The sequence below is a fragment of the Paenibacillus sp. FSL K6-2524 genome, from assembly GCF_038005525.1.
GTDB lineage: Bacteria > Bacillota > Bacilli > Paenibacillales > Paenibacillaceae > Fontibacillus > Fontibacillus anaericanus.
In genome coordinates this window covers 5,345,343-5,403,013 of sequence record NZ_JBBOSP010000001.1, presented here as the reverse complement: position 1 = coordinate 5,403,013, position 57,671 = coordinate 5,345,343, and the positions used below count along the sequence as shown (strand labels likewise).

General features: G+C 38.7%; 44 protein-coding genes (2 of these 44 cut by a window edge). 37 read left to right on the top strand and 7 right to left on the bottom strand.

Going from position 1 to position 57,671, the window contains the following annotated elements:
- From NST85_RS25065 to NST85_RS25020, 10 genes are all read left to right on the top strand, one after another.
- On the top strand, positions 1-17 hold the 3' portion of the coding sequence (locus NST85_RS25065) for a Gp15 family bacteriophage protein (RefSeq protein ID WP_341190707.1). Its footprint begins 364 nt before the window's first position; only the last 17 of its 381 coding nucleotides appear in the window; its start codon lies beyond the left edge, outside the window; it ends in the stop codon at positions 15-17.
- A 39-nt stretch (positions 18-56) separates the two neighbouring features.
- Positions 57-2,906 carry a phage tail protein gene (locus NST85_RS25060; protein WP_341190706.1) on the top strand — a complete coding sequence of 950 codons (2,850 nt, stop codon included), beginning with the start codon at positions 57-59 and terminating at the stop codon, positions 2,904-2,906.
- A 9-nt stretch (positions 2,907-2,915) separates the two neighbouring features.
- Complete coding sequence (locus tag NST85_RS25055) at positions 2,916-3,287, top strand: DUF6711 family protein (RefSeq protein WP_341190705.1); 372 nt, start codon at positions 2,916-2,918, stop codon at positions 3,285-3,287.
- A gap of 4 nt (positions 3,288-3,291) precedes the next feature.
- Positions 3,292-5,319 carry a polymer-forming cytoskeletal protein gene (locus NST85_RS25050; protein WP_341190704.1) on the top strand — a complete coding sequence of 676 codons (2,028 nt, stop codon included), beginning with the start codon at positions 3,292-3,294 and terminating at the stop codon, positions 5,317-5,319.
- Entirely contained in the window at positions 5,264-5,947 is a 684-nt protein-coding gene (locus NST85_RS25045; protein WP_341190703.1) for a copper amine oxidase, read from the top strand. The genes NST85_RS25050 and NST85_RS25045 overlap by 56 nt, the downstream gene beginning before the upstream one ends.
- Before the next feature lie 66 nt (positions 5,948-6,013).
- Positions 6,014-6,403, top strand: coding sequence for a hypothetical protein (locus tag NST85_RS25040; protein WP_341190702.1), 390 nt, complete (start codon positions 6,014-6,016; stop codon positions 6,401-6,403).
- Positions 6,404-6,639: 236 nt separating this feature from the next.
- Complete coding sequence (locus NST85_RS25035; protein WP_341190701.1) at positions 6,640-6,855, top strand: hypothetical protein; 216 nt, start codon at positions 6,640-6,642, stop codon at positions 6,853-6,855.
- Complete coding sequence (locus NST85_RS25030; protein WP_341190700.1) at positions 6,821-8,086, top strand: pyocin knob domain-containing protein; 1,266 nt, start codon at positions 6,821-6,823, stop codon at positions 8,084-8,086. The genes NST85_RS25035 and NST85_RS25030 overlap by 35 nt, the downstream gene beginning before the upstream one ends.
- Before the next feature lie 12 nt (positions 8,087-8,098).
- Positions 8,099-8,449, top strand: a complete 351-nt coding sequence (locus NST85_RS25025; protein WP_341190699.1) for a hypothetical protein — start codon at positions 8,099-8,101, stop codon at positions 8,447-8,449.
- Position 8,450: 1 nt separating this feature from the next.
- Positions 8,451-8,591, top strand: coding sequence for an XkdX family protein (locus tag NST85_RS25020; RefSeq protein ID WP_341190698.1), 141 nt, complete (start codon positions 8,451-8,453; stop codon positions 8,589-8,591).
- Between the two features lie 45 nt (positions 8,592-8,636).
- Here the strand turns inward: NST85_RS25020 and NST85_RS25015 are convergent, their stop codons facing one another.
- Entirely contained in the window at positions 8,637-8,798 is a 162-nt protein-coding gene (locus NST85_RS25015) for a ribbon-helix-helix domain-containing protein (RefSeq protein ID WP_341190697.1), read from the bottom strand.
- Between the two features lie 108 nt (positions 8,799-8,906).
- Here NST85_RS25015 and xerA point away from each other — a divergent pair, with 108 nt between their 5' ends.
- From xerA to NST85_RS24990, 5 genes are all read left to right on the top strand, one after another.
- Complete coding sequence (xerA, locus tag NST85_RS25010; protein WP_341190696.1) at positions 8,907-9,896, top strand: site-specific tyrosine recombinase/integron integrase; 990 nt, start codon at positions 8,907-8,909, stop codon at positions 9,894-9,896.
- A gap of 92 nt (positions 9,897-9,988) precedes the next feature.
- Positions 9,989-10,450, top strand: a complete 462-nt coding sequence (locus NST85_RS25005; protein WP_341190695.1) for a phage holin family protein — start codon at positions 9,989-9,991, stop codon at positions 10,448-10,450.
- Entirely contained in the window at positions 10,447-11,175 is a 729-nt protein-coding gene (locus NST85_RS25000) for an N-acetylmuramoyl-L-alanine amidase (protein ID WP_341190694.1), read from the top strand. The genes NST85_RS25005 and NST85_RS25000 overlap by 4 nt, the downstream gene beginning before the upstream one ends.
- 437 nt (positions 11,176-11,612) lie before the next feature.
- Entirely contained in the window at positions 11,613-12,257 is a 645-nt protein-coding gene (locus NST85_RS24995; protein WP_341191167.1) for a Panacea domain-containing protein, read from the top strand.
- Between the two features lie 2 nt (positions 12,258-12,259).
- Entirely contained in the window at positions 12,260-12,661 is a 402-nt protein-coding gene (locus NST85_RS24990) for a hypothetical protein (RefSeq protein WP_341190693.1), read from the top strand.
- Between the two features lie 130 nt (positions 12,662-12,791).
- Here NST85_RS24990 and NST85_RS24985 read toward each other — a convergent pair whose 3' ends face one another.
- Positions 12,792-13,157, bottom strand: a complete 366-nt coding sequence (locus NST85_RS24985) for a hypothetical protein (RefSeq protein WP_341190692.1) — start codon at positions 13,155-13,157, stop codon at positions 12,792-12,794.
- 750 nt (positions 13,158-13,907) lie between these two features.
- Here NST85_RS24985 and ppc point away from each other — a divergent pair.
- From ppc to glmS, 7 genes are all read left to right on the top strand, one after another.
- Positions 13,908-16,703, top strand: coding sequence for a phosphoenolpyruvate carboxylase (gene ppc, locus NST85_RS24980; RefSeq protein WP_341190691.1), 2,796 nt, complete (start codon positions 13,908-13,910; stop codon positions 16,701-16,703).
- Between the two features lie 219 nt (positions 16,704-16,922).
- Positions 16,923-17,495 carry an RNA polymerase sigma factor SigW gene (gene sigW, locus NST85_RS24975; RefSeq protein ID WP_211350187.1) on the top strand — a complete coding sequence of 191 codons (573 nt, stop codon included), beginning with the start codon at positions 16,923-16,925 and terminating at the stop codon, positions 17,493-17,495.
- Between the two features lie 135 nt (positions 17,496-17,630).
- Complete coding sequence (locus NST85_RS24970; RefSeq protein WP_127193614.1) at positions 17,631-18,248, top strand: zf-HC2 domain-containing protein; 618 nt, start codon at positions 17,631-17,633, stop codon at positions 18,246-18,248.
- A 285-nt stretch (positions 18,249-18,533) separates the two neighbouring features.
- Positions 18,534-19,361, top strand: coding sequence for a diadenylate cyclase CdaA (gene cdaA / locus NST85_RS24965; protein ID WP_127193613.1), 828 nt, complete (start codon positions 18,534-18,536; stop codon positions 19,359-19,361).
- Positions 19,354-20,700, top strand: coding sequence for a CdaR family protein (locus tag NST85_RS24960; protein WP_341190690.1), 1,347 nt, complete (start codon positions 19,354-19,356; stop codon positions 20,698-20,700). The genes cdaA and NST85_RS24960 overlap by 8 nt, the downstream gene beginning before the upstream one ends.
- Positions 20,701-20,797: 97 nt before the next feature.
- On the top strand, positions 20,798-22,138 hold the full coding sequence (gene glmM / locus NST85_RS24955) for a phosphoglucosamine mutase (RefSeq protein WP_341190689.1): 1,341 nt from the start codon (positions 20,798-20,800) through the stop codon (positions 22,136-22,138).
- A gap of 619 nt (positions 22,139-22,757) precedes the next feature.
- Entirely contained in the window at positions 22,758-24,590 is a 1,833-nt protein-coding gene (glmS, locus tag NST85_RS24950) for a glutamine--fructose-6-phosphate transaminase (isomerizing) (protein ID WP_341190688.1), read from the top strand.
- 335 nt (positions 24,591-24,925) lie between these two features.
- On the opposite strand, the gene NST85_RS24945 is transcribed toward glmS, so the two are convergent.
- The gene (locus NST85_RS24945) at positions 24,926-25,546 is read right to left on the bottom strand and encodes a hypothetical protein (RefSeq protein ID WP_341190687.1); all 621 of its coding nucleotides are present in this window, start codon (positions 25,544-25,546) and stop codon (positions 24,926-24,928) included.
- 371 nt (positions 25,547-25,917) lie between these two features.
- Here NST85_RS24945 and NST85_RS24940 point away from each other — a divergent pair, with 371 nt between their 5' ends.
- The 7 genes from NST85_RS24940 (at position 25,918) to NST85_RS24910 (ending at position 35,214) form a co-directional block, all read left to right on the top strand.
- A complete protein-coding gene (locus NST85_RS24940) occupies positions 25,918-26,757 on the top strand; it encodes a TnsA endonuclease N-terminal domain-containing protein (RefSeq protein ID WP_341190686.1) in 840 nt (279 codons plus the stop codon).
- 19 nt (positions 26,758-26,776) lie between these two features.
- Positions 26,777-28,957: a Mu transposase C-terminal domain-containing protein gene (locus NST85_RS24935; protein WP_341190685.1), complete on the top strand. Its 2,181-nt coding sequence runs from the start codon at positions 26,777-26,779 to the stop codon at positions 28,955-28,957.
- The gene (locus tag NST85_RS24930) at positions 28,941-30,671 is read left to right on the top strand and encodes an ATP-binding protein (protein WP_341190684.1); all 1,731 of its coding nucleotides are present in this window, start codon (positions 28,941-28,943) and stop codon (positions 30,669-30,671) included. Before NST85_RS24935 ends, NST85_RS24930 begins: the two co-directional genes overlap by 17 nt.
- Positions 30,672-30,682: 11 nt before the next feature.
- Positions 30,683-32,488 (top strand): TnsD family Tn7-like transposition protein, encoded by a 1,806-nt coding sequence (locus tag NST85_RS24925; RefSeq protein WP_341190683.1) that lies wholly within the window; start codon positions 30,683-30,685, stop codon positions 32,486-32,488.
- A 47-nt stretch (positions 32,489-32,535) separates the two neighbouring features.
- A complete protein-coding gene (locus NST85_RS24920; protein ID WP_445671166.1) occupies positions 32,536-33,819 on the top strand; it encodes a TnsD family Tn7-like transposition protein in 1,284 nt (427 codons plus the stop codon).
- Between the two features lie 354 nt (positions 33,820-34,173).
- Complete coding sequence (locus NST85_RS24915) at positions 34,174-34,308, top strand: hypothetical protein (RefSeq protein WP_341190682.1); 135 nt, start codon at positions 34,174-34,176, stop codon at positions 34,306-34,308.
- 120 nt (positions 34,309-34,428) lie between these two features.
- On the top strand, positions 34,429-35,214 hold the full coding sequence (locus NST85_RS24910) for a hypothetical protein (protein ID WP_341190681.1): 786 nt from the start codon (positions 34,429-34,431) through the stop codon (positions 35,212-35,214).
- A gap of 604 nt (positions 35,215-35,818) precedes the next feature.
- Here the strand turns inward: NST85_RS24910 and NST85_RS24905 are convergent.
- Positions 35,819-42,169 (bottom strand): hypothetical protein, encoded by a 6,351-nt coding sequence (locus NST85_RS24905; RefSeq protein WP_341190680.1) that lies wholly within the window; start codon positions 42,167-42,169, stop codon positions 35,819-35,821.
- 420 nt (positions 42,170-42,589) lie between these two features.
- On the opposite strand from NST85_RS24905, the gene NST85_RS24900 reads away from it, so the two are divergent.
- The 6 genes from NST85_RS24900 (at position 42,590) to NST85_RS24875 (ending at position 50,371) form a co-directional block, all read left to right on the top strand.
- Positions 42,590-43,114, top strand: a complete 525-nt coding sequence (locus tag NST85_RS24900; protein ID WP_341190679.1) for an exodeoxyribonuclease X C-terminal domain-containing protein — start codon at positions 42,590-42,592, stop codon at positions 43,112-43,114.
- A 149-nt stretch (positions 43,115-43,263) separates the two neighbouring features.
- Positions 43,264-44,388 carry an MBL fold metallo-hydrolase gene (locus NST85_RS24895; protein WP_341190678.1) on the top strand — a complete coding sequence of 375 codons (1,125 nt, stop codon included), beginning with the start codon at positions 43,264-43,266 and terminating at the stop codon, positions 44,386-44,388.
- 15 nt (positions 44,389-44,403) lie between these two features.
- Complete coding sequence (locus tag NST85_RS24890; protein ID WP_341190677.1) at positions 44,404-45,777, top strand: ABC-three component system protein; 1,374 nt, start codon at positions 44,404-44,406, stop codon at positions 45,775-45,777.
- On the top strand, positions 45,770-46,318 hold the full coding sequence (locus NST85_RS24885) for an ABC-three component system middle component 1 (protein WP_341190676.1): 549 nt from the start codon (positions 45,770-45,772) through the stop codon (positions 46,316-46,318). The genes NST85_RS24890 and NST85_RS24885 overlap by 8 nt, the downstream gene beginning before the upstream one ends.
- Positions 46,315-49,170, top strand: a complete 2,856-nt coding sequence (locus NST85_RS24880) for an SMC family ATPase (RefSeq protein ID WP_341190675.1) — start codon at positions 46,315-46,317, stop codon at positions 49,168-49,170. Before NST85_RS24885 ends, NST85_RS24880 begins: the two co-directional genes overlap by 4 nt.
- Before the next feature lie 28 nt (positions 49,171-49,198).
- Positions 49,199-50,371, top strand: coding sequence for a phospholipase D family protein (locus tag NST85_RS24875; protein ID WP_341190674.1), 1,173 nt, complete (start codon positions 49,199-49,201; stop codon positions 50,369-50,371).
- Between the two features lie 751 nt (positions 50,372-51,122).
- On the opposite strand, the gene NST85_RS24870 is transcribed toward NST85_RS24875, so the two are convergent.
- The 3 genes from NST85_RS24870 to NST85_RS24860 are packed head-to-tail and all read right to left on the bottom strand — an operon-like array spanning position 51,123 to position 53,548.
- Positions 51,123-51,578 (bottom strand): heme-degrading domain-containing protein, encoded by a 456-nt coding sequence (locus NST85_RS24870; protein ID WP_341190673.1) that lies wholly within the window; start codon positions 51,576-51,578, stop codon positions 51,123-51,125.
- Between the two features lie 14 nt (positions 51,579-51,592).
- Positions 51,593-52,783, bottom strand: a complete 1,191-nt coding sequence (locus NST85_RS24865; RefSeq protein ID WP_341190672.1) for an MFS transporter — start codon at positions 52,781-52,783, stop codon at positions 51,593-51,595.
- Positions 52,784-52,816: 33 nt separating this feature from the next.
- Entirely contained in the window at positions 52,817-53,548 is a 732-nt protein-coding gene (locus NST85_RS24860) for an IclR family transcriptional regulator (protein ID WP_341190671.1), read from the bottom strand.
- A gap of 232 nt (positions 53,549-53,780) precedes the next feature.
- On the opposite strand from NST85_RS24860, the gene NST85_RS24855 reads away from it, so the two are divergent.
- Entirely contained in the window at positions 53,781-54,368 is a 588-nt protein-coding gene (locus tag NST85_RS24855) for a hypothetical protein (protein WP_341190670.1), read from the top strand.
- A 467-nt stretch (positions 54,369-54,835) separates the two neighbouring features.
- On the top strand, positions 54,836-57,671 hold the 5' portion of the coding sequence (locus NST85_RS24850; RefSeq protein WP_341190669.1) for an alpha-amylase family glycosyl hydrolase. The gene runs 686 nt beyond the window's last position; the window shows 2,836 of its 3,522 coding nt (coding positions 1-2,836); the start codon lies at positions 54,836-54,838; its stop codon lies beyond the right edge, outside the window.

The following is a 57,671-nucleotide window of genomic DNA, read 5'->3' as shown; positions in this document are numbered from 1 at the left end:
CCGGGGCACCTCAATAAGGGGTGCCTTTTTGATTTGTCTGGCGAGGGGGTGAACATATGTCAGATGAAACAGTCGGCACAGTCAGTTTAGGACTGGAGCTTGTAGGCGGTAACGATCTTACCAAGCAGATTACAGCTGCTGCTGGAACAATAGGCGGTCAGTTGACTAAGTCATTACAGTCTACCTTTGGAGGATTCAGTCTAAAAGGATTTGCTGGGAATATATCGCAGACTCTAAAATCAACGACTGAAACGGCCATGAAGGGCATCATCACAGGTATGGAGGAATCGGTATCCGCTGCAGAGGGGCGGCTACTTAAAACCGTATCAGTTACTAACGATGCCATGCTGAAATCTATTAATGATAATAAGGCGGCTGCTGAAAGTGCGATCGACAGCGTGGCGGCTAAGCTTGGCACGCTAAAGGCACCGTCATTTTTTAAAGGATTAGTACCCAATATGCAACCGGCTGCAGCCGCCGCAGCTAACCCAAATGTGACAGCACCTAAAACAGCAGTGACAAAGGTTAAGCCAGAGATTGACACGGAAGCTGTAAAGGCTCAGATTAGCGGATTGACGGACGTATTGGACAACGTTAACGCCCGGATCGAAATACAGAAACGGAAACTAAGCGATCTGAAAGAGGCATACGCTAACACTTTCAATGATACGCAGAAGAACGCACTGCAAGAGAAGATTGTTAACACCGAGGCCACACTGTTACGACTAACTAATACGAGTGACAAGACCGCAAAAAAGATGTGGGATCTAGAAGACAGTCTTAAGAATGTAGGGCAAGCCGCACAGGCTGTAGAACAACCAGTCGCCAAATTGGGAAGTAAGTTGGTTCAGACCAATAAGCCTTTAAAATCCACAAGTGGGAACCTGAAACAAGCGGCAAAGGCAGCAACAAATACTGGAGCAGCGATGGACGGCGCTGGAAAAAAAGCTGGCGGGATGGGTAACTCCTTTACTCGTGCTTTTGCTCGTATCCTTAAACAGGTATTTGTCTTTGCTGTGTTGTATAAGGCCATCCGGGGATTTGGGGAGTATCTTAATAGCTCTCTTAAAACTAATGCCCAGTATGCTGCGTCTCTCAATGCGATCAAAACCAATCTAGCGGTGGCGTTTTCACCAATCTATCAAGCCATACTCCCGGCTCTCAATGCGTTAATGGCTGGTCTAGCTAAGATCACAGCCTATATTGCTGCTTTTATTAGCGCCTTATTTGGTAAGACATATCAACAGTCCTATCAAGCTGCTAAGGGAATTGAATCAGCAAAGAAAGCCATGGCGGGGTACGGTGGAGCCGCGAAGAAAGCAGGTAAGGAAGCCAAGGGCGCTCTTGCTGGATTTGATGATCTTAACACTCTTGACTTCGCAGGCCCTGACGATGCGGGAGCAGATGCCGCTGGGGGCGGAGCTGGTGAAGGCTTTGAGATGGCTACGCCTGATATGGACATTACAGGGATACAAGGGAAAATGGATACTTTGGCAGCTGGTATCAAATCCACATTTGATAAGGCGTGGGGTGGTGTTAAACAGGGGTGGGACTGGGTAGTATCAACATTTGGACCATCATTTCAGACTGCTTGGGGTGAGATTTCTCCTGTACTAGATCGATGGAAAGAGCAATTCAAAAAAATGTTTGATGATGTAATGACATTAGGTGAGCCCTTAAAGAACTGGATCAATAACGATTTGGTACCTATGTGGCAAAATGGCATTCAATTGGTAGGGCACATATGGGCTGGGCTTGGCGATAGTTTGCAAAAGGTCGTATCTAGTATATGGGAAGCGGTATTCCCTATCATTGATAAGTTTGTGACGGAGGGATTGCCTCGACTCACAGAGTTTCTTACAGGTGTACAGGAAATATTACGTAAGCTTTTTGATCTAGTTAAAGAAATATTTGATGACATTTGGAGAGATGCTATCGACCCCGCTATGCAACTTGTGTCAAAGATCATTAGAGATGTTCTAGATATCATTTTTGATTGGTGGGACGAGTGGGGGAAGAAAATTGTCGATGGTATAAAAGAGGCATTAGATAATATCAAAAAGCTTTGGAATAACCTATGGGATAACTTCCTCAAGCCTTTTATTACTAATATGCTTGATATGCTCACACAGCTTTGGGACAAACATCTTAAAGGACTTGTCGAAGAGATCGGTAAATTTGTGGGGAAGTTGGTTACAGCTGCATTAGATATTTTCAACAAATTTATTATGCCGATAGTCAATTACCTCGTCGAAAAGCTGGGGCCTACATTCAGTAATATTTTTTCCTTTATCGGTGATGTTGTGGGTACCGTTGTAGGTGTCATTGCCGATGTACTAAAAGGCTTGATCAAGTCGTTAGGTGGCGTAATCGACTTTATAGCTGGGGTATTTACAGGAGACTGGGAGAAAGCATGGAACGGCATAAAAGACTTCATGGAGGGGCTAAAGGATGCCATAGTTGGTATCTTTAAAGGTGCGATAAACCTAATCATTGATGTAATTAACTTCATGGTTCGCCAAATAAACAAAATAAAAGTCGACGTTCCGGACTGGATGGCTAAGTTAGCCGGAATTGAGGGGGGGACTATTGGGTTTAACATCCCTACTATTCCGAAGCTGGCTAAAGGCGGCTTAGCCTATGGACCAACACTTGCTATGGTCGGAGACAACAAAGGAGCTAGTGCCGATCCAGAGGTAATTAGTCCATTGTCTACACTCCAAGATATGCTTGGGTCTAGCAATCAGGCTGTAGTCGAAGCGATCATGATGCTCTACGATGCATTAATCAATAAGGGCGACAAGGAGACAATATTGAAAATAGGTGAAGCAGAGTTCGGGCGCATGGCGGCCCGGGCTATTGGTAGTGCGGAGCGTCAGGCTGGGCGTGCGCTGTTCGCCAGATAGGAGGGCACTATGGGTTTAGATTTTAGAATTAACAGACAGGAGACTGGAGATTACCCCTCGCCTTCTTCTCTAACTGTCACAGTACTGGATTTAGATGACGGTGAATCATCTGTTAGAACAGCTGATGGTTCTTTAAATCGTGATCGGATTGCGGTTAAACGGCAAATTGAGGCGACTTGGGGAATGCTCAGATGGTCTGAAATGTCGGCTTTGTATAAGGAAATGGAAGATGTGTTCTTTCCTGTAACTTATCCCGATCCCATGACAGGCAAATATGAGACCAAGACCTTTTATGTAGGTAACCGTCCCGCACCATTCGCCGTTGCCAAAGGATCGGAAATTATGTGGAACGGGTTGAAAGTAACCCTAACGGAGAAGTGATGCTATGTATCCAATATCACCGATATTTGCCGATTATCTAAAACGGCATGATAAGCAGTATATTGTTAAGGCGGTTATTGACGGTACCGAGTATAGCAGCGCTAGTATCGTTGAGTTTAGTATTGAGAACGTAATGGCTGGCGGCGAAGAATTTGAGATCGGGACGGCAAACCCGTCCAAATTGACTATAAAGCTTCGTCTACCTGATGCGATCAAACCTAATGCTAAAATTATCCCTTATCTGTCGTTGTCGCTGGATAGCATGAATTGGCTTGAAGCCGTATACCCGTGGGAGCAAATGGATATACCCTGGACGGCAGGAGCAACTGAGTGGCTACCATTAGGGGAGTTTTATGTAGATAGTCGAGAGAAGATCAATGACGTTTGGACATATATCTGTTGCGACAAGTTGATTACTACCGAGGTAGCCTATATCTCTCAACTTAATTACCCAGCAACTCAAAAAGCCGTGTTTGATGAGATATGTAACCGGATAGGTCTTGTCTATGACAGCAGCGTAGTTATTAATCCTAACTACAAAATTCAGGCGGGGCCAGCCGGTTATAGTTGCAGACAGGTCCTTGCTTATATTGCAGGGGCTAATAGCGCTAGTATCTTTATGGGCAAGGATGGCGTCATGCGATTCAAACGGTTCAGCGCTTCGGCTCCTGCCGTATTCGAGATGACAACAGCCGATTATATTCGGGTTAAGCAAACCAATCCAGTTAAGACCTATACTCGAATCGTGGTCACCTACAATACGGAAGACAAGCTTACCTTTGAGGCAGGAACTGGTGATGATAACCACACACTTTACCTTGAAAATCCGTTTATGACGCAAAGCATGGTTAATGCGTTGTTTGTGTCTTTGAATGGCTTATCTTATCTACCGCTTACAATGGACTCCCGTGGTTTTCCTCAACTCGACCAGGGAGATATGATCGGCTTCGAACAGCGTGAAGGTGGTAGCTGGATTGATACCAATACGCCATGGCAGGAGATGAATATTCCCTGGGATGGCATTATGAGGTATACATCTTTCATCTTACGGCAGACATACAGTTTTAAAGGCGGCCTTACCCATAAAATCGAAGCTCCATCAACCTCAGAGCAGCAAAGCGAATTCGCTCTTGAAGGGTCGCTTACCCAGCAGGTGAACAAGCTCAACGAAAATGCAATTCGCTATGGGAAGCCATACTTTGGGATTACTCACTCACGCACTGAGGGTATTGTCGTTGAAAGAGAAGACCATAAAAGTAAGCTAACACTTAACTCCGATGTGATGGACTGGAGAGTAAACGGTCAATCTAGCTTGTATTATGATGCACAGGCAAATAAGTTAAAGTATACAGGACACCTTGAGGCGGCCACTGGTACGTTTAGCGGAGATCTTAAGGCGGCCGGAGGCACATTTACTGGAACTTTACAGGGTGTTGACGGTACATTCAGTGGTAACTTATCAGCAGCAGGCGGTACCTTTACGGGGACTTTAGTTGGTGTTGATGGTAATTTCTCGGGGACCATCACGGCATCTACTATTACTGGCGGTACGATAAACGGAACTAATATAAACGGTAGTACTATTACCGGTGGTACATTACGGACCGCTGAAACAGGTCGCAGGATCGAGATAGATTATCGAGGTTGGCGGTCACTAGACGACAATAACGTAGAGCGTATATCTATCAACTATAATAACTCTGCTGGTATGGGTGGAATATCGTGGTTTAATTCTTCTCGAATTTTAATGGGTGAATTGTACGCCTCGGGTGATAGTTTCTCTCTAATTGGTCAAAGGGATATGTTGATACGGTCTATGAGTGGTTCTTTGCATATGCAGGGAAATATAGACTTTTCTTTTGCAACAGTTTATGGACTAAACATAAGTAAAATAGCAGGATTGCAGCAAGAATTAAACTCGTTAAGAAGTCTGATTAATAATCACACTCACACTGTTAATATCGGAACCCATAACCATGGCAGAACCGAAAACCAAAACTGGGGTGGAACCTTTGCCACATCAACTCCGTAATGGTAGTATTAGGGTAAATATACCAACGGAGGTAGAGGAATCTATGAAAAAGTTTGCTTACATGGCAGGAGCGTTTATCCTTGGGATTGTGGTCGCTTCTTCTGCTGGAACTGTTTCGGCACAGGTTAAGAGTTTAATAGGTCAAAAGGTGACTGGTGAGTATGCTGTGGTTATTAATGGTAGGGAACTCGCTGATAAAGGGGCTGTTATAGATGGTAAGACCAACGGACCTATTAGAGCGATTAGTGATGCCATCGGCGGCACATTGAGTGTAGATAACCAAAAGAAGGTGATTAATATTACAACAAATAGCAACGCCGTTGGCACAGGAACAACTGAGCAACAAAGTACGGGACCTGTTGTTGGTAATGAGTATATCGGACAGCCCAAAGCTTCACTCGAAAAGATTAAGGCAGGGCTGGAAAATGACATTCTAGCGCCTACGATTAAAGGAAGAGACGAAATCAAAGCTGGGATTGAACAGCTAAAGGCTTCAAATGGTGGGGAGTTGACTCAAAAGACTATTGAATCAGCGGAGAAAAACTTGGCTACCTACGAAGCTGACATTGAGAAATACACCAAACAGCTCGAACAAGTCAACGAAGCCCTAAAGCTTCTTGAAAAATAACACGACACTACATTAGGTCTCGCTTATGGCGGGGCCTTTTATTATGCCATGAAAGGGTGAAGGAAGATGCATTCATTAGAAATCAAGGATAGATCAATTTATCTGGACGGCGTTCCGCTGAAGGGGGTTATTGATTACAAGCTTGAGGATTCTGTTAATCACGGTGCTCAACTTTTAGTAACGTTATTGGTGGACACTGTGAAGGTACTACCTCCGATGATAGGAGCTACCAAAGAGGCTGATGGTCCCGAAGTCATTTCACCATTATCAAAGCTGGAGGAAATGACTGGATGTCAAACGAGGTACTACGGAATTACTGCCGATAAAACGAATGGCGGTCTCGCTGAACAAATCCGTCAGATAGTGAGAGAGGAAATAGCCGCTCATGAAGAACGGCTAAACAAAACATGGAAACCATTGATACCAAGCTCGTATCAACCCGATACTCAGGATTGACGAGTACTTTGATAAGCGTGGACAAGTTCTTTGCTGATCTCATTGAATTTTTCTAAAAATTCTTTTGGTGACAGCGATTGGATATCATAGTTCTTTTCCAAATATAAGAGAGCTAACTGGTCTATGCGATTTTCGAAGCTAGACAATATTAAAACCTCCCTTCTATCGATTATAGGACATCAATCCTACATTTCGACATTTTGGGAGGTCTTTCCTTTAGAAAGAAGGTGATAACCTTGGCACACATACAACCAGTAGTAAAAGTAGAACTTGATCCACTTAACCCAGTTCCTGAAATATGCGCGGTAATTATGGCCGTGACTCCTTACCATCATGGGCAAGAAGAAGCTATTTTGCTTGGTGTTAAAGAGGCTATAGAGCAGCGATTAGCACAGCTTAAGAAAGGGGATGAAGTGCATGGCGAATCGGTTCGCGAACCTGGTCGGAAGTAAGAAAATAAGTGAAGACTTTAATAATATCAACATTGGATTTGACCGTGTACAGTCTGAAATGGACACTGGTGACGCTATTGCAGCTAACCATATAGCCAATGCCAATATCCATGTTACTGCAGCTAAGAAGGCAGAATGGGACGGTAAGGCGCCGGGCAGCACGGCAACAGACCTGACAACCCATAAAGCGGATCAGGTAGCACACATGACAAAAGCCCAGCATGATAAATTGGACGGCATAGAAGACAACGCACAGGTCAATCAAAACGCATTTTCTCGGGTGAATGACATTGCCGCTGTAGATCCATCGTCACATTTTTATATTGTTGGTGGTTTGGGGATCACTGTCACCACGAACCCACTTAGCGGAGAGGTAACTGTAACCGCTACGGGTGAAGCGGCTCCAGGGGCACACGGTGAGACACACACTGAGCATGGGGCGGATCCAATCCCTAATGCAACGATTACCGAGGGAGGCTTGTTGTCTGCTGCTAGGTTGGCTGAGATCGTCGCACATGGTGAATTGTTAGAAGAACATGCGACGGCTATTACGGTCTTGGAAGAAGGGGTGAATGATTTAGCAGGAGCAGGGCGTACTACTGAAACCGTGAAAGGTAACGCCGAGGATATCATTGCTGTTAATGCGCAGTTGGCGGATATTGCGAATAGTGGATTTGTTGGTACGTTTAAACCAATACCCGTGTTTACGGATTTTAACAACCTAACTACACCTGGGACATATCACGGGGTATTAAACGTTGCATACCTCCACGAGCCTATATATCCTAGTGCAGGAGCAAGACGTGTAACTATTATAGTAGAGGCTGATCCCAGTGGTTTTTTTAAGCAAAGGATTATATATAATGCGGGGGTTAATGCAAATAGTGAGTATTTTAGAGTATTTGATGCACCAAATTGGAGTGATTGGTCGCAGGTACTTATAACCGGTAGTAATCCGGCGAGTATAACCGATAATGGTTATCAAAAACTAGCTAGTGGACTTATCTTACAATGGGGCACTCTTGTTAATGCCGCCAGCGCTGTCGCTACTCACCCTTTATTCCCGTTAACTTATCCTAATAAGTGCCTACATGCATCAGCTGTCGTGGATATATCAGGTGTAAGTTTCGGCCCAGTCGCAAACGTGTTTTCTATAACAAACTCACAACTTGGTATTGCTCACAACGCCACTGGCAACAAAAACATTATGTGGTTTTCAATTGGATACTAGGGAGGGATCAATTTGAAATTTTTTGCACAATTAAACGACTTGGGCAAGCCGACAGCCTTTTACAACGATGACATACACGCAGAGATCCCGGAGGATGCTGTAGAAATTAGCGTAGATGATTGGCAATCATGCATCAGCGAGCAGGGTAGGTATAAATTTGTTGACGGCAAGTTGATTGATCGCGATCAGCAAGAAATTGACGATGATGCCGTATCTGTCCCGATGGAGCCTAGCGTGATTGATGAGTTAATAGCGGAAAACGCTGAGTTATGGTATGAAAGTATGCTTCAATCAGCAAAATTCGAAGCGAATGAAACTGAAATATCGGCATTATGGTACGAAGTCATGATGGGAGGTATGTAAAATGGTGTGGTTTAATCGGATAAAGAAATTCTATGATGCGAATCTATGGACTAAGCAAATGGTCGCCGATGGAGTCACCGCTGGAAAAATCACAGCGGAGCAGTACGCGGAGATCACGGACGATCCTTATATGACGGAGTAGGACGAAACTGTTCACTAGAAGCGTCACAAATAAAGAGCTTTCGGATCACTCCGAGAGCTCTTTATTTAGTCCCTTTTGTACAAGATCTCTAATAGCTTCATTTCTGTTTTTCATTTTATTATCATGCCAATATTTTTCTATTTCCTCTAATGTATCATTCGGAAACGTGACTAAGATTTGTGTGTTTTTTGTTTTATCAACAGCCACAATATCAACTCCTCAAAAGTATTATAGGTTATATAACTTATAGTTGACAATAGGAATGTATGTTTGTATATTAGTTATATAAGTTATATAACTAAGGAGTTGGACGCTATGAATGTTGCCGAACAAATGGTATCGGAAATAGTTACTATTATTGATTTAGAATATCCATTAGCGGAAGTAGAGTCTTTAAAAGTTAAATTAAGTTATGTTGTTTCAAAATATCAAGTATCTAGTGTGACGTTAGAAACATGCCAAAACGACATAAAGGAAAAGTCAGAGCTGTTTCTGTCTGCTAAAAGACTTGAAGGATTAAGCGAATTAACACTTGCTGGTTATAAGTTAGAATTGAATATATTCGCAAAGATGGTTGAGTTAAGAGTTGTTGATGTAACCACTAATCATATCCGCTCATTTCTAGGTAGCTTCAAACATTTAAAGATGAGTTCTATATCTAAGAAGTTATCAGTATTGAAAAGTTTTTTTGGTTGGCTAACATCAGAAGAGTTTATCCAACGAGACCCTACAAAGAAAATAAAACCACCTAAGAAAGAGAAGAGGTTGCCTAAGGCGCTTTCCATTGAAGAGTTGGAGATGTTAAGAGAAGCATGTAAAACAGTTAGGCAGAGAGCGTTTGTAGAAGTTTTATATGCAACAGGATGCCGATTGTCCGAAGTACACGATATGGATCGCAAAGACATAAATGTTCAATCATTAGGATGTAATGTGATCGGGAATGGCAACAAGGAACGTGAAGTATATTTTAGCTTCAAGGCCATGTTCCATGTTAGGAAATACCTATTGTCGCGGGATGATGACGAGGAAGCTCTAATGGTCACCGAAAGAAGGCCATATCGTAGACTTTCGCAAAGGGGGATACAACGTGAAATAGGAATAATTGCTAAGAACGCAGGTATCGAAAAAAAAGTTAGTCCTCATACTTTACGACATACATTTGCGACGTTGACGTTGAATAACGGAGCTGACATATCAACAGTTCAGGCATTATTAGGACATGAGAACCCTGCCACAACAATGATTTATGCAAGCGTATCTGAATACCGCAAGCGTGAACAACATAAAAAATATTTAGTGCAATAATCAGATATACGACACGCTCAATCGGGCGTGTTTTTGTTTTACCCCCGGAGCATACCTGGGGGCTATTTTATTTAGAGAAATGGGGAAATGAAATGCTGAGTCAAGTCAAAACGTTTGGTGTTACAGTAGTAACCGCTGCGATTGGGGCATCGGGAAAAGAATCTATTACCGGGAGTATTTTAGGGGCTATGTTATTGGCGGCAACGTTGCTAGGTGGTTGGGATAAGCCGCTTCAAATCTTGTTGGCCTTGATGATTGCAGACTATGTAACTGGGGTACTAGGGGCGTTTAAGACTAAGACAGTCAATTCAGATGTGATGTTTTGGGGTGGGATAAGAAAGATTACCGTCCTGTTCGTGGTGGGATTATCCGTTCTTATTGATAGTTGGATTAGTCCAGGATCGTTAGTGTTTCGCACTCTAGCCATTTATTTTTACGCTGGACGTGAAGGTTTATCTGTTGTTGAAAATTTAGGTGTAATCGGTGTTTACCTACCGCCTAAGTTAAAAGAGTACCTGGAGCAGCTTAATGAGAAAGGTGAGGTTACAAAATGAAGAAAGTATTCATAGATGCAGGACATGGCGGCACAGATCCCGGAGCAGTTGGTAATGGATTAAAAGAAAAGGACATCGCCCTTGCGGTGTCTCTAGCGATTAAGAAGCGGCTGGAATCTGAGTATGAAGGTGTGCAGGTAATCCTCTCACGTAGTACCGATGTGTTTCCTAGCCTAACAGCACGAACAAACGCCGCTAATAAAGCGGGTTCTGACATCTTGGTATCGATCCATTGTAATGCCGCCGGTGGCGCAGGCGGCTTTGAGACGTTTCGTTATACATCGGCTTCGGCTGCATCGTCAGCTCTTCAAAACGTCTTGCATACGGAGATTATGGCACAATTAAAACCGTACGGTGTAAACGATAGAGGGCTGAAATCTAAGGACCTTCATATGTGCAGGGAGAGTAAAATGCCGGCTGTACTGACCGAGAACCTATTTATAGATGTGGTGAGTGATGCGGCTAAGCTTAAGCGAGATGACGTTATCGAGGCTATTGTTAGTGGTCATGTCTCAGGGATTGCTAAATACTTAGGGCTTAAGAAGAAGGAAGTTGTACCAGTGCCCAACTCAGACAAGGTTACTGTAATCGTAAACGGCAAACAGATTGCAGATGGTAAATTAGTAGACGGCGTTACTCTGGTACCTCTACGTGCCGTTGGTGAGGCGTTAGGCGCAAAGGTAGGATGGGATAATAAAACCAAAACAGCAACGATAACGAAGTAGTTTACAACATATTCCAAATAGATTATATTATTAGTAACATATACGGACGCGCCGTTGTGCAATCCGATAGCATCGGTAAAGCCCTGAGAACTTAATTGTTCTTGGGGCTTTTTATATTGTCCTGTTAACGTCCCGATTAAGTCCCTCATATCTTAATGCAATACTGTATACACAATATATATGATTCCGTTATTAATGCATTCATTTTATTCCTTTTTTGGTAACAAAAATGTTCATTTTGGGTACAAAAGCACCATTTTTGTATACAAAATTACACGATCGTGTAATAATAAAGGTAACATTTATCAAACGTTCGTTCTGATTTTTTATTTAATTTGGTAAATTGTGTACATAAACTAATGGTAGAGCGAATGTATGGTTTTTATGGATGTAAGTTCTGATTATCGCATTATTTGAGAATGGAGGTGAAAAGCTTGATGAATTCAGTTGATGTTGCGAAATGGTTCATTGTAAATAATCACGATGTTACGAGCGAATCATGGGATAGCAAAATCAAGTTACAAAAACTCATTTTTTATTCTCAAGCAATGCACTTAGCGAAAGCTGAAGAACCATTATTTCCAGATAAAATTGAAGCATGGAGATATGGACCTGTGGTGAGAGAAGTTAACAGACAGGTTGAACATGAACATTTAATACCTACAGTTAACTTTCAAGGAGCCAATTTTGATTGTGTAGATTCAGATATAATTCATCTTTTGAAAACCGTCAATTTTATTTATGGACACAAGACAAGTCATGAACTGGTTGGTTTGACGCATTCAGAGGAGCCTTGGAAAGCATTAGAAGAAAAAGCATTACGAGCTGAAAATCCAGTAATTACTCTTGATTCCATTCGGTCATATTATAGACCGTTAAAGGAGATATTTGAAGCTCATAAAGATTTTGACTTTGATTCTCATAAGGTTGAGTTTATTAATGGAAATCGTTTCGTTTATAATTATAAAGAAACCTCTTTGACCGATGTTGATAAAGAAGAACTTTGGGGATTTGGTTTTGAAGAAACAAGTGGTTCATTTTTTATTTACAAGGATGAAGAGGGAGAATTGGTGGTTTATTAACTATGGAATATTGCTTTGGAACAATATTTATGAGAAAAGGTATTAAGTTCAAAGATGGTGGACCTGATTTGAGAAGGTTTGGTCATCCAACTATAACAACTTTTGATTTGGGATATACTGATAGTCATGTATATTTTTTAACGGCAACTAGCGAAGTGGATATTTATCCATCAAAAGAAAACGAGTATTACTTGGCGGCCTCAACGCGAGAGGGTCTTAAAAAACCATCTCTTATTAATTTGAAGTTTATTTATAAAGTTCCACATACATTTCAGCGTGAAATAGGTTGTTTGCCTGAATCGCAATTTTATGAAATGGTAAATAAATTCGTTGATTATCAATCGAAATTTCCTGACGAGTACTATTCAGAAGTATATGATAAAATTTTCAGCCTTATTAATTAATGTTTAGATATCACTAATTGCACTAATACATACATTGGTAAAGCCCACTAACCTATATGAACTGCCTTCAAGGTATCAGTTCTATATGGTCGGTGGGCTTTTTTTTGTTAAGGAAAATTTTCCTTACGGTTTATTTGATCATTCCCATATTTCGCATTTTCTTTTTGATATCATTTAAACGTCGATTTTGCTCAATTTTATCAATGTTCAATTGTTCTGGATTTGCACTAATATTAAGTAAGCTTACCTTCAATAGATGACATTTTGTTTTGCCTATTCCACGTGAATTCTTAATGTCGATCCATGATGAATTAATGATATCACCAATGGTTATATAACCAGCCATTCGTAGAGCTTTGATTAACATGCTTGCAGTCCTATTAGTTTCATGATCTGCCAAAGCTGCTTTCAAGGCGTAAATTGGTAACGCTTCGTATGATTCCTCAATTGGAAACTCTATTCTTAGTTGGGACGATGAATTAAAGTCTATAGGCATGATTACGTCACTCCCACTGGTAGTATATGGACAGCATACCACGGTTACATATAAGGGGATAATTGAAATTTTCAAAAGAACAATATATGTGAAGTCCAGTGTGAATGAATTAATTGAATATAAAGACCATAAAATCCCCGGGGATTGATATACCCGGGGGAGTGAGTTAAAATGTGTTATATTCTTTGGCGACTTTTTGGTGACCGAGGACAATGAAACGTGTGATAATTTGTTCTAATTTAGAACATACTAAAAAATCACTTCCTTTATATATACGTTAATTTTGGTCACGTGATGTAGGTTGTTATAATACAGCGGTCAGCCTTCCAAGCTGATAGCGTGGGTTCGATTCCCATCACCCGCTTTTATGTATAACAGTAACATCATCTGACACGATGATGTTTTTTGTTATAATTTTTTCGTATTCCACAAACCTTGCAATTCACCGCTTCACCGTGTTAGAGTTAATGGAAGGTCGTTTTGCCATAATTGCAATATAGAAATAAGTGCATAAATATTAATTTATACTTCAATGATGCGACGGGTCAATTCCTTTTAGAAAAAGGTGGAAAATAGGTTATCGGCGATTCGAATTATGCGAACTATTGAATAATAAATCATTAGACTTCATTGTTTTTTTGCTGAATATCTGAAGTTTTTACAAATAAAGTGAAGATTTTCAGGGGAGTTTATTGTATTATGTTAAGAAGGCTTTAGAAAGACGGTAAAGGGACGAAATGGGGGAGAAATATGACTGAATTAACGGTAACCGCAGGAAAGAGCAACTCCAATAACCTGCTTCGACGCGACATTCGTTTTTTGGGCAATATTCTAGGAGAGGTCCTTGTCCATCAAGGCGGTAATGAACTCTTGGATATTGTCGAGAAGATTCGTGAAGCGAGTAAGTCACTGAGGGCTGTATTTTTACCCGAACTATATGAAGAGTTCAAAGCGATGATCAATTCTCTTGAACCCGGGATTCGTCACCAAGTTATTCGAGCATTTGCGATTTATTTTCAATTAGTAAATATTGCTGAGCAAAATCACCGAATTCGTCGAAAGAGGGATTATGAACGTTCAGCAGGGGAAAGTGTACAGCTAGGCACTCTTGAAGCCTCTGTAAAGGATTTGAAGGACCGAGGATTTACTTTTGTAGAAGCTCAAGAGATATTGGAAGGGATGTCACTAGAACTTGTTATGACAGCCCACCCGACGGAAGCTATGCGACGGGCCATTCTAGATATTCACAAGCGGATCGCTGATGATGTTATGCAACTTGATAATCCTACCCTTACTTTCCGTGAACGGGAGCAACTAAGAGAAAAACTTCTTAATGAAGTAATTACTCTCTGGCAGACGGATGAACTACGTGATCGTAAGCCAACAGTACTTGATGAAGTGCGCAATGGGATGTATTACTTTCACGAGACGCTATTCCATGTGCTTCCTGAGGTATATCAGGAATTAGAACGTTGTCTTAGCAAGTATTACCCAGAGCATTTGTGGCATGTACCGACGTATTTGCGCTTTGGTTCGTGGATTGGAGGAGACCGAGATGGTAACCCGTCTGTAACCTCTGATATTACTTGGGAGACCTTGCGGATGCAACGGAAGCTAGCTGTACGTGAATATCAGCGTATTCTGTCGGAATTATTCAAACACCTCAGTTTCAGTACAACGATTGTTGATGTGACAGATGAGTTGTTGGCATCGATTCAAAAGGACCGCTTACAGGTTACATTGAACAAAACACCTAAGTGGAACAACGAGAAAGAACCATACCGTGTAAAGCTGACATATATGACAGAGAAGTTGCACAATCTTCTGGATGAATCGAAAAAGGATACTGAGGAACGGTATTCTGATGTGAGTGGTTTGATTGAGGATTTGAAAATTATAGATCGTAGTCTACGTCATCACTATGCTGACTATGTAGCCAATACGCATATTAAGAAGTTAGTTCGTCAAGTGGAGTTGTTCGGATTCCATACAGCCACATTAGATATTCGCCAGCACAGCCAAGAGCATGAAAATGCGATGACTGAGATTTTGGCTAATATGAATATTGTAAGTAATTACGCTGAGCTGCAAGAGGAAGAAAAAGTGAAGCTGTTAGAGCGATTATTGAATGATCCTCGCCCACTGACTTCGTCTCATCAGGAATACAGCGAGAGCACGTCGGAATGTCTTGAGGTATATCGGACCGTGTTCAAAGCGCAACAGGAATTCGGGAAGAAGTGTATAACTAGCTACCTTATAAGCATGGCAGAAGCAGCTAGTGATGTTCTTGAGGTCATGGTCTTCTCTAAAGAAGTAGGCTTGTTCTATAAAGAAGCAGATGGTACGGTAGTATGTACGTTGCAATCCGTGCCGTTATTTGAGACGATCGATGACTTACATGAAGCTCCAGAGATTATGCGCCAACTGTTTAGTATGCCAATCTACCGTCAATCTGTAGCAGCTATGAATGATCTCCAGGAGATCATGCTTGGTTATTCAGATAGTAATAAAGATGGTGGTGTGGTTACCGCTAACTGGGAACTACGTGTTGCAATGAAACAAATTACAGCTGCGGCAAATGAGTTTGGTGTGAAGTTGAAATTCTTCCACGGACGTGGAGGAGCACTGGGACGCGGAGGAATGCCGCTTAACCGTAGTATTCTCGTTCAGGCTCCACAGACGATTGGCGGCGGAATCAAAATTACGGAGCAGGGTGAAGTGATCTCTTCTCGCTATTCACTCAAGGGTATTGCTTATCGTAGTTTAGAGAATGCGACATCGGCGTTAATTACCGCAGCCATTCAAGCGAGGCTTAATCAAGGGTATGATTCGGATGAAGAGAAGTGGGAGGAGATCATTGCAGACATCTCTGAAACTTCGCTTAATAAGTATCAGGACTTAGTATTCCGTGAGCCAGACTTCTTGAAGTTCTTCAAGGAATCAACACCTCTTCTTGAGGTTGGCGAGTTGAATATTGGATCGAGACCATCCAAACGTAAGAATAGTGATCGTTTCGAAGATTTGCGTGCTATTCCATGGGTGTTCGCTTGGACCCAAAGCCGTTATTTATTCCCAGCTTGGTACGCAGCAGGGACAGGGTTAAACGAATTCTATCAGAATAATGAAGAGAACATGAAGGTTCTTCAAGATATGTATGAGAACTTTTCGTTCTTCCGTTCGCTTATCGATACGCTACAGTTCGCAATTGTAAAGGCTGACCTAACTATTGCCAAGGAATATGCCAATATGTGTAGCGATGAAGTGGTTCAAAATCGGATTTTCGAACAGATTGAGGAAGAGTTCCATTTGACGAAAGCTATGATTCTAAAAATCACAGGCCTTACTGAGATTTTGGATAATGCTCCTGCCTTACAGGAGTCGATTCGTCAGCGTAATCCTTATGTAGATCCGTTAAGTTATTTACAAGTTCAATTACTGGCTGAACTTCGTGAGATCCGTGAACAGGGGCAGGATGATCCAATCCTACTTCGAGAGGTACTACTTACGATTAATGGCATTGCAGCAGGTCTCCGGAATACGGGCTGATATAAGAACGATTATATAAGATGACAGGAGCAAGCCGGATCCTTATACAGAGGACTCGGCTTGTTTTTTCCAATTCTATTGCATTTTAGAGGGACTTGATTTAACATTTGAATGAAGTGCTTACGTCTGGGTGTAACTGGTTGAAAAACCAGGCCACAAGATGACCGGACAAGCTGGGTGTATGAATGAAGCCCGTCCATATGATATGGGGGAAATTCAATGGTGGAACATTTTGAAGCGAGAGTGGTGAAGCTAGCCCGAAAGGGTGACCAGGGAGCTTTTGCCGAACTCGTGGATTTATATAAGGACAAGATATTTCATTTAGGTTATCGGATGTTATCCAATCGTCATGAGGCGGAGGATATCGTGCAAGAAACGTTCCTACGGGTGTATAAGAATTGGGAGCGGTATGATGAAAAACAGAAGTTTTCTACTTGGATTTATCGTATTGCGACTAATTTATGTATTGATCAATTACGTAAGCGTAAGCCGAATTATTATCTTGACGCTGAAATGAATGATCAAGAAGGTATGGATGGATACACACTTATTCCTGGTGATGATAGAACACCTGAGACGGAATATTTAGTATCAGAGACACAGCAGATGATACATCATGCAATCGAAGGGCTACCTGTAAAATACAAATCGGTTATTATTTTAAGATATTTGCAGGAGCTGTCGTTACAAGAAATCGGTGAAGTACTTGATATGCCGGTAACTACGGTCAAGACGCGTGTTCACAGAGGGCGTGAATTTTTGCGTAAAAAGTTGGAGAATAAAGTATTATAGTCTCCTATACTTTGGAATCCTTCTGTCTTTTTTTTTGTGAAACGTATTATATGTTGGAACGTATTGTAGGTAGGACGACTTTTCTATACTGTATAGTTAGTTTCCCATAGATTGATACTGAAAGGATTGGCTGATATGGATTGCAAACAAGCATCCTCATTAATGCATGATTATCTGGATGACGATTCGTCTACTGCGCAGAATATTGAGCTTAAGAATCATCTTCAGGGATGTCCGTCGTGTCACATGCAATTTAAGGAGCTCGAGCAAACAGAAATGATGTTGTTTGCTACAATCAAGCATAGCACCTTTTCGGCTTCAGATGATTTGGTGGATCGTATTCTTGGTAAGATCCCGAGTCAACGTAAACAACAGGATTGGGCTAAATGGATTAAGAGACACCCGGCGATAACAGCTGCAGCAGTATTCCTTTTTGTTATGCTAATCAGCATGGTTTCATTCTGGGATAGTGATGAACAACTTGTTGTGAAGGGTGTAGACCTTGACCAGGTGATTATAAATGGAAACACCGTGACGGTACCAAGTGGAACTACGATTGCAGGGAATCTGACTGTAGAGAACGGTAAAGCTGAAATCTACGGTGAGGTACAAGGCAATCTTACGGTAATTGATGGGTCTTACTTTCAGGCCTCAACAGCTAAGATATCAGGACATGTTAAGAGCATCGACCAAGCATTGGACTGGATCTGGTACAGGATTACCAATACGTTTACAGAAGTCGCCTACAGGTAATGATTTATAATGGAAGGTATGATTCGGCGCTCCCCTTCGGGAATTTGGGCGCTTTTTTATTGAATTTCAAGGAAATTTTTTCATGTATAGGGTAAAGTTTCAAAAAAAGCAGGCAACACTTGCATCTGACTTCCGAACGTTATAACCTAGAGTTTAAGGGGAACATATAGAGACAAGTTGAATGCGTATGATTTCATACAGAAACTGAACCATTTGGCTTGAGCAGTACATAGCGTTTCTTAATTAAAGTTGACTTGTAATAGGGGAACAATTGGGGGTTGCACCATGAACTATTTGGCAAATCTGACGTGGCAGGATTACATTAAAGATGCCGTTGATATACTGATCGTTAGCTATATTATTTACCATTTGATTCTGCTTGTTAGGGGTACAAGGGCGGTTCAACTACTTAAAGGTATCCTAGTTCTGATTGTAATCTGGGCAGTAAGTACATTGTTTGACTTGTACACATTGAAGTGGCTGATGAACCAAATGTTTACCTTTGGTGTTCTCGCCATATTCATTATATTTCAGCCTGAGCTTAGACGAGCCTTGGAACAACTTGGCCGTGGTAAGTTATTTGGGAGAAATACGGCTGATGAGGAAGAGTTTAGTCGAGAAGTCGGCGAGATTATTAAAGCCATTAATTATTTAGCACGTAGAAAGATTGGGGCGTTAATTGTCTTTGAGCGGGATACGGGACTTAATGAATATACCGAATCTGGAATTCCAGTTCAATCTGTTATTACCTCACAGCTGTTGATAAATATCTTTATTCCGAATACACCACTTCATGATGGTGCAGTTATAATACAAGATCATAAAATTTCCGCAGCTGCTTGTTATTTACCGTTATCGGAAAACCCTTTTATCAGCAAAGAGTTGGGTACAAGACACAGAGCTGCGATCGGGATCAGCGAAGTGGGCGATGCTATCTCAATTGTTGTATCTGAGGAGACCGGTCAAATCTCGCTTGCAGTTGATGGACAAGTTGTTCGTGACATCAATGAGGAGTCACTGATTTCTAAGTTGTATATTGAACTTGGACCAAATTCCGCTGAAAATGAGAAAAAGCCTTTCTGGAGAAAGTGGGGGGCTAAGAAGCATGGATAAATGGCTAAGTCACAACAATTTCGCGAAAGTGATCGCGCTTATTTTCAGTGTGATTTTGTGGGCGATGGTTCATTTGGATAGTGGGACTCCAGTGCCTCCTACGACATCGGTTCCCACGAAGTTTATCGAAAATGTGCAAATTCAAATGGTTGGTTTTGATGAGGATAAGTATGTGCTCTATGTAGAACCGGATAAGGTTAACATAGAAGTGAGGGGAAAACGTACGGATATTACCACTAATTTTACTGATTATAAAGTTAAACTGGACTTATCACATGTGAAACCGGGAACGATGACGCTCCCATTGACTACTGAGCTTCCTCCTGGAGTACAACTTGTATCGATGGACCCTTCCTATGTGAACGTAACGATTGAGGCCAAGATAACGAAGGAGGTTCCCGTAAGCATCGTGACCAAAGGAACGCTGGCTGCTGGTCTGCAAATGGGAAGCCCTGTAGTAGCCAAAGAAGGTTTAGTTAAAGTGACTCTACCAGAGAGTGAGATCGAGGAACTGGACAAAGTACAAGGGATAGTCGATATTACTGGTTTAGAGGAAACATTGAAAGGCAAGGCAGTGAAGTTAGTCGCATATAATAAACAAGGGCAAGAAATGAGTCATGCTGAAATATCTCCTGCATCTATTGAGGTTGATATACCTATTAATAAATTGTATAAGAGTGTCCCTCTGGAGGTTAAGGCTACAGGTCAACTTCCTGATGGATACATTCTAGCTAGCATTGAGAAAAGTGTTGAAGGAGTGGCTCTCTACGGATCGAAAGAAGCTTTGGATGGAGTTGATACTCATACCGTTACTGTAGACTTGAATCAGTTTGAGGAAGGAACTGAGATGAAGTATACAGTTAACTTGACGCCTCCTGAAGGTTTTGAGAAAATCGAACCAAGTACTGTATCGGTTACTGTGAAGGTTGAACCTGTCCAACAGAAACTGGTGAACAGTATTCCTATTACTTTATTAAATATGGGAGAGAAGTTTTCTGCCAAATTTATTTCGCCTGTAGAAGACAAAATTTCTTTGACTGTTCTAGGGTCCGAAGTACATCTTGCAGAACTCAAACCGGGTGATATCACGGTGACAGCTGACTTAAGTAATCTTGGAGTAGGGATACACAAGATACCACTTGAGGTTAAGTTGCCTCGATATATAGAACTTGCGGATAAGTCCCTATATGTGGAGATTGAGCTGACCGACAAATCAAATCCAACGGTGACGGTACCGGTACCAGAAGATCCACCAGAGGACACAGGGAATGACGAAACTCTTCCTCCTCCTACCGAGGAGAATCCTACTGAAGGTAGCACAAATAATAATGGTGGCTAGTAGCAATAGTCTAGCCACTTTTTGAACACGAAAATGATGGATTGATTGTAAAGCTTCTAACAGCTTTGCGTAAAATTGAAGGAGTGAAAGTAAAATCATGGGGAAATATTTTGGAACAGATGGAGTTCGGGGAATCGCTAATAAAGAATTAACTGCAGAATTAGCCTATAAAATTGGCCGTTGTGGTGGGTATGTACTCACAGGTCAAGCATCAAAGCCTAAAGTGATTATAGGAATGGATACACGAATTTCTGGAGTAATGTTGGAGTCAGCGCTTGTCGCTGGTCTATTATCTATTGGTGCGGATGTAATCCGTATTGGTGTTGTCACGACTCCTGCTGTAGCCTATTTAACACGCCTCTTAAACGCAGATGCTGGTGTTATGATCTCAGCTTCACACAATCCGGTTGAGGATAATGGTATTAAATTTTTCGGTAGTGATGGCTTTAAGTTGTCCGATGAGACTGAATTAGAGATAGAAGAACTGCTAGATAAGGATATAGATGAGCTTCCTCGACCGATTGGGGGAGATCTAGGTAATGTAACCGTAGATAATGAATTGAAATATAAGTATTTGGAACACTTAAAAACGACGATTACTTCTTCGTTCGAAGGGATTAAGGTGGTTCTTGACTGCGCAAACGGAGCAGCATTCGAGCTGGCTCCACAATTGTTCCGTGAATTAGGAGCGGATGTTCATACCATTGGTGCGGATCCAAACGGTCTAAATATTAATGATCACTGTGGTTCCACACATCCGGAACTTTTGAAAGAGGAAGTCATTCGTTTGGATGCTGATCTCGGACTTGCATTTGATGGAGATGCGGATCGCTTGATTGCCATTGATGAGAACGGAGAAGAAGTAGATGGAGATTACCTCCTGTGTATTTGCGGAGATGCAATGAACCGGGCTGGTAAGCTCAAGGACAGTACTGTCGTATCTACAGTAATGAGTAACTTTGGATTCTATAAAGCGACCAAGAAGCTGAATCTAAACACAGCACAGACGGCTGTAGGTGACCGTTATGTTATGGCTGAGATGATTCGGGGGGGATATAACCTGGGCGGGGAGCAATCCGGACATGTAATCTTTCTAGATTACAATACAACAGGTGATGGTATCCTGACAGGTATTCAGCTTGTGGATACTCTACAAGTAGAGAGTAAGAAATTAAGTGAGTTGAAGAAAGTGATGAAGCAATATCCACAGGTATTGGTGAACGTACGTGTGCAGGATAAGAGTAAGTTTGAAGGAAATTCAGCGATTGAGGAAGCGGTAAAGGCGGTAGAAACAACATTAGGTGATAATGGGCGGGTATTAGTACGGGCCTCAGGAACGGAGTCGTTGATTCGCGTTATGGCTGAAGGTCCGGATAAGCTTGAACTAGAGCAACTGGTTTCGCAAATTGTGATGGTTGTGGAGAAAGAATTGGTATAATAAATTACTTATATAATGGATTTATACAATACGCCGCTGAGATGGGATACTCCTGTTTTCAGCGGCTTTGTTATTGTGCCCTATAAGCTTGGGTAAGATGATCATTGCCAAATCCCTAGTTGATGCATATAATTAAACATATTCAAATACAGAGAGCGAGGATCGTGAGGTTACAGCACAATAAGCGCCAGAGCTTCATTTCGCGCGGGGGAGATTGTCCGTAGGTAGGAGAACAAATTGTTTCTCGCTTTACCCATACGGATTTATCCACGGCAAATGCAAGCTGACGAGGTGGAGGTGTTCGAATGTTCGGCGGGGGCCTCCCGGTAACGCATCTAAGCCGTAACCGACAAAGACAAAAGGAATGGGCGACTATTCCCACAAACTTTTCGGAGAGATGCTTGAGAAGAATACGAAAATTCATGAATGTACGAAAGATACGCGGAAGAACCGCGGTGCGCGGAGGGAAATGCACATTCATGAAAATAGCCATGTAAGTTTTTGAATTATTTTCATATAAATTAAATATTTCTGTCTCGGAGCACCGTATATAGGTCTTCCGCTTCTTTCATCTTATGACTATAAAATCTAAGAGAATTGAAACGGAGGATATATAAATATGTGTGGTATTGTTGGATATATCGGAAAAAGAGACACGCAGACGGTATTGATCGAAGGGCTTAAGAAATTGGAGTATCGTGGTTACGATTCTGCAGGGGTCGCTGTGTATACACAGGAGGGTCTGCAGATATCGAAGTCGCTGGGTCGCCTAGCTAATCTCGAATCGAAACTAGAGGGAGCTCCTTTACAAGGTAACGCGGGCATTGGCCACACTCGATGGGCTACGCACGGTAAACCGTCTGATGTAAATTCACATCCACATACCGATCACACCCAGAAGTTCTCGGTTGTGCATAATGGTATTATCGAGAATTATTTGGATCTGAAAGAAGAATTGATAGGCCAAGGTTATGTGTTCGTATCGGAGACGGACACGGAAGTGATTTCCCACTTGGTCGCTCGTGAATATGATGGTGATATTGTAAAAGCAGTTCAGAAGGCAATAAGCTACATGCGTGGTGCTTTTGCACTCGGTGTATTGACCGAATATGAACCAAACAAGTTGGTCGCTGTTCGTCAGGCAAGCCCGCTCATTATCGGAATTGGTGAAGGTGAGAACTTTATCGCTTCAGATATTCCGGCAATATTGAACTATACGCGTAATGTGTATATTCTGAATGACGGTGAAATCGCGGTACTGACAAAAGATGCTGTCGAATTAATGACCATAGAAGGGAATTTTATTTCTCGGGAAATGATTTCTGTCGATTGGGATGCGGTTACCGCGGAAAAGGGCGGTTTCGACCATTTCATGTTGAAGGAGATTCATGAGCAGCCCAAGGCATACCGTGACACGATGAGAGGACGAATTGACGAGGCTGGACAGAGTGTTGTGTTCCCTGGGTTGAATTTAACTGAGGAGAAAATCCGCAGTTTAAATAACGTTCATATCGTAGCTTGTGGTACGGCATATCATGCTGGATTAGTTGGCGGTACGGTTATCGAGCAACTCGTACGTATTCCTGTCGCGAACGACGTCGCTTCAGAATACAGATATAGTTCGCCGCTAGTTACGCCTGAGACGCTTGTGATCGTCGTTAGCCAGTCAGGAGAGACCGCTGACACCTTGGCTGCGCTACGTGAAGCGAAGAGCAAGGGAGCGCATGTGCTCGCGATTACAAATGTAGTTGGAAGTTCCATCGCCCGTGATGCGGATGATGTCATAGCCACATTGGCGGGACCTGAGATCGCGGTTGCGTCGACAAAGGCATATACATCCCAACTCATTGCATTCTATCTGTTCGGCTTGTATTTAGCCCAAGTTCGTGGGACTAAGAATAGCGACGAGGTAGCTCATGTGATTGCTGCTCTGCAGTCATTACCAGAACAGGTAGAGAGCATGCTCGCTAATGTAGACGCGATTAAAGCATACGCTGAAGAAATTGCGAGTCATCAGAATTTGTTCTTCATTGGGCGTGGTATGGATTATGCCGTAGTTCAAGAGGGATCGCTGAAGCTCAAAGAGATCTCCTACATTCACTCGGAGGCTTATGCAGCTGGTGAGTTGAAGCATGGTACGCTAGCACTTATCGAAGAAGGGATCCCTGTCATCGCTCTGGCGACTCAGGAGGCTGTTCTAGAGAAGACCGTAAGCAATATCAAGGAAGTGAAAGCCCGCGGCGCTGCTGTCATGGCTATCACCCATGAGGAGCATGTAGCGGACTTGCTTAGATCCGTTGACCAGGCTCTGTCCATTCCGAAGACTTTGCCACTGCTGACACCGGCACTATCCGTTGTACCGCTGCAATTACTGGCTTACTATACTTCGCTTGCCCGTGGCAATGATGTCGACAAGCCAAGAAATTTGGCGAAGAGTGTGACGGTGGAGTAGGGGAGTAAGTACAGTACAAATAACTGTCTGGTGACATTAAAGTTAGTGTCTAGACATTAATGTAAGTGCTTGGACAATAAACTTAGTGTATTTACAAAATAGTTGGTCCTAGAAGTTGGATAGATCAAGTGAATATCAATATGAAAAGTCCCGATGATGCCTGAGCTCATCGGGACTTTTCATGATTTGTTGAGCAATAACTCCCTAATCTCATTCTAGTTGAAGCCAAATTTTCATTTCTTATCTTATCTGCATACTCTGCGATCGCAGGGCTTATTGAAGTCATGATTAGGCATTTTATTTTCCTTCATTATTGGTTGATGGAATTTATCTAGTCATCCAAAATATGAGTTCGCCACATTGTTTCTCGATAAGATTACTCTCAACAAGTCAAATTGAAACTGGCGCAGTTTTTCGTTCGCGTCTCGAAACTCTTCAATCATTTCCTGAAGAGTTCTACCGTGCTTATCTTTAGAGATAATTGTATTGAGAGATTTAACTTGACTTGCCAATGGTTCACGATCCGTGTACACCTCAAGCTTTGACTTAATATCTTTTAATACACTCCCGGGTACAATTCCCCAGCATATTATCAATAAATGAATTGCATTATAAAGTTGTTTGGCTGCAGGGCGCCAAGTTACTATCATATTACCATTTGAGCTACTATTACCTGCTCCATGATTGTCAATACCTAATGGATCAAAGAGAGGCAGTTTTGAATGATTTAGAAGTTCTAGAAAGCTATTTGCAGCATGGGTCCCGCATAAAAATGTCTCTGAATTACCTCCTTCATTTAGCTTTCGATAAGAAAAACAATAATAACTATCAGTTAGTTTATCACCTGTACAACTCTTGCGTATTTGTCCGTTAAGCAAACGTATATGAGCTATAGGTTTTATTTCGTACTCATATATCAGTCTTTTCCTGACTTCTAATGACCTGCATAATATCATTGCGATCTCTCCTTCCGAACTTCATCAGATATGCGTTAATTATATTGAAAATGTTAAAAAGAGAAGGTAGAAAAGTCGTTATTTGATTACAAGTTCTTCCTCCCTTCAGGTTTATGTCACTTGTGCTTTTCGCTTTTGTATATATTATCGGAAAACAGACAATAAAGAAGATATATAACATTTAAGTTCACTAACATTTTAATAGAATCATTGCTGGAGCAATGCTTGTAAATATTGGTAATAAAGAGTATAATTTTGCTAGAAATTTAAAGAAATATTTGATGGCTTCGCCTTTTAAGGCGGAGCCATCAGTTGTATATAGGTATCTAATATATTAATTAATATATAACTTTGTTCTTGGAGGTATGAGAATGTCAAAGCGTGGCTCTCGAATGGAACAACTTCAGAAGAATTATATTAAAAAGGGCAGGGGGGTCGGAAGTGGAGCAGACTACCAACCATTTATACAAGCCCATGATAATAAGATCGCTTCAGAAGGCTGGATTACCCGTCATAAGGGCTGGAAGACTGGAAGGACACATCATACGCTCTCGGAACATGAACGCAAATATTTGTATTACTGTGAGTGGCTTGACGGAATCGTGGATATTAGAGAGCAATGGCCCCTATTACCAATAGAAAGAACGATTGAAATTGCAAATAAGCTGGGAATTGAACATGCGAATCTTGATGGTACCCCTGTAGTTATGACGACTGATTTTAGGCTTACATTATCCTCTCCAAAGTGTAAATTCGATGTCATTCGAACAATTAAGCCTATAAGTAAATTGGATTGCAGAACCTTAGAGTTATTTGAAATTGAGCGTGTGTATTTTGGGGAGGAAGGAATTGACTGGTGTATCATCACTGAAGATAAGATTCCAGATATACTTGTCAAAAATGTTGAATGGATGGCGGGTGCTAAATACTTAGAGACTAGGCGAGGGGTTAATTCAGAGTTAGTGTCTCTAGTTTCGGAGCCACTGTTACAACTATTTATTAATGATGCTGTAGAAACCTCGGTAATGAATATATGCCTTAGTGCGGACAGGAATTTTGGCTTAGAAGCGGGTACCTCAATGTTTATCCTTCAACACAATCTAGCAAATAAGAGATGGGGGGCAGAGATTGACAAGAAAATAATAAAAGAAGGAGAGCCGTTGGTCATATCGGAACTAAGAAGTTCAAGATATTCTAGTCAATTTGCATAATGTAAGGAGTGTGAAATTGGTGGAAGTAGTCGTTAATTCTGTGATTGAAAGATTATCTGAAGAATATGAAATAGAAGATCTCTTGCGAGTTCTTTGGATTGATGCGGAATTGGAAGATGTAGTTGTGATGAGTATCAAAGATTATAAACTAAAAAGAATGCCTTTTTGTATGAAATATGTTACTTTAGCAGACGAATTTCGCACGGGTAAAACTAGAATCATCGAGTTTGATGAGGACATACAACTTCTATCACCTGATGAAGATTACTTGGAGAAGTATAAAGAGAATCGAGATCGTCGTTGGGAACTTATTAAAAAAATCGCTCAATGTGAACCTGAAATATATATACCCGAGACTAGAGGTATGTTGATAAAAGAAACGCATTTGGATACAGGCAAATCCCAAAAAGTAATACGGGACTATCTGTTGAAGTATTGGTTTCATGGAAAATCCAAAAATGCCTTATTGGATAATTACATATCCTGTGGGGCTGCGGGAAAGAAGCGAAATTACACTCAAAAACCTGGCCCTTATACGACGAATAGATATATTGTATCTGAGACTGATATCGAGATTTTCAAGTCTGCCATCCGAATATTTCACATTCGACAAGGAATGAATATTTCAACGACACATGAAAGACTCTGCGAAACTTTCTATAAACGCGGTTACTACAGGAAATATGGTGTACGAGTGCCGATAGTTGATCTTGACCGGTCACCCAGCTTACGGCAGTTTCGATATTGGTACACAAACAGTACATCAGAATTTGGACGTGAGATAAATAAACGAGGTAAACGGAGAGCAACGATGAAGGTCAGGCCATTAACCGGAAATGCCTCGGAGAGAGCATTCTGTGTTGGTGCCGTTTATGAGGTGGATGCGACGAGGTCTGATATCATACTGGTTTCCTTTGACCGTAAGACTATATTAGGAAAGCCAACCCTGTATGTGGTAATAGATGTATTTAGTAGGCTTGTCGTTGGTTATCATGTCAGTTTAGCTTCGGAGTCTTGGTTCGAAGCTATGGTGGCTGTAGAGCATGCTGCTGCTAATAAGGTCGAAAGTTGTGCACGTTACGGTCTCCACATCAAAGAAGAAGATTGGCCATGTCATGCGTTACCGCAAAGTTTAATTGGAGACAGAGGCGAATTAAAGGCTCAAATGTCGGAAAGGTTTGTGAATTTGAATGTGGACGTTCTAAATGCACCATCTTATCGTGGGGATTTGAAACCATACGTCGAGTCCCATTTTCATATTAATAATGAGACAATCCGGCAATTGTTAGCAGGGTCTACAGAAGCGAAACAAATTGTTAGAGGAGACTATGACCCTGCTCGTGAATCTACATGGACGATTGAGGAATTCAACCAATTCTTGATCGTTTATTTCATCACCTATAACAAAAGTGCCTTAAGCAAAGATTATGTTCCTAACAAAGATATGTTTGTCGATCAGATAGAATTGACTCCTCTGAAAGTATGGAATTGGGATAAGGGGAGAAGATTGCTGCATGAAAAAACAAGAGATGAACTTCGTCATAATCTGTTACCTCGAGGAATCGGTAAGGTCACCCGTTTCGGAATAGAGTTTAAAAACCTATATTTCACTTCTCAATTGGGGCTTGATGAAGGCTGGTTTGAAGGAAACGGCGTCGGGATAGACGGGAAACGTGAAGTGGAAATAAGTTATGATCCGAGAAACTGCAGCAGTGTTTTCATAAAGCGTGCCAAAAAGCTTATTCCATGTTTACTTACTGGTAGATCAAAGGAGTTTGAAGGACTCCATTTTGATGAGATTGATCAAATATTTAAATATCGAGATGACCAAATTAAAGAGCAAGAGAGGAATGAAAAACAATACAAGGCAGAGCTTCATGCATTTACAGGCGAACTTCAAAAATCTGTAATTAAGATGACGAGAGAAGCCACACAAGAAACTAGCTTTTATTCTAGGAAGCAAAACATGCGCGAAACACGCATAAAAGACAGTAAAATTTGGGGAGCAATGACGGCAATGACCTATGTAGATGATACAAAGTCTGCTGATTTGGCTTCTACGCCCTCAAACGCACAGGTTATCTTGTTTCCAAATAAAGAAGAAGAAAGTCCTACTTTGACAGAAGAAAATGTAGATATCCAATCTATTTTTTCTAGAAAAAGTAAAGAGCGGAGGAGAAGCGATGAGCGAAATCAATAAAGGTGGTTTTTCGGGATATAATGGTCTCCATGTTGCGGCTCAATATAAAGAACAAATCAATCCCAAAAATCGTGAGAATCCCTTTATTGAGGCCTTACCGGATCGAATCGATATTGATTCTTTTATTGATATACTTAGCTCGGAACCACCGAAAGATACAAGATTTAAACAGTTGCCTGTTGAGGACAGGTTAGAACTTGTTCAGCAGATTAAGCCTGATTTTTGGCTTCCCTTTCCAGCGCACTACGATAAGTATAGGAATTTGTATTCAATGATAAAGTTAGGGTACCAATCACGTAATCCACTTCAAGCAATCTATAACCGTCAATTTGCAGTTGGGCTTGATAATATTTTTAAAGCGGGTTTGGACGGCGAGGGAAGAAATCTGGCTGGTAACGTTCATACAGCGCAAAGCTTAGTGGAGATCGCTATTAATGGCTTTGGAAAATCGCAAGTATATGAACGGATGCTAAATCAGTTGTTTCCAAAGGTTATTCATCATAATAAATATCACGATAGGATATTAACGACCACTCAACTGGTATGGTTAAAAGTAGAATGTCCGTATAACAAGTCAGTAGGTACTTTTATTAAAAGTTTTTATGCGGAGGTCGATAAGGCGCTCGGTACAGCTTTTTATGAAAAATGGGGAGAGAAACCGGGGACCATCGACAAACATGTGATGCGAATGATTCAAGTTGCGACTCAAGTTAATTTGGGGGTTCTGGTCATCGACGAGATTCAAAAAATACAGTCGGCGTACTCAGGTGGTAAAGAGAACATGATCGATTATATTACTCAACTCGTTAATACCTTAGGTATACCGACGATCTTGATAGGTTCATTTAAGGCGTTATATCTGTTTAAGGACTCGTTGGCTAATACTCGAAGAGGTATACCAAATGGGTTTTCAGAGAATATATCGGGGCACATGGTTGAAGAAAGTTGGGAGTGGGAGTATTTTATCGAGAATCTGTGGGAACAGCAATACACTCTAACATATACAGAGCTCACGCCTGCTCTTAGCAAGGCGATGTACTTCTATTCAATGGGCATACCAGACTTTGCAGTAAAATTGTTTATGCACGTACAATCAAAGACGATAGTACAGGGAGGTTACGAGAAAACTACAGTAAGTCTTATCCGAGAGGTTGCTGAAATCAGCTTAGGCTTGGTTCGGCCTATATTCGAAAAAATTCGTTCAGGAGACTATTCCGTTTATAAGGATTTAGACGAGATAAAACCCGATTGGGCACCTCTAAACGGATATCTTAGGGAAGTATCGCACCGATTAAATGTTCAAGGTAGTGTTGCCGAAGAGCATGCACGGGTCCTTCAAAGAAAAAAAGATGACGAAGTTTTAATGCAATTAAATAGTTTTGCAATGCAATTCGACCGGCCATCCACAATAGTGACATCTGTTGTTGAGCAAGTCTATGCAGCCGGCAAAGGAATGAGTGATCTCTCTCTGATGTATGCTCAAATTGCTAAAATGCTCTTAGAGAAGGAAAAGAATGACTCGAAAGGGGACAGTTTTGATCAACGACAATCTCCCAAAAGAATTAAGAAAGCAAAAGTTGAACTATCGCTTTCAGCAGATGATATTCGCTACGTTGTGGACGAAGGCCACAAGCAGGGATTAACCACAGAAGAGGCACTTGAGAAAAAGAGCTATATCCGAGATTTAAATGAATTACTTAATTTAACTTCCTAAAGGAGGGATGCGTGATACGCTTACTCACTTTTCCAGAGCCATTGCCGGATGAAGACTTCAGGAGTCTTGTTTTTCGATATCATATTCGTTCTGGCAATAGTGAAATCATGCAAAGTAAACATGATTTATTTGGTGTTCATTCCTACAAACACACCTTCTTCCCTAAACATTTACAAGTGTTGCTCAATAGATTACCTGTGGGGCATTCCTTTACGTTAGAACAAATATTATACGATTACACCTGGTATGGGTTGTATCGAGCATTCTTTACAGAAGAGCGGCATAACGTAATGCTTAATGCGATTATGGATAGTTCAGCCGATCACAGGAATCCTAAAGGGCAGCCAGCAACCACTTCTAATACAATAATATCGGGAGAAATAAAGTATTGTACTCTATGTGCCATTAGCGATTACAAGCAGTATGGTGAGATATATTTGCACCAAAGGCATCAAATATCTTTTTTGAAATTTTGTCCTATCCACAACGTCCGATTAATTGCGAAATGTCCTGATTGTGATGTCCCATACGGATCCAATGAGAATGGTCAATTGTTGCGGCAACCGTGTTGCAAAAATGGACATACCTTGTCTGCCGAACTTATCAATATTAACCAGAAGGAAAAACAACTTCAGATCGAACTATTAGAAGAATTGCTATATGTTCGTTATCATCATGAAGATTTGACCGCATCTAAGTTCAAAGTTAAGTTCTTTGAACAGTTATTCAAACAAGGCTATATAACTGTTTCAGGAACTTTTCAAAGAAAAAGGTTATTTGCAGATTATGAGAATTGGCATTCGACTCAGTATAATGAAATTTTTGATGGGGCTACTTTAACTAGTTCGTATTTTAGAAACTCCTTTTTAAAACCAGAGTGTATGCCTCAATTTATAGGTTTTTATTTATTGTTTGCTAAGTTTTTGAAGGGCTCATTAAGAGAACTATTGTTAAATCAGAATCCATATGTAATACCCATCCCACTTGGGCACGGACCTTGGCCCTGTCAGAATCCAAAATGCAACAAAAGAGATCAGCCAAACATAGGAAAATGCACAAGAAAAATAAACGACCGAACAAATTTATTCTCAATTCGATATAATTGCCCTGAATGTGGGTACGAAAGTTTAATTCAGGGGAACTACTCTGAATTAAGTAATTTGCTCACTGGTCGCGACTATGCATCAAGAGGATTTTTAATGCATAATGAAGTAACAATTGCCTATAAGCAACTTGCGGCTGGTGTCGATATCACAAATTCTAAATGTATATATAGGACTAGAATGACGGAATTGCTAGCTAATCATTTATTTCGTAATCGTACAGAAATTAGACTAAAAGCTGAAATACTCTATAAATGGTTTATGGATAATGATAAAGAATGGTTAGAAGAAAGGATACCAAAAAAAATTCCTAGTGATATGGTGAAGCTTGATTTCAGTGATCTGGATAGGCATTTGCAACTAAAGATCCGTAATGCGGTATCTCATATAGATCCTGAATACAAACGTCCTATTAAAATTTATACAATTTTAAAAATGTTAGAGCCGTCAGACGCTAATCGGTTTCGTCATTATCATGAGCGACTGCCATTATCGAGGAAGGAAATAAATAAATATGTTGAAAGTTCTAAGGATTTTTTAATTCGAAGTATTCCAAGGAATTATGCGAAAATTTTAAAAACGGGTTGTATTTCGGTGACTGTTAAAGAGTTTAAATATAAAGCATCGGTCTCTTATCATTTACGTGGAGATGAGGAAGTAGATAATCATATACGTAATTTTCTTCAAAAGAAAGGTGCACTAATTGATAGATGAATATAGTCTATCAAAAAAGAGAAGAATTATTAAAGAGGTGAATTCCTTTGATATTCTTCCCTACAATCTTTCCGGACGAATTGCTTTATAGCGTATTTGCTCGTTATCATCGTAATTCTGGAAATGAAGGCCGTAAGCAAACCATGAACGAACTTTTTGCAAACCCCTCTACATGTTCCTCCATATGGTTCCCTTCCCAATTAGAAGAGCTTACCCGCCAAATCCCCGGCCAAGTGTACACATCTGAAGAATTGATACAAAATCATACACTGATCCCCTACTTTACTCCATTTATTCCTCATGAGAGAGCAACAAGGCTAATGGAGTTGGTAAAAAGTAAAATAAGTTCATCAGCTAATATGATACTAGGACGCGCTGCGTTGTCAGTTAAACCAAAACAAAAACTACTGTATTGTTCCGAGTGTGTACAAGAAGATAGAACAAAGTATGGGGAGGCATATTGGCATCGTTGTCACCAATTAGAAGGTGTATATGTTTGCACGGAACATGGATCCTTTCTCATACAGTCGAGAATTTCTCATCAAGTTCAAGGGAACCGTTATCAGTTCTTTACCCTAGAAAACGTATTAGTTGATACCGATGAGAAATGTTCTATTATAGATTACTCCTGCGAAAAGTATTATAAATACATAGCTGTCCAATCACTTTATTTACTAAATAAACAATTACCCTCAGTGGGTTTAAATAAAATACACACCTACTATGTCTCTAAGTTGCGTAGTGAGGGTTATGTATGCCGTGCTAGCAATCGAATTAAATGGGACAGATTGATCTCTGCGTTTAGGTTTCACTACGGTGATAGGTTGTTGACTGAATTAAATGGAATGGTAAGAGAAAGAGATAGCTGGTTACATAAATTATTGAGGAAGCCCAGGGTGTCGTGCCATCCACTGCGACATATTCTATTACTTGGTTTCTTAGGAGAAACTGTTGAGAGCATGATGGATGGTCTAGCAGAGGAAAAAACAATAAATTATGAACCTTTCGGGCATGGTCCTTGGCCATGTCTAAATAAAGCAGCAAACCATTACAGACAACCAGTGATCGTGTCCTGTAAGATTACCAGATGTTCGCGCTCAGGGAATCCTGTCGGTACATTCACTTGTGACTGCGGTTTCATATATTCACGCACAGGACCCGATAAGGCGGATACGGATCGATTTAAGATAGGAAGGATTAAGGCTTTTGGTAGCGTATGGAGGATGAGACATGCAGAATTGTCACTTCAGAAACTGTCCTTAAGAAGACAAGCTGAGTTGCTGGGATGTGATCCGCAAACAATTATTAATCAACAGAGGCGAATGATATAGAACTATTGTTTCAGTTGTTCTTTGTGAGTTAAGTAAGCGCCACGGCATTTAAGCTTTTTTTTTGTTTCGAATAATCAGAACCGGTATAAGCTTGATTAAAGACTAGCGTATAAGCGGAGCATATGCGAGGGCAGCGGGAAAGATCTAAGATTATTATGTTTAAAACAGTTTAATTACGTAAACAAAAACGCGATGGCTGTTAACGTCTTGTGTTTTTATTTTTTTGTCTGTTTGTGGCGAATAATGCGATTAATGGAAGGGGGATCTGTTTCACTGTCGAATATTTAAAGATATATAATGCTTATTTTTAAACCTCGGGAAGTGAGGGGATACCGTGTCAATATTCGGGACGATATGAAGTTAAGATCTGAAGCGAGTCTCATTGCTGGAATGCAAGTAATGAAGATACATTTGATGTTTAATCCGGAGTTTGGTCAGATCAGTAATAAAAACAGTGATGTGAATGATCCATTCCAGGCACTTGGCTAAATAGCCTTTTGTGAGATAGCTAGGTATAAATACGTATATGTCTTTTTGGATTTTCCTCATGTCGAATTATCCTAAGTATAAATGAACATCACTAAAATAATTATTAGGAAGGAAATATCCGTGAACCTAACTGAAATCTACAATGAATTTATTAATTTTGATGCAGCAAGTAAATTTTATATTACATTAATAACAGGATTAATCATTTTTTTGTATAGGACTTTTTTAAATATGTACTCTGAATCTGAGAAACAAACAAAAGATGACAAAAACAAGGCAGGTGAGGCTATAGCAAAGTTGGATGCATATCTATCAATTTATGTGAAGAGTAATAGAGAGAAAGTTGATCAAGATAAGCTAATTGAAAAAATGGGCGAAAGTTACCTGTATCTAAATTATAAGATTAGAAAGAAGATCCGCTTATATTATAATAATCGATCAGAAGCATGCATAATTACTTTAAGAAAAGTAATCGCTGAAACTATTGATGCCTACGGGACACCAAATGAAGAAAAATTAATGATTGAGCAAATTATGAGTTATGTTGGCAAGTTAATTAAACCAATCGCACCAATAATAACAATACTCGTTATGTTGATCATTGCAATATTCCACTATTCTCAATTTATAACTCTTCAAAGTACTTGGGATAAAATCGTATTAACTCTTAATTTTTTAGCTATTATTTTTCCAATTATGATAGTAATGGGAATATTGAGCCATCTTATTGAGAATTTCAAGGATTTTCATAATCCAGGTTTTAGTTTCTGGATAATTATTATAGGAGCTATAATATGCCCAATAATTATGATAACGATAAACAATAATTATTTATATATTTCAGCATTCATTCAATTTTTTCTTTTTGTATTTTTATTAATCAGAAAATCACCAACTAATGAGTAAAATATTCTAAATGAATACTTCAAAAGTTGATCGTTTATTAAGGAACCTACTACATACTATTTCCCACGAAAACATACTGAATAATCTCTGGTTACTATACCCGCAACCTGTACACCAAATAGGTAGTATAGAGGATCTATAGACCCTGAGATCGATTTGATTTGTACAGTCAGTTGGCTTGGGACAACGGTTCCTACAGTGTCCACCACAAACGTGTACAATCAGTTGGGTGAAGATGTGTTTATTAAACACGGAAAAGTAGAATCGTCATTATTGCCGATATATATAGCAATAATGACGATTCTTCAGCAAGAACGACCTAAAGAGATATCGGAAGGTTACAGATATCCGATTAAAGTATACTCTTATGCAAATACATACTGAACAACGCAGAAGAGAATTTTATCAGGAACGTCTTAGGAAACTTTCGATGTAGTTGGTAACAAGATGTGGTTATAAAAAAAGAGTATTCCATGCCGTTCTAGTGAAAGATTGAGAAAGGAAAAGCGACGGGGAGTCTGGCTAATCGTTGAACAGAACAAAATTAGCCAGATATCTATATCTTTTCCCGCTTTTATTGTTAAAAATAATAATTTATGTGTCTTTAATCAACTAAGTCGTCCGAGTGTGAATCTAATACATGTGACTCAATATTACCGTTCGACCTTATTACCAATATTCCCTTTTCTTTGGCTGTCTTACTTGGCGTTCCGTAAAATTGATAAGTTTGATCCTCAAAAGTTACATGATATTCAAAAACAAGGGCCTTGTTAATTTTCTTAAGAAACTCCATACACAATTCGAAATCAACTTCTGCAATACTTCCATACGTACCTTGTTTAGTATACCCTCCTTCTTCGCTTGGTTCACTCCAATTTTTTATGCGAATAGGAAGTTTAAAATTTTTGGCTGGAAGCGAAAATAAAGCGGTATTAAAGTGTTTTTGACCCACAAAGTTTATAATATCGTCAGCAAAGATGAAGATATTTGTATTCAAATCTTTTACAAAGGGATCATGTTGATCAAGTCGGTCACTACTAAATGAATCAATATCAACATGCATAGGCTTAATTGTAATATCCGCTTTTTTTCGAAACATATACTCTTCAGGATCTTGTTCATAGAAATCTTCAAAAAATGCATGCGTTTTTTTTAGTTCAGTAATTAACCTTTCGATATTTTTTTCATCTATTAAAGCACTTTTTATATTGATGCTCTGGCTACTCTGGTCAAAAGATGAGTGATAGTTTAGATAGGAAGAGATATAATCTTCATTTTTGATTAATGATTGAATTAAACCCTGTGGAATCATATACTCTTGTTCATTATCAGTTTTTTTGTATTTTTTGAACTCCCATAAGAATGGAATTAAAGGTATATGATCTCGATATTCATTTGTCCAGTATCCTTGAAATCCAGGGAGATAAGAGTCAAGCCACTGGTGATATCCATAATAAGTGTCTTCAGTATAAGGTAATGTACACCTATACTGATCAGCAACATAAAACATTGCATGCCATTCAGCATATTTCTCTAATGTTTCAATTTCAGGTAAGCTACCATGACTGTTATAGGTATTGCGATTTTTATATCTGTTGTACCGAATGAAGTCATCTCGCCACTTTCGAGCGTTGTTATTGTTAATATTGAATTGATGAATATAACTATCACAATCTTTGGCTACTTCCTCTTGAGTGAGGATAAATATATTAGCCAAGTCATTATACCAATAGGGTAGTGTATCCATATAATCAAAACGAAAACGAAACTGCTGTTTCGATGATAAGCTTGCTCTAGCATACATCGCTTTCTTTTTTGTTGTACCGCACTTCATTTCATCACAAGCTAGAAGTACTTGTATATCCTCAGGATAAATTTCCTCTGCAATTTTAAGACAAATTTGTTTTGCTAGACGTCTTTGTAACGCATGAATAATTTGTTTTGAACATGCAATTTCTTTGAAGAAGCTATAGAAATTTCTACCCTTTTGGGGTTCTTCTAGAAAAATCCGATGGCATACGAGTAAAAAAAAGAGTTTTGCTGAATCATGAAAAAAGAAATTCTTTCTATCGATATATTTTCTATCAAAGGGTGACTTATACAAGGTCATTAAGTCATCCATAATACTTGAGTAACCACATGAATAAATATTTTGTATGATGTGAGTCGCTGTTAACCGTAACTTCTTATCAGGATGTCCCAGCATCCGCCATAATAATTTACTGTTTGGCAACAAATCTTCATCAATATTTGAGAAGGCCTCAGAAAATGAGTGGTCTCCGGACATAGGATGAATGTTTGGAACTTCTGTAGATATACACCACTTTAAAGTATCAACTGCCATATCAGTAGGGAGTAGGGGGGATATTCTTTTTAATACCTCAATTATACTCTCATTTGAAACACTATTTTCTTTTACTAGATATTCTACAAAAAAGGATATTATATTTTCTGATCGACAAGTAAAGATGCGCATCAAATTATCATAATAGCCAGGGTAATGCAATATTTTATACATATTATCAACAAAGATCTTCTTCTGGAGATTAGTATTATTCCGCCAAGAGTCCACTTCTGGCCAGACACTCCACTTGTTTAGATATTCTATAAATATATTTTGAATCTCCGAGCCATAAATTAAATAAGAGATCTTAAACGACGATTCTAATAGTATATTTGCATTAGAAACAAAAGATTCTGGTGTAGAGTTAGCAAGCCAGGCATCCACAAAATTCACCTGGTTATTACCATCTAATTTTTCTAAATAATCGATCAATTGCTTTGAGTTAAATATAGCACTCGTATCCATAATGAATTGGTTGTCTTGCGTAACCAGTTTGTTCTCTCCAGTTATCTTCCATTGTTTTTTACTATCATGATCCGTTATGGAATCAATAAATTCATGTAATGATACGATTTTAGAACTATTATTGATGTTTGAAAGTTGCTGGGTATTAATATAAGTTATAATTTCTTTTGCTAAGGTCTCCTTATAAGTTAATGGTACATTATACAATGTGTTATGGATTAAGATTTCTAATCCATTTTGTTGAATTGTCACAGGTGCTTCTGAAAACTTGAGTAATAAATGTTTTGCTAATTCAATGTAGTTTGAGGGCTGCTCCGGTAATAAAATGGTTGCTAAAGATGCTATTATATCTGGTTGGTAAATACCTAGTCTTAATAGTTCTTTTAATACATAAAAGGCGCTCTCAGGCAAAGAAAAATGATCAAAATCATCACGATCATCCAATCGGCACATTACCGAGAAAATATTCATAGGACATAATTTTGTCGCGGTTTCGAATACAACTTTATATGGGAAATTCTTTGAGTCCCACAGTTTCCGATAAAAATCCTCTGCTAAACGTATAAATTCATGAGATAGCTCAACGTCATTCAAATATCCTCTATTGGTAGTAGTATCAGATAAAATATTAAAAAGCTCAAGCTTTCTGTAAGATTCGTAGTCCAGTCCTTTAGCGGCGTGTAGTGCTTTTTCAAAGTAAATACGACCAACATTAATCTGAATCCTTTGCCCAATTTGAGCACATTGAATGTATACCTCTGATGCCTCCGCAGCTGAGGTTGGATGCTCGATAAGCTCTTCTGACAGAGATTTAAGAATTTCTAAGGTAAATTGTTGCGAACGACTATCATATGCACATAAATCAGACAAAGCTAACTTTGTTTCTCGATATATTTTAGTTGCTGTTAAAATTTCGGATAGGCAATTATGAATACTTTGACAATCTAAGCTGGTAGTATTTAAAATCCCATCAGTTAGAGCTAATAAGCAAAGGCGAATACTACCTGTTTTTTTATTGTCCATATCACTCCAAAACAAGCGATCTAATCTTCCTAAGCAGTTGTTATATAACGATTTTGTCTCTTCACAGCTATCCCCTTTAATTGCCATAATACGGTATTTGTAGGCGGGAAGGAGAAGATCGTATACCTTTTTAATATCTTTAACGCGGTCTGCAATTTCTCTTTGTTTGAAGTTCTTTTTTAGTCTATCATAATCAACAAAATCATCTTGATTAAGTGGCTCACCTTTCAAGGTTTTTGTTAACACATATAATCGGATATTGACATCCAGTTGTTGTTCATCTTCGCCATGAATATAAGGTAAATACGATACACGAAAGTTAGTATGATATTTTGAAAGTATATTGTTAATCAGTTTGTTATTGGCTTGGCTAAACAAATACTCAAGAAACAATATCAAATGAGTTTGATCAAACTGTTTTGAGTTTATAACTCGTACCCGATTGAATAGGCGTTTGAGATACTTTATTAAGTCGATTGGTGGTGCCTTTTTGCATTTTATATGAGCCGCGATTATTGAAAGCTTACAGTGAGAGGGCCAATCTATTTTCAAAATATTAGTTATTGATTTCAGTTCATCTCGGTTAATTAATCGTTCTAGGACTCTAAACATTATGGCCGCTTGAAATTTTTTGCTGGTCCAAGCAGTGACCCAGTGTTTTATGTCAGTTTCACTTTTAAGACGTAAAATCGATTCAGAAATATTTACTATATCTTCTTCGCTTGGGCCATCTAAAGGGGGCTTGTCCGCCTCTTGCTTACTATAATAATAATTGAGAGCACCTCGATAGCTATCCAAGTAAGATAGAGCTTTTGATTTTGTGTTTGGGTCCATTGAAAAGGCAAATACTGCTTTTCCTAAACTCCCAAAGTCGTTCCTTTCAGTTGTGAATACCTGTAAGAGAGTATCGTTATCACAATATAAAGATGCTTGCTCAGGGTACTTTTCAATTATTTTTATAATGGCTTCGTCATTTTTAGAGAAATCAATACTTCTGTATATTAACTGGAAAGTTTCCAATCTATATTGTTCGCTTTTCAGCATAGGAAGACTTAATGTGCTTTTAATGCGTGAAACCATAATTCTACTTGCTTCTGTTACATCAATAATGGATTCATCTATGGATTCGTTTAAAGTAATGTTTAATAATTTTGATGCATCGTTCAGTAAGTTTAGAAAATTATGCACATGTTTTGCACAGTACGCATCAAGGTATCGATTTTGATACAGATAATCTGCAATTGTATTTACTGCCCTAGAATTATCGCAGTATTTTTCTCGTAAGAATGTTTCAAAATCTTCATCTCTGAAAAAAATGTAGTCATTTTCAATATAAAGACCAAAAGAACAGTCAACACTTAAGCTTTGCAGCATATCTTGTGTGCAGCTTAGAATTTTCGTTGCAACTTTTATTGGTATAGGCCGCGGCAAATTGATCAGAACGCCAAAGATTAAAGAGGTCGTATCATTTCCTTCTCCATATCTGAGACGAAGTTCTTCAAGAATGTCCCTAAGTAAATCTTCAGTAGTTTTACCATTGGGAAGTAGCTTGTTGACTAATTGATGTGGTGTATCTTGCTTTGCCGATAATACATAGGATTGAACTCGTGGAATCCCCCTACTTAAGTGGTGAAATTCTGAATAGACCTCTTCGGCCAATTCGAGTGAATAGGTTTTAATATGTTCTGTACTCTCTTGTAAATTAAATGCCGGAACTTCAAAAAATGCTGAATTGTAAGGGAGGTTAAAATAATGTGAATGTTCGGTTCGAGAAGTTAGTAGTATTTTTCCCCCTTCTGGTAGTGACTGCTGTAATAACTTGTGAACAAAGGAGGACTTATTATTATTTTCGGCCGCAAATACACTATTATCCGCTGCATCAATTATTAACAAAACAATGGCATCCTCTGCGTATGATTTTACATATTTAGAGGCTTGTGCCATTCGTATAGATAATTCATGCCAGATTTCAGATTCCTTTAATCTACGTTCTAACAAGAAATCTGTTTTACATTCAATGGCTAAACTATTGCAAATTTGAAGAATAGCCGTGTCGTATTCATATCTTGAATCAGCAGGCTGCAAGTAGGTTCCCCCACCATAGCAATCATAAAATACTACTGCAGAACCATCTGGAAGGTAACTTTGTAGATTATTGACAAGAGTAGTTTTTCCGATACCAGCAGTAGCATGAACAAATATTGATTTATTGTTTTGCTGCATTATAGTGTCTATTAGTTCATGAACGCATTCTCGTTCAACATATTTCTTTTTCGGAATATTTGTAGGAGCAGGGAAAAATCGAGTATAATTCCCACCAAATAGAGAACATACAAAGTCTTTTGTCATAGGTACTTGTGCATTTCGTCCAGGCATCATTCGTTCCCGTATGGTCATTATTATTTCATTATATTTATTTTGCAGACTATCAATGCCCCAATGCCCTAATTGTTGAATGATCTTAGCTTTCAGAATACTTCTGGTGTCTGCTCCGCAATCCTCAAAGTCAACAGCTTTAATAAAGCCCAAAAATGTTAGTGATTTGAGTTTTGATTCTTCATAAATTTTTTTAACTTCTGTTTTGGATGCCTCAGAGAGAATGTTTAATAGGCTGTTTGTAGTTTTTAATTTTTTGGCAATTAATATTTGTTTTGCTTCTCTGATCCCTTTTTTTAAACTTTCGGAAATTGGTCGATTGCTGACCAGCTTTAAAGTTAGCTTATCTTTTGAATAAGCATACTTTTCGGTATATTCTTTATATGTATCAGCGAGTCGACGGATAATTGAGTTATCCTTTTTTTTGTTCTCCGAGTGACATAAAGTCGAAGTAGTCCACGCGGTATTACCCATATAAGTACTATATTTTAATTGTGAGAAGATAATGTGATTTGCACTTGTTAGAGTCTCACCTCCATAATACTCTGCTAAATCGATAGAAAATAATTTGCTTTCATCAAGATCGGCAACAATAGAATCTTGCCATGCGGGCCCCTCTACGGTTACTGAAGCAAGATTAGAATTTGGTCTAAGCATATCTAACATTTTTTGTGCTGCCCAGAGAAGATGAAAGTCATCACCAGCATTAGAAGGCAGTGCTCCTGCATTTGTATTAATACTATCCATTTTTTTGTATCACATCCGTTCTTATAATTATGTGAAGTAAAAGGAGAAATGGACTCTTTATTTTCTATGCCAAATTTATAAAATATCAGGTTCTGTAATTGAATAATATGAACATATTTCTTGAACTGATTATACCACTTAATGAAAATTTTTCTTGTATATTGGGGAATGGATATTCAGTTTATGGTAATCACCATCAGTTTATTACGGTTACTCTCAGATACTGAGGATTGCTAACTGGTTTCTCCAACAACATACTTTCGAACTGAGCTTATGATAGGGCATGACTTTTGATTTCAAAATACAATGATTTTTTTATTTGTGGATAATCATGGGGATTTTGGCAGGGATGCTTATTCCTTTGTCGAAATATTATACATTGGTTAATGTCGGTTAATGTCAGAAAAGTGAGGTTTACTAATGGAAATGACAATGACATTTGGTAAATATAAAGGTAAAACTATTGAAGAAGTGTACCGAACGAATCCTAGTTATTTTTCTTGGATGAGAGAGAATGGCATGACAGATAAGCTTGAGTATCAGGAGTTTGTAGAAACGATTCCTTATGAATATCCCGAGCAATTTGAATGGGAGGTCGATATCCGAAGTGGGTATCAGTGCTGGAAATGTAAGAAAACGATGGACATTTTTCTGGTGTTTAATCCTGAGATCGAGAATGAGCTAAGAAATGGGTATCCATTAATTAGCGATCTTGCTTACAGTAAACCAAAATCGTTAATCCCTTTTGCAAAAGAATACGGAGTTCAACTTGAGGAACGTTACAGCAAGGTAACAGAATCAATGTATGTCATGCATATCTGTCCTCAATGTAAAATGCATCAAGGAGATAATTATGTTGTTGAAGATAATGAACAGAAAACTGATCGCATAAGAAGGATGCAGATTGTTTTTGGTCATGGTGTTTGGAGAGAAAAACAACTATAGCGTCTCTATATGAATTTTTTCTGTTGCTTGAGAAGTAAAAAAGACTATTAAACAAATTAAGGATGAGTCCAATATATACTTCGAGAATTGAAATGTTTCCGGCAAAAAATGGTGATACATTTCTGGTTAGTTGCTTTGGGGAGTCAAATGTGAACATTCTTATAGATTTGGCTTACCTCCATACGTATAAGAATTATGTAAAACCTGTTCTTATAAATAAGAATAAAATTGGTGAATCTCTAGATTTAATGGTTGTTACACATATCGATCAGGATCATATTGCCGGTGCAATATCCTTTTTAAAAGAAAACGGGACTTGTGAAGCACCTAATATAATTGAAGTGAAGGAAATTTGGCACAATAGTTATCGACACTTATCAATTAATCAGCATGAGCATCAACTAAATAAAACGGAAAAAGAATTGATTGAGCAAAAAGTTGTTTACGTTGAAAGAGACTTTGATAGTAGGACTCCGATAAGTGAAACACAAGGATCCAGGCTTGCAGGTTATCTATATTTGAATGGGTATAACTGGAATGGATCTTATAGTGGTAATGCCGTTTCTTACAATAAAATTCCGGTATTTCTCGGTAACGAATCCGTTAAACTTACCGTACTTTCTCCTACTGATATTGAGCTTAATGACTTAGAAAGAGTGTGGAGAAAAGAACTGCGTCGAACCTTTCCACGGATGCCATTAACATCAGATCAATGTTTTGATGACGCTGTAGAATATGTTTCTGAATATCTGGAACCCAAAGGGGTCGGTGAAGTTAGAACGAATGTATCAGCGACAGATTCAATAAAGAAGTTGTCAATGTCGCCATTTATTGAAGACGGTGATGAAATTAATGCTAGTTCCATTACTTTTATTTTAGAGCATAAGGATAAAAAAATGCTTTTTTTAGGAGATTGTCTACCCTCAATAACTATTCGGCAACTTAAAGCTCTTTTTTCTACCACAGAGGTACCGCCTTACTTTGATTTAATTAAAGTTTCTCATCATGGGAGCCAATTTAATACGAATTTGGATCTCCTCAATATGATTGATTCAAGAAACTACTTAATATCTACTAACGGTTCAGGTCACGGGCATCCTGATAAGGAGACCTTATCCAGAATAGTTGCTAGAAAATCTACTTTTACAAGGAATTTATTTTTTTCTTATCCCACTCTTGCGGCAATCTCAATGAACAAGGAAGAATTGAAGAAGGAATTTAACTATGAAGTATTTTACCCGAGTACTGAAGAGAGTGTAATAGTACACCTATAACTAGGAGGAACATGAGTGAATCAAAATGATTTTAAATCTATTGCTAAAGTGCGTTGTGGGAGTAAGAAGGGGACTGGCTTTCTAGTAAATGAAACAACTTTGATTACAGCCAGACATGTTATTGATGATAACTTAGATCCGGACGAGTTAAAACCTGTGTTCATTACGTTTGAAAATCATAACGAAATACAGGCGACGGTTGTTTATCCAAATGAACCTTATGTAGGGATAGACTTTTCGATTTTGTCATTACCTGAAGGGGTTGGATATTCTCCTACACTACCACTAAGTATAGAGGGTCTTGAACTAGGTGAGAACTGGCAAGCCTTTGGATTCCCAGATACTCAGAGAGATAGAGGTCAACCCTTTAAAGGAAGTATATTACAAGTGTTTGATGAGAGTTGTATAGAGGAATGTGACTTTGATTTGGATTTATCTTGTGAAATTCCTAAAATAACAGATCCTAGATTTATAACTCATGGAGCATCCGGATCACCTATAGTAGTTAACCGTGCGATAGTCGGTATTATGAAAGATAAACCACCTGGTGGAGGAATTATCGGTGCTACTTCTATTAAACGCTGCCTGCCAATACTTAGGTCAATGAATATAACCGTTTCTATTCGAGATATAAGTTACAGCAAAATGGAAAGTTCAAGTGCCCTTAATGTAGATGGCATGACTATCTTTGAGAGTCAATATGATTCGGAAAAAGAAATCGTTATAAGATTAATTGAAGACTTTCCACCAGAAACTCACCCTATCTTAATAGAGAGTTTAGTTCAATCCATAGACAGTATTATAGAAACAGAGCCTGAGAAACTTCGGACATTCTTTCAACGCTATAGACATCCGTTTAGTAGTTTGAGTGCTGATTCAGGCATAGAGCAATTACTTGAGTTAATAACCATTTTGAGATGTGGATTTAAAGAGTTATGTTTCGTTCACAATGATTTAAATGCAAATTTGAGTTTAGATGAACATGAAGATATTTTTGCATACCTTATTTTCTCCACCAAGAGACATGCGAAAATGCCTGAACTTGTACTAGATCTTTTTCGTGAACGAGTATCAACACCATCTGGAAGAAGAGAGCTTCGTCGTGGGGAAGCCCTTTTCCCCTTCCCTTTAATACTGGATAATTGTAGTAAAAACAAAAAAACTAATCTATGTAGAAGATGCCAAAATGAGTTTTCTTTTGAAGATATTTTGATTGATTTCACTAAGGTTAATGAGCAAGGATATTTTCAGGGGTTAGAAGAGAACAATTATAAAAGTCTGAACGAAACAAAAGTACTGTGCGGTGACTGTATTAGAACTTTGTACAATCACGTAACTAACGTAGAAGAATTAGAGTTTCATGTTAGGGAGATGAATAATCTTGATTGAAGAAATTGTTGAATTCTTTGAGAAAAATGGATTTATAAAACTAAATCAGCTTGATTTCAATTATTTAAATGCAGTGTGTGTTTCAACTGAGCAGATTTATGGTTTTGCTCAGTTTGAAACCGAAGCTGAGTTGAGAGGAAACTGGGAAAAAGCTGCTGATGAATTAGCTGTTAAATTGCAGAGTCGTTTGATTAAAGAGCTTCATATGCTTAAATGGGATGTTTATCTTATGGTTATCATCACACAAAATCAAATTGATACGTCATATAGAAAATTGATTGAGAATGACCGGCACTATTTTAGAAAAATTGTTATTACAAAAAATGACGATCCGTACATAAACAGAATTCCGTTTGTACTTGATTTAACTAACAATAAGGAACTACTCATTTTTAATGATAACGAATTTTTTGAAGAATTCCGAGAGTGCCTGCAAAAATCAACATTAAGTAAGTTGCCTCAGGACTTCTTTAACCCTAAGTTAACAGCTGATCAATTGATTGATTTTTTTAGTTCAATTAAAAAGGATGATTTAAATTGAAGATAAGATCATTGAAAATATGTGGGTTCCGAGGATTTTCTGATGAAACTATTTTCCATTTTAATGATGCAAAGGTAATATTACTATATGGACCAAATGGGCATGGAAAAACATCAGTGTTTGATGCTATTGAATGGGTGCTTTCAGGAGAAATTCACAGATATAATCAAGCCACTGACGAAAGAAACAGAACCCGATTCATTAGGAATATGCATACGAGTCCGTTACAAGAGACGTATGTAGAATTAGATCTTATTGCCTCTAATGGGGAGATATTCAAAGTAAAGAGAACATGTACTGCCAGACCTCAGGATATGACGGATTATGGAAAACATGAATTGGAACTTCATTGGTCAAAGCCTATTGAAGGAAGAACCAAGTTTATGGATGCGCAAGCGGAGTATCTGTTAAAAAGACTATTAGTAAAAACAGCTTGGATTGAAAAAGTTGAAGTTTCCCGTGGACTACATCTCACTCATATTTTGGGGCAAGAGAAATTAAATGAATTTCTTCGAGGAATGAAAGACGGTGATAGATACGATTCTCTTTCGTTGCTGTTTGGAACCGAGCATTTTCTGAAATATAAAGATTTATATAATGAACTACTCAATAAAATAAACGATCGAGTTCATCAATTAGAAGGTCAAATTACTGAAGGTACTCGAAAGAACACAGAATTAAAAGCGTCCATTGATGAACTGAGTAAAAAAGTTTCTGATCCAAATCAGAAGCTTTTGAGCATTTCCCTTAGCGAATATAAGGACAATTTCTCAGCTCCTGAAAACTTATTTGAAAAAGAGGATTGGAACGCTTTAATTCCATTAATTGAGAAAGAAACCGAGACGCTAAAACAGAGAAGATATGATTTAGAAAATAGGGAACGGCGTATTAAGGATCTAGAAGATATTAAATTAAAGTGGCTAACCGACTTGGAGAAACTAACCATAGAAGTAGGCAGATTGGAAAAATTAAAAAATCACCGTAATGATTACAATATGCTTAACTTGGTTTCTAGCCTGACCAATCGCAACAACCAATATGAGGAGTCTCTTATTTTCATTAAAGATAAGAACATAGAAATCGACAGTACTAAACAGGCAATCGAGACAATAAAAGCTTCGGTGCACATATCTGACAACTTCATAAAAGTAGTTACAGAGAGCATAGAAAATTTAAGGAACAATAAATATGACTTAATCAAGGATGTCCAAATTACACATGAGAATTTTATATGGAAATCTAGAACATCGGAGCTCTTGAAAATTATTAGTGTAACTCAATCTTCTATTGTAGATGTATCGAGTATCCATGCTAGTACGAGTAGCTCGCTGAAACTTTTAGAAGAATCCGTTTTAGCGTTACATGGTATAGATCAGAAATATAAAAATTTTCTAAGTAGCTTATCTGATTATCTATCCGTAGAAGAGGAGATATATAGTTGCCCTGCTTGTGGAACAGAAGGGATTAACAAGCCACAATTACAACTACGAATTCAATTGGAACAAGCCCAAATTCATAATGAATTACCTTTACTGGAACAAAAAATTAAAGAGATGAAAGATAAATTTGAAAAAGAGAAAACTAAATTAAATGAATTGAATTTGGATATTGAAAAATCCTATTTAGAGATCAAAACAATTCTAAAAAGCGCTGAAGAAGAATATCAGAATAAGAAAGACCATATTTTAAAAATGGAAAAAGAAATACAGAATTTGAGTGCTCAAATAGAATTAAGGAATAAATTTATTCAAGAATACAATGAGGGTTTACTGAGAATTGGATTAAATGAAACTGTAGAAAATAAAATGGGCAAATTACTACAGTTAGAGCAGCAATTTGCAGCAAAATTATTGGTACTAACAGCAGAGGAAAAAGCCGATTTACCCCAAGAAATTAAAAAAACTGAAGAAATTATTACGGAAAATCAAGTTTTTGTTGAATCCTTTATAAGTAAGCTACTGCTTGCGGGTGCGCCTTCGCAGGCTAAACAGTGGAGCGTTGAGGAAATAGAGGGTTTTATTCAAGATGCTTCGAAAAATTTACAGAGTGATAAAGAGAAGCTGATTCATCTAGAATCAGTAATTATTAAGTCGATAACTGCAATAGAAAATGCTAAAGAAGAATTGTTATTAAAGACACGTCAAGAAGAAATGCGTGTGCAACAGAATCACTTAGAGCATTTAGACCAACTTAAAAAAACAGTTCATGAAGATCAAGACACTATCAAAGATCTAATTAACAATGTTAAACCAGCTGTTGATCAATTAAATGAAAAAATGATTTCTGAATTATTCGATACCATTCAGAAAATCTTCTCCCGGATTAATTCGCATCCAGTTTATAACCATATTAATTTTAATAAAGAATACAGGCATAGATCTTACAGATTACTGATTTTAGTCTTAACTGGATATCTTGAAAATCAAACACAGGCAAATGCAACATACATATTCAGTTCAGCACAAATTAACTCGATAGCACTATCTTTTTTTATGGCTATGGGCTTACACCAACAGTGGTCTAGTCTACAACTTATGGGTATGGATGATCCAATCCAAAGTATGGATGAGATTAATGTTTTATCACTAATTGATTTAATTCGTTTATTTATGGAAAAGTATGATAAGCAGTTTATTATTTCAACTCATGATTATAGTTTTTACCAAATGATGTTGAAGAAATTTAGAAATCAAAATATTGCAGTAATTGAGTATGAAGGATATAGCGAAAAAGGTCCGCTTATAAAGCAACAAGTTAGTGAAAACTCAGAAATAGAGAATGTATTGATTATACCTGCTGAAGACCCAATTTCGATATCCAAGTTATTAGAACTTAATGATGCATCATTATAACAAGTTTACATTTTAAGAGGAGGTACTAATGGCGGTAAGTTTAGTATCTAATGATTTATTGGATCGTTTTAAAGGATTATTAGATGAAACTGAGAATGAATTAAATATTATTTCTCCATTCATTGGTACGCAGACCGCTACTCTATTGGCAGATTGGCTAACATTGAATCCAACCATTAATTGCAACATTATTACCAGATTCTATAGGGAGGATTTTGTAGAGAGAGTTAGCAGCATTTACGGATTAGAACGCTTGCTCCATGCAAAGGCGAAAATTTATGCTTTAATCGATTTGCATTCCAAGCTTTACTCGTTTGATGCCCACTCCGTTATCATTGGTTCAGCCAATTTTACACAAGGTGGCTTTTTATCTAACCACGAGGTCTGTGTCATAATGGATGATGAGCCTGAAATATCTGAAAAGGTAAATGAATACTTCTACGATTTGTTAGATCAGATTCAATTGGATGGTAATGGGGTTGTTACTCAAGAATGGATTGATGAAGAAAAGAGGCATGTCCCTCATTTAGCCGCTAATCAACGGAATAGAAAGGTCACCTACTCTAATATTTCAAAAAAGGGTGCCGTTCTAAAGAAAATGGTACATCCTGACTTGTTTGAATCGATCTTTGAGAATTCAAATGATTTTGATAAGGTAACTGGTTACTGGTTAAAGTTCGAAGGTACTGGTGAAGATCGTATTCCTAATGATTATAATTATAAGCAAATGAAAGGTGAACGCAGACGTACTCAAGATGTCACTTATTTCCCGCGAAAACCAGGAAGTATTCAAAGTGAGGATACGCTTTTCTTAACTATTGTGAGTTATGATGAACAGAATAGGCCGACCCCTATGATTGTTGGATATGCTAAAACAAATGGATTTAAGAAAGAGAACGTAGTAGACGATAGTGACCTTAAAGATTTCCCATGGAAATATCGCTTTCCGTATTATGTGGAGTTTACAAGCGGCAAGGTAATTAATGCCCCAATCAAGTATGGTATTCGATTAATTGATGTTTATAACAATTTGGGTAAGGTAACATTCCCCTCATTGAGAAAACGTAGAAATGTCAGTCAACGGACTTTGCAAAGTATGCATTTTAGGCGCTCTCATATTAGGATTACTCAAGAGGCGTATGACTACTTAATGAATGAATTAAATGAACGATTTCGTACTTATGGAGAAATCATTTTGTAATTCTTTCATAGTGTAAGTAAATAGGCCTGATAAGATGTAAATAAGTTTTAGATACCAACTTTAATGTGAATATCAGACACAAACTTTAATGTCACCATGTGTTTAATGCCCTTTTCCTAGACACCAACTATATTGTAATTTTAGATGAGGGTTGATAACTGAGAATTCGTTGATTTTACTGTTTTTTTCAGAAACCAACTATAATGTCACTGAACATAACTGTCTGGTGATATAAAAGTGTGGAACCAATAAAAAAACTCGTGAACCACTAGTCAGTCCCGATGATGAAAACATTATCGGGACTTTTTTTATTTATAGGGAGAGGGGATACTGTAGCTTTGTAAAAAAGATTGAATAAAGTTTGGTACAAATCACTTCTTTAGTTATCCTACGTTTAACCTCGAGACATATTATCTATATTGAGGTAACTGGACAATAGCTCAAATATCATCTCAATGATGAGATAGTGGAAAGCTATAGATCATTGTCAGATTTGGAAAAGCAATTGTAGGTTTGAGTTTTATTATTGAAATCATTGGTCTCGTCGGAAAAGGTTTAAGAGCAGTATTCAGCCAGCCAATAAAACTTTTTGATATTCAAAGCAAATAAGGCATGAGTCCGGTTGAATACCGAACTCATGCCACATAAAGACATACTTTTATAACTGTCTATTTGATAGGTAAATGTTTAGTTATAGCCAGGCTTTGATAATTAACATGGCGTGTTCGATAACCATTCGTTCATCAACTCCTTATTTACTTAAAAAACGTCTTACTCCCTCGACAGCATAATCATGATCAAGTTGAGCCGTAAGCCCTGCTACGGTTACAGTGCCAATTACGCCTACGTCTTTAATGCGAATAGGGAATGAGCCGCCTACAGCTTGATAATCTGATGATTGAAGAAGAGAGCTTTCATCATGGGTCGTTCCCTGTTTTTCGAATCTTGCTGCAATATAATGAGAGCTTCTATTGTAATGATCCACTACGCGTTTTTTTCGATATAGCCAAAATACATTTTCTTCAGAAGTACCATCCATTAGATGGGTGAATAAAGGTACTCGATTACGCTCAATATGAATAGCTACTGCTTTATTATTTTCCTTTGCATAATTAATTAATGTCATACCAAGGTTTAGAGCATCCTCATGTGTAAATGTTTCAAATTGTAATTCCCTTTCTACGTTTTCTAGTTGTTGTAAGTTCATAAATAAACTCTCCCTTAAAATAATTTTTGTTTTTTATCTAATTTATAATTTAGTACGGATAGAAGAAAGGCGAATGCCACCATAATTGCACCAATCCATGCCGTGTCTAAATACGTTAAATAGTCTACTGCTAATCCACCTAAGGTAGATCCTGCAGCGATCCCTACATTAAAGGCTGATATATTTAGTGCAGATGCAATCTCTTTTGCAGAAGGAACCAATTTTTCAGCAAGCATTACAATGTATGCTTGAACTCCTGAAGACATCATGAATGCAAATAAACCTAACAAAATAATTGATAAAATACATAATCCTTTACTAGGTAGTAGTATCATTTGTAACAAAAGTACGATACCTTGGAGTAAAAAGACGAAGCGTAATGATTTAACTGGATGCTGATTGGCCATTTTCCCACCTATTATATTTCCAATGGCAACGGCAACTCCATAAACTAAAAGCAATAATGAAATAGATCCAGCTGAGTATCCACTGATGTTTTCCAGTATAGGGGCGAGGTAAGTAAATAATGAAAAAGTTCCACCAAAACCTAATGCGGTCATTAATAGTGCCAGTAGAATTCGTTTATTTTTCACTAGTTGCCCTACATCTTTAAGAGTAGGAGGATTTGTTTGTCTGTTCACCTTATCAACGGCAAATATATTTACGATTAGTCCAATAATGCCGAGTATAGCTACCGCACCGAAAGTAGCGCGCCAACCAAACTGTTGTCCAATATAAGTCCCCATTGGAACACCAGCTATGGTTGCTACTGTTAATCCGGTAAACATAATTGAAATAGCTGTTCCTTTTTTGTTCTCTGGTACGATATCGACAGCAACTGTAGCTGCTATTGCAAAAAATACACCGTGTGCGATAGCAGTAATAACTCGTGAGAACATTAATATTTCATATGTTCCTGCAATGGCCGAAACTGCGTTACCTAAAATGAAAACCATCATTAAGAATAGTAAAAATCCTTTTTTCGGAATACGCCCTGTAATAGCTGTTACACTTGGAGTTCCAACAGCTATTGCTACTGCATAACTAGAAATTAAAGCGCCAGCTTTTGTCACCGAAATAGATAGATCATCAGCAACTGTTTGAAGTAAACCGACAATGACGAACTCGGTTGTTCCAATGGCAAAAGCACTAATGGCCAAAGAAAATAATGCAATGTATACTTTTGTTGACATCTCTTTCATCATAATCCCCTTCCTCATATTTTAGGGTGCTTTCCATCAAAGCATTTTCGAAATACGTGAACTACATTGAATAAGTTTTTTGCTTAAAGTTCTATCTAATTTTTTATTCAACCGAAGAGCTGGACCAGATATCGCAACTGCTGAAATCATATTTCCCTCAAAGATGACAGGAGCAGCAATACAGCGTAAACCTATTTCTGTCTCTTCGTCATCTACTGCGTATCCTTGCTTACGAATGACCTTTAGATGTTCTTTTAATAAGTGCAAGTCTACAAATGTATTTTTTGTATTTTGTACTAATGTCAATTCTTTAAGGATTTCATCGAGCTTGGTTTTATCTAAAAAAGCTAATATGACTTTTCCTAGAGCACTTAAATGTACAGGAGCCCGGTCACCAACCTCGGAGTGTGCCCTCATTGAATGAGTGCCATCAACAACTTGTGCGGTGACTACTTCCGTACCATAAAGGATTCCAACATAGGTTGTTTCTCCAACTTCTCTACTCAGCTCATATAAAGGTGGAACCGATAACCAATTTGCTTTTGAGTTAAAGGAAGTAGATAAAAAACCCATCTTTTTAGTAAGACTATAGGAATTATCAATCTTTTTAACATAGCCCATTATTTCAAGGGTATATAACAAACGAAAAGCTGTTGATTTATTAAATGAGAATGTTTGTATAACTTCACGAAGTGTCATATTCTTTTCTTGCAAAGCATCTAAAATTAGAAGTCCTTTTTTCAGTGTAGCTACTTCGTATTGCTTCAATGGATTCACCTCTCTTTCGTACGTTGTCCATAATAAAATATTGAGAAATAAGATTCAAAAAAAGAGAAAAAGTTTCTATATTTGAAACAAAACCTTTGAATAACGATAGTATTTTTTCTTCATATAGATTTAGCATTCAAAATATAAAATAAATTATTCACCCTTGATGGAATATAAATAGTGGGGGATGGGTCAGTCTTATATAGTAAAAATATGGGGGGGATAGGTGATCATGAGATCTTATTATAAATTATTACTCGTTATGGCCTTTTTTATTTTATCTGCGTGTAATTCATCAGAACAATTAAAGCCGATCAAAGAAGAAAGTATTGATTTCGATATAAAAACTGCCATTCAAATGGTTGAGAAGAAGGAAAAAATCATTATTGATTTAGCGTTGAGAGAAAAAGTCTCAATAACGGAGTATGAGGAATTAGAGAAATCTTTTGACGAAGAGTTTGGAAAGTATTCTAAAGATATTCTATCTATCTTTTTTCTTAATACAATGGAATCCGTGCCCGAGTCGGAGTCTGGTATGTATATAATACAGGATACATTTTACCCAACTGTCTTCCATGAAGGAATAACTGTAACAAATGCGGTCATTGATAAGAGTTACTACGAGAATGAATTTTTAAATTTAACTAGATTAAGGATTATAGAAGAATATGTTGGTAATGATGAGAAGTTAAAAGATTGGAAAAGAGAATATATACTCACCCCAAACGAAAATGGGGAATGGGAGATTCATGGATTTTCTGGGGTGATAAATTTCTCGGGAGAAGAATATAACATGAATTATTTAGAGTCAAAGAAGTAAAGAATGAGTAGTTGTTAAGTCGTAAAAATAGCTGCCGAGACTTTCTCGACAGCCTTGTACATATTAACTAATATGTTCTCCCTTATGTTATAAACTTTGATTGATACGGTAGTTATTCATAAACTGTTACAAAGCTAGCATTTAAGATGTATACCTAGAACCTTCTGGTGAATGAAAACGATTGAACTACGTAATTAGACCTCTAAAGATTTAAATTTATAGTCTAAAAGATGTATTGACCAGGAAAAGTTTGAAGCCTATAATCGGAAACAGGGAAAATTCATTATATATGGATCTAATTGTAATTTCATAACTTCTTTTCAGCTCTATTTGTAAACGCATACAATGATATTTTTCCATGCTTCTACGAAGGAGGAGATTGATAATATCGAGTAATTTTTTTTCTTATAATTGCAAACGTTTGCACGGAGTGATTTGTACTTAAAATTAATAAGGAGGTTTTTTATTTGCTACGAAAACAATCAAGGCGTTTTGTTTCTTGGTTAGTCATTTTTTCGCTTTGCTGTAGCTTATTCGGATTATCCGGTGGGGCTTCGGCTAGCAACAATGATTATACAGTCACCTATACAAACTCTACAGCGACTGCTGTAACACTACATTGGACCTCGAATAACTGGACGGATATTATGGACACAGCCATGTCCAAGAATGGAACCACGTTTACGGCGAATATCAATGTCCAGGAGGGCGCCACACTTATTTATTGTTATCACATCACGGCGCCAACGGATAGTTGGGATAGCAACGGAGGCAAGAATTGGACGGTTGTTATTCCGGTTGCTGGGAAATACGAAGCTGAGAGTGCTAGCTTATCAGGTGGCGCAACAATAAATACGAATCACACCGGATATTCGGGAACTGGTTTTGTTGATGGTTACACAACTACAGGAGCGACGACCACTTTCAACGTTCAGTCTTCCGCTTCGGCGGACTATAATGCCACGCTCCACTACGCCAATGCGACCGACAGTGCCAAAAAAGTTACCATTTATGTGAATGGAGCAAAGGTAAAGCAGATCACTTTGGCGAACTTGGCAAACTGGGATGCATGGGGTGACCAAACAGAAACGCTCTCCTTACAGGCAGGGAATAATACGATCGCTTACAAATATGACACCGATGATACTGGAAATATCAATATCGACTATGTGACCCTTGCGGCCGGACCAACACCAACACCAACACCAACACCAACACCAACACCAACACCAACACCAACACCAACACCAACACCAACACCAACACCAACACCAACACCAACACCAACACCAACACCAACACCTACCGTAACACCCACGCCGACACCAACAGTAACGCCTACTCCTACGCCAACTCCGGCGGGTTTAACGGTTCATTTTAAGAAACCATCAAGCTGGAATTCATCGATCCGAATCCATTACTGGAATCTAAATCCGACAACTGTTCCAATAAGCGGAGCGTGGCCGGGAGTTCTAATGAATTCGGACGGAAATGACTGGTACAGCTATAGTATTGCCAACGCCACCGGCACAAGCCTTATCTTTAATGATGGTAACGGCAAACAGACTGCCGACTTGTCCCGCAGTGTGAAAGAGGGATGGTATAACGCTGATAATGTGTGGTATGACGCTAATCCGGAGATTCCCAAGATTCCCGTGATTTCAGTCTCGTTAGCGCCGAAAACATATGATTCTGCACAAACCGTGAAGCTTTCAAGTGTCAACAGTGACGATAAAATTTACTATACGACAGACGGGTCGACACCTACGACATCCTCTACCTTGTACACCACTCCAATCCAAGTATCATCTACTATGACTATTAAGGCATACGGGGTTAACTCCATCGGTCAAGCAGGCAGTGTAGGCTCTTTTGCTTATGTCATTGACCTGAATATCGATCTGCAAGCCCCAACCATAACAGCGAATTTGCCTGTTGGGAATTCAAGTTCAGCGGTTACCGTATCTTTTAATATAAAAGACAACAAGACCGCAACGACAACAGCTTATTACACGGATAATGGTACGGAACCAACCACTAGCTCAAATGTCTATGTCTCAGGAAATGTTTTAACTGCTTTGACAGGACCGTCCATCCTTATCAACAAGACCACGACACTGAAGTTTCTTGTGATAGACGGTGCCGGAAATGAAACTAAACAGAGCTTTGTCTATTCTATTGGAAATAAGGGCGATTTCCGTGAAGACACCATTTACTTCGTGATTACTTCCCGATTCTATGATGGCGATCCGAGTAACAACGTGCATGCATGGGATGATACCAAGGCAGGAAATTCGGATTCAGACCCAGCTTGGAGAGGTGACTTTAAGGGACTGATCCATAAGCTCGATTACATTAAAGCCCTCGGATTCAGTGCTATTTGGATTACGCCTGTTGTGCAGAATGCCAGCGGTTATGATTATCACGGATACCATGCAATAAATTTTTCCAAAGTAGATCCAAGGTATGAATCAGCGGGAGCTTCTTATCAGGAATTGATCAATGAGGCTCACGCCAAGGGGATAAAGGTTATTCAGGATGTCGTCGTTAATCATTCTGGTAATTTTGGTGAAGAGAATTTGTTACCTATGTTCAAGAAAGATCCAACTGCAGCGGACACTGTGAATAACATGATCAAAATTACGGATAAGCTGCCAGCTAACTATGATACCATGACCCCTGATCAGCAATATCAGGCAAGACTCGCAATAATGAAAAATGCGGAGACCAACAATAACATGTACCATACCGAGAAAAGTCTTTCCTGGGAATCTTACACCGTACAGACAGGACAGATTGCAGGAGACGCGGTGGACTTGAACACGGAGAATCCTGTAGTTAATGAGTATCTAATTGACAGCTATAATCAATATATAGACATGGGTGTTGATGCTTTCCGGGTCGATACTGTGAAGCATGTGAGCCGGTTTATTTTTAACAAGTACTATGTTCCTGCTTGGAAAACAAGAGGGGGCTCAAACTTCTTTGTATTTGGTGAAGTGGCTACTCGGTACAGAGATGTGTGGAACAGTGGGATTCCAGCAATATCGACACCATTTTATACTTGGAAAAGTTCGAAATCCTATCCGGGCGATGGCACAAATGATTACGCTTCTAATAAGTTGTCAGTAGAACAAGAGTGGGCAGATAACTCTACTACAGTAGGACAGCCAACCTCAAACAATGCTTTTTTAATAGGTAATAATTATCATGCCCCTGACTATTCGATGAAATCAGGTATGGATGTCATTGACTTTCCTATGCATTGGGCGTTCAAGACTGCACAGGAAGCATTCAGTATGA

Bases quoted from the DNA above. Each gene is read 5' to 3' on its own strand.
- NST85_RS25060 (WP_341190706.1), top strand. From the start codon at position 57: ATGTCAGATGAAACAGTCGGCACAGTCAGTTTAGGACTGGAGCTTGTA.
- NST85_RS25055 (WP_341190705.1), top strand. From the start codon at position 2,916: ATGGGTTTAGATTTTAGAATTAACAGACAGGAGACTGGAGATTACCCC.
- NST85_RS25050 (WP_341190704.1), top strand. From the start codon at position 3,292: ATGTATCCAATATCACCGATATTTGCCGATTATCTAAAACGGCATGAT.
- NST85_RS25045 (WP_341190703.1), top strand. From the start codon at position 5,264: ATGGCAGAACCGAAAACCAAAACTGGGGTGGAACCTTTGCCACATCAA.
- NST85_RS25040 (WP_341190702.1), top strand. From the start codon at position 6,014: ATGCATTCATTAGAAATCAAGGATAGATCAATTTATCTGGACGGCGTT.
- NST85_RS25030 (WP_341190700.1), top strand. From the start codon at position 6,821: ATGGCGAATCGGTTCGCGAACCTGGTCGGAAGTAAGAAAATAAGTGAA.
- NST85_RS25020 (WP_341190698.1), top strand. From the start codon at position 8,451: ATGGTGTGGTTTAATCGGATAAAGAAATTCTATGATGCGAATCTATGG.
- xerA (WP_341190696.1), top strand. From the start codon at position 8,907: ATGAATGTTGCCGAACAAATGGTATCGGAAATAGTTACTATTATTGAT.
- NST85_RS25005 (WP_341190695.1), top strand. From the start codon at position 9,989: ATGCTGAGTCAAGTCAAAACGTTTGGTGTTACAGTAGTAACCGCTGCG.
- NST85_RS25000 (WP_341190694.1), top strand. From the start codon at position 10,447: ATGAAGAAAGTATTCATAGATGCAGGACATGGCGGCACAGATCCCGGA.
- NST85_RS24995 (WP_341191167.1), top strand. From the start codon at position 11,613: ATGAATTCAGTTGATGTTGCGAAATGGTTCATTGTAAATAATCACGAT.
- NST85_RS24990 (WP_341190693.1), top strand. From the start codon at position 12,260: ATGGAATATTGCTTTGGAACAATATTTATGAGAAAAGGTATTAAGTTC.
- NST85_RS24985 (WP_341190692.1), bottom strand. From the start codon at position 13,157: ATGCCTATAGACTTTAATTCATCGTCCCAACTAAGAATAGAGTTTCCA.
- ppc (WP_341190691.1), top strand. From the start codon at position 13,908: ATGACTGAATTAACGGTAACCGCAGGAAAGAGCAACTCCAATAACCTG.
- sigW (WP_211350187.1), top strand. From the start codon at position 16,923: ATGGTGGAACATTTTGAAGCGAGAGTGGTGAAGCTAGCCCGAAAGGGT.
- NST85_RS24970 (WP_127193614.1), top strand. From the start codon at position 17,631: ATGGATTGCAAACAAGCATCCTCATTAATGCATGATTATCTGGATGAC.
- cdaA (WP_127193613.1), top strand. From the start codon at position 18,534: ATGAACTATTTGGCAAATCTGACGTGGCAGGATTACATTAAAGATGCC.
- NST85_RS24960 (WP_341190690.1), top strand. From the start codon at position 19,354: ATGGATAAATGGCTAAGTCACAACAATTTCGCGAAAGTGATCGCGCTT.
- glmM (WP_341190689.1), top strand. From the start codon at position 20,798: ATGGGGAAATATTTTGGAACAGATGGAGTTCGGGGAATCGCTAATAAA.
- glmS (WP_341190688.1), top strand. From the start codon at position 22,758: ATGTGTGGTATTGTTGGATATATCGGAAAAAGAGACACGCAGACGGTA.
- NST85_RS24945 (WP_341190687.1), bottom strand. From the start codon at position 25,546: ATGATATTATGCAGGTCATTAGAAGTCAGGAAAAGACTGATATATGAG.
- NST85_RS24940 (WP_341190686.1), top strand. From the start codon at position 25,918: ATGTCAAAGCGTGGCTCTCGAATGGAACAACTTCAGAAGAATTATATT.
- NST85_RS24930 (WP_341190684.1), top strand. From the start codon at position 28,941: ATGAGCGAAATCAATAAAGGTGGTTTTTCGGGATATAATGGTCTCCAT.
- NST85_RS24915 (WP_341190682.1), top strand. From the start codon at position 34,174: ATGAAGTTAAGATCTGAAGCGAGTCTCATTGCTGGAATGCAAGTAATG.
- NST85_RS24905 (WP_341190680.1), bottom strand. From the start codon at position 42,169: ATGGATAGTATTAATACAAATGCAGGAGCACTGCCTTCTAATGCTGGT.
- NST85_RS24900 (WP_341190679.1), top strand. From the start codon at position 42,590: ATGGAAATGACAATGACATTTGGTAAATATAAAGGTAAAACTATTGAA.
- NST85_RS24875 (WP_341190674.1), top strand. From the start codon at position 49,199: ATGGCGGTAAGTTTAGTATCTAATGATTTATTGGATCGTTTTAAAGGA.
- NST85_RS24870 (WP_341190673.1), bottom strand. From the start codon at position 51,578: ATGAACTTACAACAACTAGAAAACGTAGAAAGGGAATTACAATTTGAA.
- NST85_RS24865 (WP_341190672.1), bottom strand. From the start codon at position 52,783: ATGATGAAAGAGATGTCAACAAAAGTATACATTGCATTATTTTCTTTG.
- NST85_RS24855 (WP_341190670.1), top strand. From the start codon at position 53,781: ATGAGATCTTATTATAAATTATTACTCGTTATGGCCTTTTTTATTTTA.